Source organism: Hyphococcus formosus (assembly GCF_046736345.1).
GTDB classification, from domain to species: domain Bacteria; phylum Pseudomonadota; class Alphaproteobacteria; order Caulobacterales; family Parvularculaceae; genus Hyphococcus; species Hyphococcus formosus.
Map to the genome: position 1 here is coordinate 2,498,858 of NZ_CP157210.1, position 57,488 is coordinate 2,556,345.

Genomic DNA, 57,488 nt, shown 5'->3' on the forward strand with positions numbered 1-57,488 from the left:
GAGATTATAATGCCCGGAGATCGGGTCCGCCTCTTCGAGAACCGGCGAGAGCGCGCGTGAGAGCTGCGCGCATTCAGCGGCGCTCATCGTATGATCTGGGCGCTCGGCCATGATTTGCAAGGTCTTGGTCTGACCGCCCGTAATACGAATACGCACAAGCTCGAACCCCAAATCGGCAACGACTGGGGTAATTAGCTCGGCAATACGGTTTTCCAACGTCAAAGGCGGCTCCTGACCGGCGTAAATAGAGGCTCTGGTAACGAAAAAGCGGGCCCCGCGGGGCCCGCTTCCGAAAATCGATAAGCGTTTGATCGGATATATAGGGCGCCAACAAGGCTTTGTCAGCCCCCGAACGCTATGAATTCTCGAAGGCTTCCATTAATTCGCTTTTGTTATACATCCCCGCGTCAAGCACTGTCCACAATATCCCACCGTCTCAGGAACGCCCATTTCATGAAATCAGTCTGCGTCATCATCCTCAATTACGGTACGCCAGACCTGACCATCGCCAGCGCACAAAGCGTCATTGACGAGATCACGGCGTTGGGCGGCGAATTGGTCATTGTCGATAATTGCTCGCCAGACGATTCCGCCAAGCGCCTTCGCCTCTGGGTGGACAGCCAACCCGAGACCTATGCGATTAATTTAGTGCTCTCGCCGGTAAATGGCGGATACGCAGCGGGCAATAATTTGGGGCTCAACGCCGGCGACGCGGAATTCTACGTCCTGTTAAATTCCGACACGGTGGTGCGATCGGGCGCTATTTCTGCGCTTTTATCGGTAATGCGCGATAACCCCAAGATTGGCCTCGCCGGCCCAAGGATGCTTGATGAAAACGGCCAACCGGCGATCAGCCGCTTTCGTCATCCCAAGCCATTAAGCGAGTTTGTGGAAGCGACGGGTGCGGATATTTTTTACCGAAAATTCCGCCATGCAGTCGTACCCGTTATGGATGATGAAGCCGACGACCAGATTGAATGGCTGGGCTTTCCGTGCATCATGCTGCGCGGCGCGATGATCGACGAAATCGGCCCGCTGGATGAGCGCTATTTCATGTATTTCGAAGACACGGCCTATTGTCGCAAAGCCGCCAATGCTGGTTGGCAATTGAAATATTGCCGTGATGCAGCGGTCGAACATTTTTGCGGCAAGTCATCCCAGATCGAAGATAACGCCGCCGCCTTTCGGCGATTGCCGCCCTATTATTACGCCTCGCGAACACGATATTTCAAAAGCCATTACGGCACCGCCGGCTATATTCGCGCCAACCTGCTTTGGTATCTCGGGCGTCTGGTGAATTACGCGCGCATTTTTGCGCTTAGCCCGCCGAAAAAAACCTGCGCCAAACGCGCCATAGATATCTGGACAGCCCAGGACATCCCGCGCCCCTAGACCCCATTTTCATCCTTATAAGGCACGTTTCTTGATGCAGTTCTCTCGAGCTAGGGAGAGCTCGGGAAATGACAAATCGCCTTGGAAAACGCGGCCTAAGGTCGTTAATCATTTATTACCCGATTATTACAGCGGTTTCCGCACCGCTTGCGTTTTTCGCGGGACGCGCCCAAAGCGCACCTGAGCGCGCGGCCGCGCCGCACATACCGTCGCAAATCGAGGCAGATGTCTCAAAACCGGATTATGCGGCGCTCTATAAAGCGCGTCGGCAAGGCATCGAATGCGGCGGCGCGGGCGATCCGAGCATCGTGCGCAGCGCCGTCTGGGAGATTATCTGCCATCCGGCCTCAAGCGGTATTGATTTCGCGACCGTTGAACGCCGTCCCATCGCGCGTCAGCCAATCGCCAATGACCGCCGGGGCGAACGCCCGTTACGACAGGCGGTGCTTTCGGCGCTTACCTCTGGCACCGCATCGAATGAAAGCGGGCCGGGCAATGGCGACGGTGCAACCGTTACCGGGGAACCGATAGGGCTAGCTTTATCGCCGGATTTCACCCCTTTTGGCGGCAGCGGCAATGAAAGTGGCTATCTGGGCCTTAGCGGCGGGCCAAATGCCCCCGGCGGACGGCCGAACAACATCATCCCCGGCACACCGCCCACAAATGCAACATTTGACCCGCCTGTTGTGGTGACCCCGGTGCCTGCGGCGCTGCCCATGCTGCTATCGGGCCTGATCGGCCTTTGGGCCGCCGCAAGGCGAAAAAAGCGCCTCTAAACCTGCGCAAAGCCGCCATGCACTGCATTCGTGGTTAACAAACTATAGATTTTGCGCGCCCGATGGGCCAAAATCCGCGCAATTGGGGTTGGTAAAAAGGGGGCGCGTCATGGGCCGTTTTCTCGCAATGTTATTGGGTGTTGCCGGTGCTGTATTAGGATCGCAGGGACCGGGCTTTACGCTTCAATATATGCAGAACCTACAGGGCCGCATTGATGAGCTTCGCCCCATCGTCGAAGAATTCGACGCCAATATTGAACAATATAACTACACGCGGGAACAGGCGCTCACAGAATGCCGAACCGCCACGGGCCTGCTTGATGCTCTTTGCACGACCTATGTTTCAACCGTTCAGCGTTACGAGCTATTGACCGCACATATGGCAAAACTCGAAAGCGTAGACGATAATGTTCGACCATTGATTTTGGCCAGAACGCAAATGCGCGACATCACAACATCTGTTTACGAACAATATAAACCCGCCATCCCAACAACGATTGACGGTGCGATTTATGCGGGTGGCGGCTTTGCCGTCTTGTGGGGCGGCGCGTCGTTTATTTTCGGCCTTCTCGGCTCAATGTTTGGCGGCCGTCGATACGCCTGACGGTTGCGCCTTATGCGCATCCAGAAATTCGAGGAATGCTGGCCAGTCCTCTTCAACGACACCATGCGTGCCGGGGCGGATCCAGAACGCCAGATCCGCATCGGGCTTCCATTGATCGAGCCGATCCTGCGCCAAGCCAGCACGGCCATATAGCGCATATACGGGATCAGCCCCCTGCGCCGCGCGGAAGGCACCATTCGGATCAGACCAGACATCGCGCCGGGCATTCCCCAACATCACGGGGCGGGGCGCAATCAACGCCAGCAATTGATGCTGATCGACCGTCATTTCTGCTTCGCGGCCGGCAAAGTCAGCATAGTTGGGCGAAAACCAATGGGGATAGGTCTTGGTAATGGCCGCAATACTCTCGCCGCGTTTTTCGCGGTTGAGGGACGCACCGCCTGTCCCTGACTGGTGCGCAATCACCATATCCACCCGCGCATCATAGGCAGCCGCGAGGAGTGCCGATTTTCCGTATCGAGAATGACCCCAACTGATAAAGGCCGATTGCGCCGTTGCCGGATCGTTTTCGAGAACATCGATCATCGCCGAATAGCCCCACGCCCATGCGGCGATCGCGCCCCAGCGCGGGCCATCATGGCCATTGGAAAGGGCCTCAAGCGCCACCAATCCGGCCTCGCTGTCATCGGGCACATATTCGCTCGGGAAGATCGTTGCGACCCCATAACCTTGGGCAAGGATCATTTCGAGCGGCGGCGTCGCGATATAGCGGCCAAAAACAAAACGCATGAGGCCCGCTATGGGACCATTGCCGGTACAATCACTCATACCGTCGATTTTGGTGACCGCTTCATGGGGAATTGTATTCCAGCGCGGACAAAAGGTTTCCATAAGGATGATGGGCGGCTGATCGACCCCCGTGGGCAAAAGCACATTCATATAGAATGGCCTCGTCTCATTTACCGTCTCACCAAATGTGATTGCGCCTTGCAGGCGATACTCATAGAGGGCACCGCCATAAGCCGCTTCGGCCAGCAAGCGCCGCTCAAGCACATTGACCTGATAATCATCCGGCATCTCGCCATAGACCTCGCGCTCAAAGGCCGCGCGTAATGCCGGTACGCGCTCCCGCTGCCATTGCGCAGGCGTGGGTACCGTTACCTCAGATGACCCCAGCACGGGCGGTGTCGCCGCATCGCCATTGGGTTCGAGATCTGCCCAGGCAAGGGTGATGCGGGTACAGCCCGTCATCGCGATTAGCGCGCTGGCCAGAAATAATAACGCGAAAAGACTTCTCATCGGGCCATTTGTGAACAGCCCCCGCCAAGGTGCAAGTCAATTTCAGATCAACAGGGCGCTATTTGCGTTTAAAAACCAAATAGGCTGGCTCGCGGCCTTCGCGCCGCGACTTCAATTCATATCGGGTCTGAGGCCAATCCGCTGGCCGATCTTTCCAGTCGGAAGCACGGCGCGCGGTCCACTCAAATTCAGGAGCGTTTTGAGCGTGCATCAAGGTCCAGCGGATGTAATCGCGAATATCCGAGGCCACGCGCAAAATACCGCCGGGCTTTAATAGCCGCGCGGCCTCAGCGAAGAACCAAGGGGAAATCATGCGGCGTTTGTGGTGGCGCTTTTTCGGCCAAGGGTCGGGGTGCAGCACAAACAATCGGTCGAGCGATCCATCGGGCAAGGCTTCGAGCAATGGCCGCGCGTCGCCATGATGGATTTTGATATTGTCGAGGTCATTGTCTTCAACATGAACCAACAATTTGGCGACACCGTTTACAAAGGGCTCCGCGCCGATCAAGCCCACATCGGGATTTTCGGCCGCTTGCCATGCCAGATGTTCGCCGCCTCCAAAGCCGACTTCGAGCCAGATTTCATCCGCCGCCGGAAAGAGATCCTTTGGGTCGATCGTCTCGCCATCGGGCGCCGGCATTGAAATTTTCGGCAGCAATTCATCCATTAATTTGGCGTGCCGAGGCTTTAGGGCTTTGTCGATATGGCGACCATAAAGCCGCGGAATATAACGTGGTTCTTCCATAATCGAGGGCTTAGCCGATCAATTGCGCGCCGCCAAGCGGCAGAAACGCCGCAAAGGTTGCGATTAATGCTTCCCCAAACGCCCCCCCTACCGTAAAGACAGGGATCGTCGCGACATGCGGTCGCAATTTTCGTAACAATCAATTTGTAACGGGCTTTTAAGGCAATGCCGAAAAGAACAGAAAAAATACAGGTCTCCCTTTCCCCCGAGGAAATTCAACAGATTGAGGAATGGCAATTCAAACACCGCGTTCCCAGCCGCGCAGCCGCTATCCGTGAGCTGATTGGGCGCTCGGTCGATTCTGATTTGCCCGTCGTCGAAGACAGGCTTCATTCGAAGGATATTGGCATCCTTGAAAGCAAGCTTGTCCGTGAAGGTAAACCGTCATTCACCATCGCCGACGCAACGCTCGAAGACATGCCTTTGATCTATGCATCGACCGGTTTTTATGAATTGACGGAATACGAACCCGAAGAAGTTATCGGCAAGAATTGCCGTTTTCTTCAGGGGCCGAAAACCGAAAAAGAAAATACGCTGATCATTCGCAAAGCGCTCGAAAAAGGCGAGCTGGTGGTCGTGGACTTGGTCAACTACCGAAAGAACAGAAGCGCTTATCGCGTGCGGGTTAAAATTGAACCGGTTTTTCTGCCAAACAGCGAAAAACCAGTTCTGTTTATCGGCACACAAACATTTCTCGGCAATTTGTAATTACTGCCGATATGGGGCGGCGTTACGCAAACGCCGCCTTTAATTTATCCACCAGATCTGTTTTCTCCCAAGAGAAACCACCATCCGCATCAGGCTCGCGGCCAAAATGGCCGTAGGCCGCCGTGCGCGCATAAATCGGCTTGTTGAGATCAAGCGTGCGGCGAATGCCTGATGGTGACAGGTCCATGACCTGACGCAGGACGTCTTCGAGCGCGCCTTCGTCGACTTTGCCCGTGCCATGCAGGTCAACATAAACAGACAAAGGCTTGGCGACGCCAATCGCATAGGAAAGCTGAATGGTGCAACGGTCCGCCAACTCAGCCGCAACCACATTTTTCGCAAGATAACGCGCCGCATAGGCCGCGGAACGGTCAACCTTTGTGGTGTCTTTTCCAGAGAACGCGCCGCCACCATGCGGTGCCGCGCCGCCATAAGTATCAACAATGATCTTACGTCCGGTCAGGCCCGCATCGCCATCCGGACCACCGATTACGAATTTGCCGGTCGGGTTTACGTGCCATTCGCAATCATCCGCGATGGTCAGCCCTTCGGTTGATTTGCGGATATAAGGCTCGACAACTTCACGCACCTTGGCGGAATTCCAGGACTCATCAAGATGCTGCGTAGAAAGAACAATCGAGGTGATCTCAACGGGTTCACCATTGCGATAACGCACGGTCACCTGACTTTTGGCGTCGGGGCCAAGCAACCCTGCATCGCCCTTGCCTTCGTGCCGAGCCGCCGCAAGATCTTCAAGGATCTTATGGCTGTAATAGATCGGCGCAGGCATGAGGGTCGGGGTTTCGCGGCAGGCATAGCCAAACATGATGCCTTGGTCGCCAGCGCCTTCGGCATTGGCATCCGCCGCCTTGTCGACGCCCTGCGCAATATCAGCAGACTGACCATGCAACAGGACCTGTATATCAGCGGTTTTCCAGTTGAAGCCGTCTTGCTCATATCCGATCGCCTTGATGGCTTCGCGGGCCGCTTTTTCAAAAAGCGCCGGCTTTACGCCGCCCTCACCATTCATCAGCGCATCGGGCGCACGAACCTCGCCGGCAATGACCACCTTGTTGGTCGTCGTGAGTGTTTCGCAGGCGACCCGAACATCCCAGGCATTCATTCCCGCCTGTTCCGCCTCGCGATAAATCAGATCAACGATTTCATCAGAGATCCGGTCGCAAACCTTGTCAGGGTGGCCCTCGGAAACACTCTCGCTCGTAAAAATATAAGACTGCCGCGCCATAAAAGAACCAGACCTCGCATATAAAGAAAAGTTTATATGAGCGCCTATAGCGAAACCGCTCGCGCCTGTCCAATCCTTCTGTTCAAGATTTTTCAATCAGGCAGGGACGGAAACCGGTAAAGCCGCGCACCCGTTTAAATATTCGCGGTATCCGCAATCGACCGAACGAGCTCGAGAACCCGTTTTTTCACGTCCTGATCCTTGATTGCAGCGAAATGGCGGCAAAGCTGGACGCCCTCGGGCGAGCGCACCATATCCATAACCGGGTCAGAATCTTCGGCAAACCCACCACCAACGAGTGGCTCATCCTCGTAATCATCGTAGAAAAACTGCACTGGCACGCGAAGCAATTTCGCGATCTCGAACATGCGGCTCGCGCCGATGCGATTGACGCCCTTCTCATATTTCTGAATTTGCTGGAAGGTGAGCCCCAGCGCAGAACCAAGTGCTTCTTGGCTCATACCTAAGATCATTCGTCGGAGTTTTACCCGTGCGCCAACGTGAACATCAATCGGATGCGGTCCCGACGGCCGAGCCTGAACAGCGGGCTCGGCTTTCACCGCATTTTGCGGAATATCCATAACTCTCCCCGAGTACGATCGCCTCGTTCTGAAACGATTTATTGCGTCGCGTTATAGAGGAATGTTCGCAAAGCGCAAAGTGTGCCGCACAGTTTCGCAAATGAAAATCGAGAGCGAATTATTCGTTTCTCAAATAAAAACCAAACAAAGTACAAGTGATTATCATGAGGAGGAAAACCCAATCGCCATTCCGGTCATATAACGTTTTCGTGAGCGGCGGCGGCAAGGGCGCTTCAATTTTTCCGGCTTTATACAGAGGAACGCGCGCCAGCAATCGGCCCTTCCCATCGAACAATGCGGAGATACCCGTATTCGCCGAACGGGCGAGCGGCAAACCCGCTTCGATTGCGCGCAACCGAGCCATATCCAGGTGCTGCCGCGGGCCGGACGTATCACCGAACCAGGCATCATTGGTGACCATCGCCAGCCAATCGGGCCGCGCGTCGGACGGATAAGACTCGCCGGGAAAGATCGCCTCGTAGCAAACCATGGGCGCAAAAGATTGCCCACCGGCGGTGAGGGTTCGTGGACCGGAACCGGGGGTGAATCCGGCGTCCCCATAGGGGGTGAGCTGCGCCAGTCCGAGCTTCTGCATCAAGTCATAAAAGGGAAGGTATTCCCCATAAGGTACAAGATGATGCTTGTCGTAATGGCCGGTAACAATACGCCCATTTCCGCTGTCTTCGACAACCGCAATCGAATTATAGTAGCGCTCAACGCCGCCCGAATCCCGTTCGCGCCGAACAGCCCCCGCAAGCAAAACCGCATCGGACGGCAGATCGCTATCAAGGATTTCGAGCGCCTGTTGAGATTCCTCAAGTAACGGGGCACCGTTTTCGGGCCAGAGAACAAAGAGCCGTGCATCGGGCGGGATGGCACCGCGCGACAAATCGAGCTGGCGTTCGAAATTGCGTTGCCAATAGCTCCAGTCAATTTTCTCTTTTTGCGGAATATTTGGCTGTACGATCCGTAAAACCACGCGCGCATCGCTGATCGGCTCCGGCATGGCCAAACGCACCGCCCCCGCACCGACAATCAGCGCCGCCCCGGCAAGCAATACGAATACACCCGACAATCGCGCAGAGATTGATCCCGCAAAAATCGCCGCCGGAGACACGGCGAGGAAAACCGTCACCAGACTTAATCCGTAAGCCCCATACCATGCGGCAGTCTGCGCGGTTAATGCGTTGCCGGCCAGCGCCTGCCCCGCAAGGTTCCACGGCAGGCCCGTCAGCACATGACCACGCGCATATTCAAACAATGTCCAGATGGTCGCAAAAAGGAAAATCCGCGCCCAGCCGCCTGCACGAATAGCGGCGTAAAGGGCCGTTGCCGCGCCGGTAAACAACCCGAGAAACGCGGGCATGCCCATCACCGCAAAAGGTGCCATCCATGCGAATTGGTCAGCCTGAACGAAAAACGAAAAAGCCATCCAGTAAACACCGGCGAGGAAATACCCAAAGCCAAAAAACCAACCGGTGATAAAGGCGCTGCGGCGCGGCGATTGCGTCGCCTTTGCGCCATCGATCAACAAAACCAATGTGGTGAACGCCACCACCAAAAGTGGCAGAGCGTAAACCGGTGCCATGGCCAGCGCACCGCAAATGCCCGCGCCAAAAGCATAGAGCCATCGGCGTTTTGCGGACGCGGTTCGTAGATGATCGGCATAGCGCTCAAGCAAATGTGCAAGCCACCCGCCTGCGGCACCTAGCAAATTCATAGTCAGGATTACTCCGCCGCTTGCGTGGAAGATTTCGCCGCCGAAGGACGAACACGCAGACGACGAACCTTTCGCGCATCGCCTTCGATGACTTCAAAGTCATACCCGTTCAGGCCAGAGAGCACTTCGCCACGTTGCGGCACGCGGCCCGCGAGAGAAACCGCATAGCCCCCGATTGTGTCGATCTCGTCATCTTCCGTATCAAGATGAAGGCCCGTTTCTTCGGTGAAGTCTGTCAGCTCGACCCGGGCATCGACTTCCCAGCCGCCGCCGGAAATCGGCGTGATAACCAACGTATCGTCATCGTCATGTTCGTCATTGATCTCGCCGACAATTTCTTCGACCAGATCTTCGATCGTTACCAGCCCGTCAGTGCCGCCATATTCGTCGATCACCAACGCCATGTGAATGCGCGATGCCTGCATCCGCAACAAGAGGTCAGTCACACGCATCGAGGGCGGGACATATAACACATCGCGCTTCAGGGTTTTCAGGATCGGGCCAGAGCTTGGAAGCGGCCGTGCGTCATCTGCAATCAGGCCGATCAGGTCTTTGATGTGAACCATCCCCACCGGGTCATCAAGATCGCCCCGATAGACCGGCAGGCGGGAATGTCCGGCCTCGGAAAACATGCGGATCAATTCTTGAAGGGGCGTGTCAATTTCCACCGCCGCGATATCTGCGCGCGGGGCCATGACATCAAAAACTTTCTTGTCATCAAACGCGACGACGCGTTCGATCATCTCCCGACGGGATTGCGAGATCGGTTTATCCGAGTCCCGATCTCCATTCATATAACTGTCTTCTAATTCGCTTTCGCGATCTGGCTTACCGATCAGGGCGCGGAACCGCGCCATTATACTGTCGCTACGCCCACTATCGTCGTCGCCGTCTTCCCCGTTCATCGTCTCCGTCCGTCTCGCGTCGTCTTCGGTCTCACTCATCCTGAGCCACCTCATAAGGGTTCGCAATGCCCATGGATTGCAGAATTTCGGCTTCTCGAGCCTCCATTACTTCCGCCTCTTCATCCGTCTCGTGATCATAACCGATCAAATGTAACATTCCATGAATGATCAGATGCGCCGCATGGTCACGAAGGGTCGCAGATCCGGCCGCTGCCTCTCGCATACAGGTCTCGCGCGCCAGCGCAATATCGCCAAGAAAGCCCTGCTCATCCCCGGATGGAAATGACAGGACATTCGTCGCCTTGTCTTTATGCCGGAATTTGGCGTTGAGCCCCTGAATGGTGGCGTCATCACAAAGCATCAAGGCAATCTCGCCCGCCAGATCCGGCTCGATCTTCACCGCCGCCGCATGGCACTGGCTGGCCAATGTCTCTATTTCGGGAAGCGCCTCAAGCCATTTCTCATCATCGACAACACAATCAATACCGGCGATGGGTGCCGTTCTATGCGCATCTTGGTGGGTCATGAGCTGGGATCGGTATTGCGTTTATCACGCCGATCATAGGCATTGATAATCCGGGACACCAAAGGATGGCGCACGACATCACCGGCCTCGAAGCGAATTTCCGAAATGCCCTTAACGCCCGTTAAAACCGACAAGGCATCGGCCAAACCAGAGACCTCACCAACCGGTAAATCGGTCTGCGTCGGATCGCCGGTGATGGCCATTTTCGCCCCTTCGCCCAATCGGGTCAGGAACATTTTCATTTGCGCGGGCGTTGCGTTTTGCGCTTCGTCAAGAATAACTGCGGCGCGCGACAAGGTCCGGCCCCGCATAAACGCGATCGGCGCAATTTCAATTTCACCGGCCGCAATGCGGCGCTCGACATAATCCGCATGCATCATATCATGAAGCGCATCATAAAGCGGGCGCAAAAAGGGATCGACTTTTTCCTTCATGTCACCGGGCAGGAACCCGATACGCTCACCGGCTTCGAGCGCTGGCCGTGAGAGAATGATGCGATCAACCTTCCCGGCCAGCAGGAGGCTGACCGCATGGGCCACCGCAATATAGGTCTTGCCCGTTCCCGCAGGGCCAACCCCAAAGGTCAGGTCATTTTCGCCAAGCGCGCGCATATAGGCCGCCTGATTTGGCGTTCGCGCAGCGATAAGACGTTTTGGGGTTTTGATGGTTTGGGTCACTGATTTCAGTTCCGCTGGCTTTTCACTCAGCTTCGCCGCCGCGCGGACATCACCAATGCTGACCTGTTCGCCTCGCTCCGCGCGGGCATAGAGCGCCGTTAAGGCGGCGATGGCGCGCTTTCGTCCGCCCTCTGAGCCGGTGACCGCAAAACGGTTGCCGCGCGGGTCAATGCGGACATCTAGCGCATCTTCGAGGATGGAGAGGTGAGCATCATGTCCACCGGAGACAACGGCGACAAATCGGTTGTCGTCAAAATCGATATGATCGATGGCGTCAGCAGATTTCTGTTCGCTCAAGCGGCGTACTCACCCTCTTTCAACACGCCGGCGAGCGCATTGGGCGTCACGCCCTCAATCGACACCGGCGCAATGGATCCTAGCATAGATTCTGGGGCCGAGACATGAACGCTTTGCAAATATGGCGACCGGCCAACAAGCTGGCCATGTTTACGGCCCGCCTTTTCAAACAAGACAGGTAGCGATTTTCCGACCTGTTTTTGATTGAATTCTGTCCGCTGCCGCTCAAGAAGCGCCTGAAGCTGCGCGAGATGCTCGCTTTTCTGCTCTTCCGGCACCTGTTTTTGCATCGCGGCCCCCGGCGTGCCCGGACGGCGCGAATATTTGAACGAATAGGCCGACGCATAGCCAACCTCTTCGACAACGGCCAATGTCTCTTTGAAATCCTCACTCGTTTCGCCAGGGAAACCAACGATGAAATCCCCTGACAGCGCAATGTCAGGACGCGCCGCGCGGATGCGCTCGATCAGGCGGATATAATGTTCGGCAGTATGACCGCGGTTCATCGCTTTGAGGATTTTGTCGGACCCCGCCTGCACCGGCAGATGCAGATATGGCATGAGCTTTTCTTCTTCGCCCAAGGCGGCGATCAACCCGTCATCCATGTCACGCGGATGGGAGGTTGTGAACCGGATCCGGTCGAGCCCATCGATCTTAGCAAGGTGCCGACATAACTCACCAAGGCCCCAGGCACTACCGGCCATACCGGCAGGCGGCGCAGACGCCCAGGCATTCACATTTTGGCCTAAGAGCGTGATTTCCCTCACACCTTGGGCCGCAAGGGAGCGCGCTTCAGCCACCACCGCATCAATCGAACGGGAGACTTCAGCGCCGCGCGTATAAGGCACAACACAGAATGTGCAGAATTTATCGCAGCCCTCCTGAATGGTCAGAAAGGCGGTAGGGCCATCAGCTTTACGCTCGGCCAGCCGGTCAAACTTTTCTTCAACAGCAAAGTCCGTATCAAGGACTTCGCCTTTTTCACGGGCCGCGCGGGCCAGAAGTTCCGGTAGGCGGTGATAGGCTTGTGGGCCAACAACCATATTCACATAAGGCGCGCGCGAGGTGATCTCGGACCCTTCGGCCTGCGCAACGCATCCCGCAACTGCGATTTTCAGATCGCCGCCGGTCTTGTTTCTGGAATTCTTGATGCGTTTCAGGCGCCCAAGATCGGAATAAACCTTTTCGGCGGCCTTTTCACGGATATGGCATGTATTGAGGACCACAAGGTCCGCATTATCCGGCGTTTCCGCGACGGAATAGCCCAATGGCTTGAGAAGGCCCACAATTCGCTCGGAATCATAGACATTCATCTGGCACCCATAGGTGCGCACAAAAACGGATTTACCTTGATTTGGCCGTGGATCGGTCATTTTTCTCGTATCTTTTCGCGAAGTTGGCTATTTAGGCGCGGTAAAGGGTGGATGCAATCATAATGACGAAATCAAATTCCGGCAGCGGGCGACTGCTATCTCGGTCTTGTGACCGCAATTGAGTTGCTTGGGCAATCTGTGCGCGCCAAATTGGACAGCGGGAGAGAGCGCGTATTAGCTTTCTTGAGGACGGAATGAGTATAAAATTCAGGGATGCCATGAAATTTTTCGGTGGCGCTTCAGCTGCTTTGTTCGCATTGGGCGTAAGCCAATTGCCGGCAGTGGCTGCGGATTCCGAAAATGATGACATCGCCAGACCAATTGTCGTTGAACTGTTTTTATCACAAGCCTGTATTCGCTGCCCCAAAGCGGCGGCGCTGCTGCCCCGGACCGCGGCCCGGGATGATGTGATCGCCCTGAGTTGGCATGTGGATTACTGGAACATGACCAATACCGAAAACGGCACATGGGTCGATCCATTCTCGAAACCCGAATTCACCGCCCGGCAAAAATTATATAACGCCAATATCCGTCACCGCAGCTCGATCTATACGCCGCAAATCGTCGTCAACGGTCAAATGGAAACCGTCGGGGCCAAGGCCGACAAAATCGACGCGCTGCTGGAAAAAACCGAAAAAGACGTGCCGTCCATCACCGCGACCATCGACGGCGACATGCTGACATTCAATATCGGCAAATCTGACGAAGGCGGGAACGCCTATCTCGTGACCTTTGATCGCCACACCTCAACGGCCATCACATCGGGCGGCAATGCAGGGCTAACCTTCGATGGCTACAATGTCGTTACAGATATGAAACCACTTGGCGTTGTTCGCCGTCGCGGCGGTACGTTGCGCGTTGAGAAAACATGGACCCAGAATGAGGGCTGCGCGCTGATCGTCCAGTCGCCAAAACAAGGGGCGATTGTCACCGCCGCCTATTGCCCTGCTTAGATTTCTTTTCAGCGTCGCGCGTATTTATCGGTCGCCTTCACCAAGGCGTCGATAATACCTGTTTCGCTGGCCGCATGGCCCGCATCGAGGATCAGGTTGAAATCCGCTTCCGGCCAACCTTTATGCAATTCCCAAGCGGTCTTCATTGGCGTCACGATGTCATAGCGCCCCTGCACGATGGTGCCGGGAATATGCCGTATACGGTCTATATTTGCGAGGATCTGATCGTCGCGATCGAAGAAGCCGCCATTCTGGAAATAGTGACATTCGATCCGGGCAAAGGCGAGCGCGAATTGATCTGACGCAAAGACCTGCATCCGTTCCGGCGACGGCAACAGGCTGACCGTGCCGCCTTCCCACAGGCTCCATGCGCGAGCGGCGCGGATTTGCTCTTGCTCGTCATCACCGGTGAGGCGTTTGTAATAGGCAGCGATCATATCGCCCCGTTCCGCTTCGGGGATGGGTGCCAGATAATCTTCCCACGCATCGGGAAAGACCCAACTGGCCCCTTCCTGATAGAACCATTCCAGTTCAGCCCGGCGCAGGGTGAAGATTCCGCGCAACACCAGCTCTGACACCTTATCCGGGTGCGTCTGTGCATAGGCTAGCGCGAGAGTTGATCCCCACGAGCCGCCAAAGACTTGCCAGCGTGCAACCCCAAGATGTTCGCGCAGGGCCTCCATATCGTCGATGAGCGCCCAGGTGGTGTTGTCCTTTAACTCCGCATGCGGCCGGGACTTGCCGCAACCCCGTTGATCGAAAAGGATAATTCGATAGTGCTCGGGATTGAAATAGCGGCGCATGGACGGCGTCGTGCCGCCACCGGGACCGCCATGACAAACCACCACGGGCTTGCCGTCCGGCGCACCGGAGACTTCGTAATAAATTTCATGAAGATCAGAAACACGGAGCATTCCGGTCTCTGTGGGCTCAATCGGCGGATATAAAATGCTCAACTCGGCCATTTCCATGCTGACAATAAGATTTTGTTAGGTTAGCCTTTAGTGGGGAGAGACGTGTGTAACAAGTCTTTCAGTGGAGTCGTCGTTTGTTGAAACTGAGTTCTGGGGTCGTTGGCGGTTTTGCCGCGGCACTGATGGCGTTGATTAGCGGATGTGCCGTTAATCCGATCGCCTCCCACGCAGATCACAAATCCATTTCTGAACGCGACCTGTTGGCGGATGCCGCACGCGAGGTTGAGTTTGCCCCATGGCCAAAACCCCAATCTGTTTCTTTTGTTTCGCGCATTACCGGCGCTGATGATGAAGACCGCATCACCCGTAGCGAAGCGATTGAAATCTATCTGGAGGGGCTGGAGCCCGCAGGACAGCGCTTTACGAAGCTTGCCCAAGACGCCCATAGCAATCTCATTGCTGCTGACCGTCTGGCCTTTATTGCGCAAAATGCTCTCGCCTCGCCGCGTCTGACCAAGAACGACGTGTCGACCGTAGAAACGGCCATCAAGGCGCTACGGGAAAACCGGCAGATCTATATCAATGCGGCGAAACAAATTGAGAAAAGCGGCGAGCCCATTGCACCGGAAGAAATCGATGCCATTCGCACCGCCTATAGCGATGCCATTCGCAAGCTAGGCAAAACCGCTGATGCGCTGGCCGATCAAATCGACAATGATCATAGCGCAACCGTTGCGCAACCAGCACCGCGCTACCAGAAAGACCTTTCCGGCGTTTAAGCGCGGCGCAATTTTTTTATCTCTTATTCGGCGGCGGCAATCCCTTTCGCGCCCTGCGCGGCGACGCCCTCAACATAGGCTTGGCGTTTTTGCTTGTTGATTTCGTCAAACTCTGCCGCCCGCTCCGTATCTGTTCGGGATAGCTCATCGTAATCGGTGTCGGCGTAACCAATGACACCCATTTCGGTATAGGCCGCCTGAATTTTATCAGACCACAGACCAATATCGCGCACGATCGGCACAATCCGCTGGAACAGCATAGTGCGGAAATGGCGTTGGAATTCAGAATTTTTCTGCGCCTCGATCACCTCATCAACCGGCAGGTCGAGATATTCATAAAGCTCTTTCGACTCGAACCGGTCGCGCATGTGATAACAGGCCTCAACCAGAAATTCCTCGCGTTCATCGCGCTCTTTTTGTGTGAGATGCGGATAATATTCTTTTAGGGTCAATCGTCCGAAGGCCACATGCCGCGATTCATCTTCCATCACATAGGCATTGACCTGTTGCGATAGCTGGTTCTTTGAGATGTCGCGAATATTGCCGAACGCGGCGAGCGCCAACCCTTCGATCACGACCTGCATTGCCAGATACGTCATATCCCAACGGGAATCGCGCAATGCCTGATCCACCAGCGTCTGCAATGGCTGCGTCATCGGATAGGCGACACCCATAATGCCGAGATATTTTTTATAGGCTTCGACATGGCGCGCTTCGTCCATCACCTGCGTCGATGCGTAAAACTTGGCATCCAGATCCGGGACCTGCTGAACGATTTTTGCCGCGCAGATCAGCGCCGCTTGCTCGCCCTGCATAAACTGGGACATCGTCCATGCCTGCATGTGACGACGGAACTCGGCCTGTTCTTTTTTATTCATCTTGGCCCAGACCGGCGTGTGATAGATGCCGCTTAACTCGTCGGGCAATTCCATCGGATTTTCCGGATCAAGCTCAAGCGTCCAGTCGATGCGATTGAGCGCATCCCACTGCATGTCTTTGCCCTTTTGATAAAGGTGCATCATTTGCTTGCGGCCTTCGTCATATTCCCAATCGAAGGCAGCTTCAAAATCTTGCGGAACCGTCCAGCAAGGATCAATGTCAGGGATCGGATAAAGTTCGCGCAGAGACGTCATGGATTTCCTCCCGTCTTCGTGCGCGGTGCTTTATGTCTGTGCGCACGCCTGTTTCTGTTCGCAGGCGTACACTACCTAGTTTACTTTAAAAAAGTCAATATACGTATGGTCAAATTGCGCAGATCGCAGATTTGGGCCTAATCGTCTTTCTTATCGAGTGGCACGCCATAAAGTTCGAGCCGGTGATCCACGAGTTTGAAACCATGTTGCTCTGCAATACGTTTTTGCAGGGCCTCGATTTCTTCATTCATGAATTCGATCACATTGCCGGTCCGCAGATCGATAAGGTGGTCATGGTGATCTTCGGTCGCCTCTTCATAGCGGGCGCGGCCATCCTGAAAGTCATGGCGCTCCACCACCCCCGCTTCCTCGAAGAGGCGCATGGTTCTGTAAACAGTGGCGATTGAAATATTCGGATCAATCTCGGTCGAACGGCGGTGGATCTCTTCGACATCGGGGTGATCATCCGCAACCGACAAAACCCGCGCGATCACGCGGCGTTGCTCCGTCATGCGCATGCCTTTTTCAACACAGATTTTTTCGAGCCGGTCCATCATTTGTGCTCCTTTTCAGTAAAGTCGTTGCGCATTACGCGCCTTTATTGCCGTGGCCGCGTCTGCTTGCAACTGATAAGCGAACGAAATCGCGCAATTAAAGGTCTAGGGCCATCACGGCGGCGTCGCCGCCATCCCGATAATATTTCTTGCGCGCGCCAATGGTCTTGAAGCCGGCCTGCATATAAAGCCCAAGCGCAGCTGCATTGGCGGCATCGACTTCCAGAAACATCTTTTCCGCGCCACCATTTCTTGCGGCCTGCAAGGCGGCCTCAAGAAGCGCTTCCCCCAACCCACTACGGCGCGCATCCGGCACAACCCCGATGGTCAGGATTTCTGCCTGTTCGCCAAGATCGCGCCACAACACAAATCCAAGCGGGCCAGCGGAATCCTTTGCCAAACCACCAAACAATACCGTTACGCCCGACGCAACGAAACTCGCCTTCACGCTGTCACCGCCCCAGCTTCTCCCGCCAAAGGCGAGTGCCTCCAGGGCGACCAAAGTGTCGGCATCATCGACCTGTGCTGTCCAGACCCGCCAATCGCTCATTTAGGGGCACCACCGGGAAACAGACCGGGCTTTCCGGGCTTGGCATCTGGCGCACGCAGATAGAGCGGCGCAGGCGGCTGAACGGGCCGCGGTTCACGGCTTGCCAAACGGGCAACAATCTTGGCGTCGATCTGGTCCTGTCCGGTTTTGATGGCCCAATTATCCGGCAGATCGCCCAGCAAAGCGGCACCCGAACCGACTAGCGTCACTGGCCGTGCGTCGGCCTTAAGGCGCAGCGCTTCAAGGGCTTGTTCGGGAGCCGAAACAAATGGCGCGACCACCGCAGCACGCTTATTGTCATAAAGCGCAGCATACACCTCGCCGCGCCGCGCGTCGATGATGGCACCCGTTAAATCACCGCCCGGTGCATTACCGGCCAGCGCCGCCAAACTGGTGACACCAACAATATCAATACCGGTCCCGACCCCTAGCCCGCGCGCAAATGCAAGCGCAACACGAACGCCCGTAAAACCACCGGGACCAACCACCACCCCAACACGGTCGAGATCGCGAAATTCGATCCCCGCCGCCTTCACTGCGGAGGCCGCCAAAGGGGCTAAATGTTCCGCATGGCCGCGCTCCATGCCAACGGACTTATCCGCGAGCACTTCATCCCCGTTTAAGATTGAAACCGAGCAGCGTTGTAACGCCGTATCGAGACCCATGATCAACATGCGCACTTCCTAGCCCCGAGCGGGTCGCGCACGCAAATCGGAATATGCACCAGAGGATAAAATGTCCGCGACCAACGACCCTTGCCAGTTTCAATTCGATCTGCCGCCCCAGCCATATCCAGCACGGGAGCTGAACGAAGTCATCCACAAAAGCGCCTGGCGCGCAGCCCCGCTTGCAACCAGCAAAAGAGAACCGGGCGAAATCGAATTGATCGTGATCCACGCCACCGCGGGATCATCGACCGAGGGCGCGGTTTCCGTAATGACGGAAAAACGCGCGAGCTTTCACTGGATCGTACCGGGCCGCAAAGAAGCGGCGCATGGAAGGTTTGTCTGGGCCTGCGCGCCGGAAAGCCGGGCGGCTTGGCATGTCCATAATCGTTGCTTCCATCCAGAGATTTGCGGTGGCGCAAAGCGGCTCAACCACCGGTCGCTTGGCATTGAGATCGTCAATGACCAGCGCGGCGAGCCTTTCAGCCCATGGCAAATCGAAGCGACCGCAGAAATCATCGCCTATGCGATGGGGAAATATCCTGCACTTCGTCACGTAACAAGCCATGCGCGGCTGGACCCCGCACGGCGTACCGACCCCGGCCCCTTATTTCCGTGGACGGAATTTGTAGACCGGATCACAGAAAATATGAAACGCGAAACGCTGTCAGAGCCTAGAGAATTTCACAGGCCTCGTTGAACTCAAGACGCGGTGAGCGCGGGAACAGGTTTTCGTCCGTACCATAACCAATATTGCAAAGGAAATTTGCCTTGATCGTTGTACCCTTGAAAAACTCTTCATTCACGCCAGCTTGGTCGAAGCCAGACATCGGGCCACAATCAAGGCCTAATGACCGCGCGGCGATCATGAAATATGCGCCCTGCAGGGTGCCATTGCGGATCGCCGTTTCTTCGATCAGCGGGTCATTGCCGGCAAACCATGATTTTGCATCCGCATGCGGAAATAGCTGAGGCAGTTTTTCATAAAACGCCATGTCATAGCCAAGAATCACACAAACAGGAGCCGCCATGGTTTTCTCGACATTGCCCTCGGCGAGATGCGGTTTTAACCGCGCTTTCGCCTCGTCGCTTTCGACAAAAACAAAGCGCGCCGGAGAACAATTTGCGGAAGTCGGCCCGAATTTTGTCAGATCATAGACCGCCTGCATGAGAGTCTGTGTGACCTTGCGGTCTTCCCACCCATTTCGCGTACGGGCGTCGCGGAAGATGATATTGAGCGCCTCATCATTGATCATTTTATCGGACATAAGAATACCTTCCGGTTGGGGCTACGCGCCCGGCAAATCGAATACTGGGATTCTCGTATATGATGCGGCAGGGCGGCTCAACCGCAAAGCTCAATCTTTGATTTCGAGGCTGCGCCGGGCCTTAAGCGATCGCTTCGACGCTGGCGACTTCAGGCACATAATGCTTGAGCATATTTTCGATGCCGGATTTGAGCGTCATGGTCGAAGACGGACAGCCAGCGCAGGCCCCCTGCATCGCAAGGAAAACAACGCCGGTGCGCGGTTCATAATGTTTGAACACAATATCACCGCCATCCGCGGCCACCGCCGGGCGCACGCGCGTTTCGATCAATTCAATAATCTGCTCGACGATTTCGCGGTCCTCGCCTTCATAATCTTCGAGCGGCGTCGCCGGTGCCGAACTATTGGCCGTCGCGCCGTCGCGAATGACCGGGATGCCGGCCGTGAGGAAATCAGCAATCGCGCCCAAAAGCGCAGGCTTGATTTGCAACCATTCGACCGCTTCGGTTTTCGTTACGGTGACGAAATCCGCGCCAAGATAAACGCCCATCACCCCATCGACCTCGAACAACATCTGCGCGAGCGGCGAGGCTTCAGCGGATTCGATCGTCGGGAAATCAATACCCATCGCACCAGCCCCAAGAATGGCCTGACCGGGCAGGAACTTCATTGATTGTGGGTTTGGTGTGTCTTCGGTCTGGATGAACATCAATTGGCCTTTCTACTTATGGCTCCTAGCTAGTGATAGCGGGCCATCAGCGCAAGACAGGAACAGTCACGGTTTGCGGCGCTCGCCCGGTTCCGGGCATCGACCCGCGCATAATCCTCAATTAGGACAAATATTGCGAATTATAATCAGAATCATTCTCACTTCTATTGATAATCATTCTCATTTGCGTTACCGCAGCGCGATATTCATCAGTAAAATTAGCAGGGGACTTCGCAATGAGTAGCGGAACCAAACAACCTAAAACATTAAGACATCTCGCCCGGGCGGGCACATTGGCCGGGCTCGCCGGTGCCAGCATCGCACCCGCCGCGGCCCAGAGCCAGGACCTACAAGAGAAAGACGAAGTCATTGTCGAAGGGGAGCGCCACGGCTCTAACCCCTTTGCCGACCCCGAAGCACCATACAAAATTGACCGGTCATCGTCGTCGAAACTTACCGAAGACCTATTGGACACCGCAAAATCCATTGCTGTTCTGCCAAAGGAATTGATTGAAGATTCCGGTGCGCGGACGTTCCGCGATGTGGTGCGCACCCAGCCCGGCGTCACCATCGGCACCGGTGAAGGCGGTAACGCTTTTGGCGACCGTATTTTCATCCGTGGTTTTGACGCCCGTAACGACGTTTATATTGACGGCGTTCGCGATCCCGGCGTGGTCTCGCGCGAGATCTTTGCCGTTGAACAAATCGAAATTCTGAAAGGCCCATCCGGTGCCTTTGCCGGTCGCGGCTCGACCGGTGGTGCTGTCAGCCTTGTTTCAAAAGCGCCGCAGTTCAATAATTTTGGTGATCTCGAAGCCAGCTACGACACCGAAAACTCTGTACGCCTGACCGGTGACATCAATCATGTGCTGACCGACAAACTAGCCATTCGCGTCAACGGCCTTTTCCACGACGGCGAAACCGCTGGCCGCGACGAAGTTTACAACGATCGTTGGGGCGCAGCCGCCGCGATCCTCTTTACACCAACCGAAAACCTAGCGCTGAGCTTTGATTATTATCACCTCGAAACGCAGGACATGCCAGATTTCGGCGTGCCCTATGATGTGGACAATAACGAGCCGTTTCAGGTTGACCGGAACAATTTCTATGGTCTCGTCAATCGTGATTTCCGTGAAACATTCGCCAATGTCTATACGGGCAAGGTCGAATATTCACCGAACGAAATCGCAACCATCAAAAGCGTTGTCCGCTACGGTAAAACCGGCAATTCCTATGTTGTATCTGCGCCGGAACGCCCTGACACAACCGACCCGGATCCTGCGAACTGGACCGTGCGGGCCAATCCGAAAAACCGGAATTCGGTCAATGACTATTTCGCCAACCAGACCGATGCGACCGTTGACATCAACACGGGCGGCCTGGAGCACACAATCGTCGCCGGCTTTGAAATCAGCCGCGAAACGATTGAAAACCGCCCCTTTGGCTTCCTCGATTCCGAAGACCCATCAACAGGGTTGGAAATTTCTCCGTATACGGTATTCCAAAACCTCTATAACCCCGACCCATTCGTCGCGTGGCCATTCCCGGTCGAAGAGAGCGGTGCCTATTCGATCGCGGATATTAAATCAGACGCACTCTATTTCCTTGACACGATCAAATTCAATGACGCCTTCAGCCTGTTTGGCGGCATGCGCTATGATTTCTATCGGATTGATGTTGAATCTGTTGGCGGACGTAGCGCTGGCGAATACAGCAACAACAGCAACTTCCTGAACTGGCATTTGGGCGCAGTTTATAAGCCAGCCGAGAACGCATCGATTTATGCGTCCTACGGATCATCGTCCAACCCATCGGGCGAACAGGTTGATGGCCTTGGTGACGCTTATGGCGGCATCACGGCATCGACGGAAAATCTCGACCCCGAGCGCAATAAATCCATCGAGATCGGTGCGAAATGGAACGTCTTTGACGAACATCTGGCGCTGACGGCTGCGGTCTACCGCACCAACAAAACCGATGCGCGCGTTCAGGGTGTTGATGGCGTTTTCACACTCGAAGGCGAACAGCGGGTTCAAGGTGTAGAGCTTGGCTTCTCCGGACAGGTCACAAAACAATGGAGCGTCCATGGCGGTCTGTCTCTCCTGGAAGCTGAAATCACGGCCTCACCGGACCCAACGCAGATCGGCGCAAGATTGCCGAATGTTGCGGAAACAAGCTTCAATCTGTTAACGCGCTATCAGGTCAGCAGCCGCTTCCACCTTGGCGGACAAGCCACCTATGAGGGCGAGCGGGTCGGCGGATCTGTTGCTGATCGCGGCACCGCAATTCCCGGCTATTGGCGTTTTGATGCCTTTGGCGGCTATCGCGTAACCGACAATGTCGAAGTCTCGTTCAACCTCGTTAATGCGACAGACAAGGTCTATTACGACGCGCTCTATCGCTCCGGCACGCCTTTCGCCTATGTTGCGCCGGGTCGCTCTGCGATGTTCACCATAGACGTTGACTTTTAGGGCTAAAAACCATGCTGATCACAATCCCGGATGTTCTTAACGCTGATGAAGTCGCCCTGTTTCGCGACAATTTGGACCGGGCATCCTGGATTGATGGTCGCACAACCGCAGGCACACAATCTGCGCAAGCGAAAAAGAACCAGCAACTTGATGAGCACTCACCGGTTGCCCGGAAGCTTGGTGATCTGGTTCTTGATGCGCTGGGCCGAAATGGGCTTTTCGTTTCGGCCGCCCTGCCCAACAAAATATTCCCGCCTTTGTTCAATAAATATGAAGGCGGGGAGACCTTTGGTGCCCATGTGGATAATGCCATTCGCGGCGTTTCGGGCACGCCGGTTCGTATCCGGACGGATTTATCCGCGACCCTCTTTATCTCCGCCCCCGACGAGTATGATGGCGGCGAGCTGATCATTGAAACCGGCTTTGGCGTGCAGGAGGTTAAACTCCCTGCGGGGCATCTTGTGCTATATCCGTCAACGAGCCTTCATTCAGTGACCGCTGTGACGCGTGGTGCGCGCATCGCCAGCTTCTTCTGGTTGCAAAGCATGGTGCGTTCAAATGAAGACCGGGCGACGCTTTTCGATCTCGATCAATCCATCCAGACCTTGGGCGCCGAACGCGGCATGAATGATCCGGCGGTACTGACCCTTTCGGGCGTTTACCACAATCTATTGCGTCGTTTTGCTGACACTTAAGCAATGTTTATCAAGATTATTGGCGAGAACCGCCGAAAACCTGCCGCAGTAGGATTGCAGGCCAATGTCGAGCCGCGTATGCCTCAATAGATAACCATCGGGCATAAGACGGATTATCATGGACGACGATTCAACAAAATTTACTGACGACGAAGCACTCGATTTTCACAGCCGGGGTAAACCGGGAAAATTAGAGGTCAACCCAACAAAACCAATGGCGACCCAGCGCGATCTTTCGCTTGCTTATTCGCCGGGTGTTGCGGTGCCCGTTCAGAAGATCGCCGATGATCCAGATAGCGCCTATGATTATACGTCGAAAGGCAACATGGTTGGCGTGATCTCCAATGGTACGGCGATCCTTGGTATGGGCGATCTTGGCGCGCTTGCCTCCAAGCCGGTCATGGAAGGTAAGTCGGTCCTCTTCAAACGCTTCGCCGATATCGATTCCATCGACCTTGAAGTCGATACGAAGGACCCGGACGCTTTTATCAACGCCGTTCGCTATCTTGGCCCGGCCTTTGGTGGCATTAATCTCGAAGATATTGCTGCACCGGACAGTTTCATCATCGAACAGCGCCTCAAAGAGATGATGGACATTCCGGTCTTTCATGATGACCAACACGGCACCGCGATCATCGCCGCTGCCGGTCTGTTGAATGCCCTCGACCTGACCGGGCGGTCGATCAAAGACGTCAAAATTGCCGTTTCGGGCGCGGGCTCCGCTGCGCTTTCCGTGATCGGCCTCGTCAAGGCGATGGGCGTCCCGCATGAAAATGCGCTGGTCTGCGATTCCGGCGGCGTTCTTTACAAAGGGCGCGACCTCGATCAATGGCGTTCCGCCCATGCGGTCGAGACGGATAAACGCACCCTCGCCGAAGCAATGGACGGCGCAGATGTTTGCATCGGCCTTTCTGTAGCGGGCGCGGTCTCAAAAGACATGATCGCATCCATGGCGAAAAACCCAATCGTTTTTGTCATGGCCAATCCGAAACCGGAAATCCTGCCCGAGGAAATCCGCGAAGTGCGTAGCGATGCAATCATCGCCACCGGCCGTTCGGACTATGCAAATCAGGTCAACAACGTTCTTGGCTTCCCTTATATCTTCCGGGGTGCGCTTGATGTGCGCGCGCGGACCATCAATGACGAGATGAAAATTGCCTGTGCGCGCGCTCTGGCGAAACTGGCGCGCGAAGACGTGCCGGACGAAGTGGCGGCGGCCTATGGCAAGCGCCTTCGCTACGGGCCAGGCTATATTATCCCGACGCCATTCGATCCGCGTTTGATATCCGAAATTCCGCCAGCCGTAGCAAAAGCGGCCATGGATACGGGCGTTGCCCGCAAACCGATCAAAGATTTTACAGCCTATAAAAACTCGCTGGCGGCTCGGCTTGATCCGTCTGCATCCTTTTTGCAAAAGATTTATTCGAGCCTGCGCGGCTGTGAAAAACCGAAGCGCATTGTCTTTTCAGAGGGCGAGGAAGAAGCGGTGGTCCGCGCGGCCTATGCTTTCCAGCAGGAGGGCCTCGGCACGCCAGTTCTGATTGGCCGTGACGACCATATCAAAAACGCGCTGGCTGATGCGGGCCTGCCGGTGAACCACAGTTTTGAGACCTATCACTCGCGGACATCCCCCCATAACGAGCTGTACACGAAATATCTTTACAAGCGCCTTCAGCGCAAAGGATACCTTTATCGTGACGCACAGCGCCTCGTGAATACCGACCGGAATGTCTATGCGGCCTGCATGTTGGCGCATGGTCATGCGGACGGCATGGTCACGGGCGTTACGCGCCACTATGATGTCGCGCTTTCAAATGTTCGCCTCGCGCTCGATCCGCGCCCCGGCGAGCGCATGGTTGGTGTTTCCATCATCCTGACCAAGACGCGGACGCTTTTTGTCGCTGATACGAACGTCACCGAATTGCCAAGCTCGCAGGACCTTGCGGAAATCGCCATGCAGGTTGCGCACGCTGCCCGGCATATGGGCTTCCCGCCAAAGGTTGCTTTTGTTTCCTATTCAAACTTCGGTAATCCGGATACGGAACATTCACGCCGCGTCGCCGGCGCGGTTGAGATTCTCGATCGCCGGATGGATGTAGACTTTGAATATGAAGGCGAGATGACGCCGCGCATGGCGCTGAACGAAGAGTTCCGGGAGATCTATCCGTTCTCGCGCCTTAAAGGCGAAGCGAATGTATTGATCACGCCGGGGGTTCACTCGGCCGCCATCTCAACCAAGCTATTGGGTGAAATTGGTGGTGCGCTGGTGCTTGGGCCCGTGTTGATCGGCCTCGAACGGCCGGTTCAGATCGCGCAAGTCGGCGCAGGCGTGACCGATATCGTGACCCTCGCCGCCATGGCCGCTTATGAGCTGGATGCGGAACACCGCAGCTGGGCCGAGAAAAAAGCCTAAACGATCATTTATCGCCGGTCTTTCGGCGAAATCTGGCGGACTGTTTTTTCATGAGGGACTGTGCCCATGTGCGCGGCACTGTCCGCATTAATCCCGCTGAGAACTTGTTCCAACGGCCCGGTACGTAAACCACCGGGCCATTTTCGACCGCGCGGATCGCGCCCTCGACCACGGGCTCGGCTTCCATGAACATATATTTCGGCAATTGCGAGACGAGCCCCCGGGTCGAATTCACATCGTGAAATTCAGAATAGGTAAAGCCCGGACAAAGCGCGGATGATTTCACCCCCTTGCCTTCGTTTTCCGCCGCGAGCGATTGGGCGAAGCTGACCAGAAACGCCTTGATCGGCCCATAAAGCGTATGCCCCGCAGAGCCCGGCACCAACCCCGCGACCGATGCGACCTGAATAATGCGCCCATAGTTGCGTTCAATCATTCCGGGTAGGAACAATCGCGAGAGCTGCACATAGGAATTCAACATCAGTTCAAGATAGTCGCGATGGGCGGGCCAGTCATTTTCGGTAAAATATCCCGGCATGCCATAGCCCGCATTATTCACGAGAATATCAACCGGCGTTGCATCCGCCTTCAAGCGATCGAAAATCTCCTGCGGGGCCGAGGCCACCGACAGATCCGCCGCAATTATCTTGGTTTTGACGCCGTGCGCTTTTTCAAGCTCTGCCGCGAGCGCCGTCAGGCGGTCTTCGCGCCGCGCCACCAGAATGATATTTGCGCCCTTAGCTGCGTAGGCCCGCGCGAAGGTCGCGCCGATCCCGGCGGATGCGCCCGTGATGAGCGCCCATTTTCCCTGATATTCCATATGACCACTTCAAAGGTTGCTGGCGAATTGCGGCCATCATCCGGTTATTGGCGGTTTTGGTAAATAGCCGCGAGCGGTTTTGGTTAATCCGCAAACCGCCACCGAAGCCTAGCATAGGCTTTGCACCAATGCGGGCGGGACGTTTTGCCCGCCGCAATATTTCCCTTAACGATACATTAACCTTATAATCCGGCGGACGTTTTTTGGTTTTGGCATGGATAGTCTCGAATTTTTATTGATTGTCACGGTCTTTGGTGTGGTCGTGATCTGGTATCTGGCCAATGTGAAAGCTGGCTCGCCGGGGCAGATCGGCTTGCTCGCGCTGGCAGAGGACCCCGAAACCGCTAATACCAAGCCTCGCCGGGCCTATCGCATGAAAGATCGTCCGGCCCGGAATTCAGCCGCGTTTCATGACAGCCGCGCCAATGTGGCCCAACGGAAAACCTATCGGGTGCTTGATGAGGCAGCCCATATGCGCAGGCGTTTTCGCCATCAGGACGAAGCCCGCTACAAGGTCAAAGACAAATTACCCAAGGACTGAGCTGGCCTGTGTCGCGAGGACTTCGGCCAGAACCGGCAATCCGACACCCATGGCGACACTGATTACGAGACCGATGAGCGCCTTCGTCGCATCGGACAGAACGATCTTGGCCGTTGCTTGGGGTGAGCGAATATTATCGATCGTCGCGATCGCAAATTCACGGCCCGCAATCAAGCCAAGGAAGACCCATGTCGTCGACATGGGAATGTCGTTGAGTTCCTTGAAGTAGAACAGGAGCGACGCATAGGTGAAGTCGATGATTGTCGCCGAACGGATGTCGGTGACGTTGGTTTTCGACTTCAAGATGCGCTGAACCGGACCACCCTGATTCCAGAATGTATAGGCCAGCAGCAAGACGATGCCGGCCACGGCAACAGAGGCTTCGGCCGGGTTCAAAGCAGGTGCGCCCGCCGCATCAACACCGCGCGGCAGGAAGATGAAAATATTCGCAAAGTCCTGCATAAGCCATACGGCCCAAAGATACCCGGTGGTGATCCACTGGAGAAGAACCCAGAAAGGTGCGTGTTGTTGATCAGCAGTTTTCAGGAACCAGCGCTCAATTGTTGGCGCAAGGATCGCGTAGACAACACCACCGGTCAAAAATGCCAAACCATAGCCAATCAGCGATTTGGTCAGCATGCTCTGCATACCGCCCATCGTGGCAAAAATCGCCAGCACCATGAAGGTCGTCGAAACCGGAATGCCGAGACGCGTCAGGAATAAAAGCATCAGTGGCGGCAGCGCGTGATACCATTGCGGTTCAAAAATCGGATATTTTTTGACGTTGCTCAGACGGCCATAGGACGGATCGCCACCGCTTGAAATATAGCCATAGGCGAACACAACGATCAGCACAGTCGCCGCAAATAGAAACAACGCCCACCAGGGAAGACGTCGGTTGGAATTGATGAAGGTCCCCAAAGTCTGTAGCGCATCATTTCCGACAACGGCATAAGCTGCGAACATGAAGCCAATCGCCGCCCATAATCCAATATCAATGTCCATAACCGACCTATTTCCGACCCGGCTTATTTCCCGGATGACGACAAAGCCCCAGCGCTCTCGCGCACAGGGCATGCGCGGGGCAATTTCCGCGCACACTCTATTTTTTATGTTTCACTATTGTGACAAAAGGCGGATTATTTGCGAAAAGGCGAAAAATGCACCGCCCCTATTAAGGATTTATCGCCCATGTCGACGCCTTTATCCTCGGAACGCCCCGAACATGCACCCGCCGCGCATCCGGCGATTGCTCAAGGGAAGGTCGGTGTCTTGCTGGTCAATCTGGGCACGCCCGAAGCCCCCACGGCTGGCGCGGTCAGGACTTATCTGCGGCAATTTTTAAGCGATCAGCGCATTGTTGACCTGCCCCGGGCCTTGTGGCTCCCGGTTCTGCATGGGGTCATTTTGAATATCCGCCCGGCGGCAACTGCTCGAAATTACAAGAAAATTTGGCGCGAAGAGAGCGATGAAAGCCCCTTGCGCTATTACACTCGGCAGCAGGCTGAGAAATTAGGCGAGCGATTAGGCCAAGTGAGCGTTGATTGGGCCATGCGATACGGCAAGCCGTCGATCACGGAAAAGCTCAACTTGATGAAAAAGAATGGGTGTACCCGGATCTTGGTCGTACCGCTCTATCCGCAATATTCCGCGACCACGACCGCCAGCGTGACCGACGATGTTTTTGACGCCGTGCGCGCCATGCGCTGGCAGCCAGCCATACGGATCGCGCCGGCCTTTCATGATCTTCCTGCCTATATCGAAGGGCTTGCGAAAACCACGCGCCAGCATTTTGCGTCCATCGGCTGGCAGCCGGAGAAGGTCGTGCTGTCATTTCACGGGCTGCCGCAACGCTATTTCGACGCTGGCGACCCCTATTACTGTCATTGCGCAAAAACCGCGCGGCTATTACGGGCAGAAATGGGGTGGTCGGAGGCGTTCGCCCCGCTCGCCTTTCAATCAAAATTTGGTCGCGAAAAATGGCTTGAGCCCGCCGCCGATGAAACAATAGAAACGCTGGCGAAAACCGGCACAAAGAAAATTGCCGTCATCATGCCGGGCTTTGTGGCCGATTGTATTGAAACGCTTGAAGAGATTGATATTGCCGCGCGCGAAACCTTTATCAACGCAGGCGGAGAGGCGTTCACCGCTATCCCCTGCCTTAACGATGCGCCTGAGATGATAAATATCCTTGAAGATATTGCACGGCGCGAGGCCGCGGGCTGGGTTTAAATCAGCCTACGGACCAGATCAAGATACGTCTCGACCTCTTCGTCGGTGGTGCGGAACGACGTGATCATCCGGCTCATTTTTCCATTGGCCGGATCGCCGGGCGTTATCCACGGATATAACCAATAGCCTTCGGCCCGCAGTTTTTCTGCGATTCCATCCGGGAAACAGGCAAAGACTTCGTTGATCTCGGTCGGGTAAGAAATTGCCACTCCGTCGATTGCGGCCAGCCCGGCGGAGAGTTTCGCCGCCATCTGATTGGCCTGTCCCGCAAGGCGTAGCCAAAGATCGTCCGTTAAATAGGCATCGAACTGCGCCGCAATGAACCGCATCTTGGACCACAAATGCCCAGCGCGCTTGCGACGCATTTCAAAATCGTGCGCCTTGTCTTTGTCAAAAAACACCACGGCTTCTGCGGCGATGCAGCCATTTTTTGTACCGCCGAAACACAGCACATCAACACCAGACCGCCAGCTAAGGTCTGCCGGGCTTTTGCCGGACGCAGCAACCGCATTTGCAAACCGCGCGCCATCCACATGCACCAATAACCCCGCATCATGGGCAAACTTGGTCAGCGATTTCAATTCGTCCACAGAATATCTGGTGCCGCATTCCGTCCCCTGGGTCAGGGATAAAACCGATGCTGGCGCACCATGGGGCGGACGTTCGGGAAAGCCACTAAGGGCCTTGCTGATGGCATCAACGGTCAATTTTCCGCCCGCGCCCGCTATGGGCAATAGCTTCGCGCCGCCGGTGAAAAATTCAGGGCCCGCACATTCATCCATCTGGATATGGCTTTCTTCGTGACACAGGACCATGGCGTAAGGCGGTGTCATTACCGAAAGGGCGAGCCCATTGGCCGCGCCGCCCGTTGCCACAAAAAACACCGACAAATCACAGTCGAATATCTCGGCAAAGCGTCGTTCAACGCGTTTGGTAAGGTCATCACCCCCATAGGCGGGAACGGCCCCCTCATTCGCGTCGGCAATAGCGGCGATGATCTCAGGGGCAGCACCGGCCCAATTGTCAGAAGCAAAAGTCATAGTGTTACGCTGGCGTAGCCTCACCCATTGCGTCAAGCGCCGTTACAAAACGCGTGAAATTATCAATTGTCGTGACCGCACCGGCATCAATCAATCGATCTCCATGGCCGTCATAACAATGGCCGCCACCGAGAAAACCCCAAGCGGTCATGCCTGCAGCGCGCGCCGCCCGGACGCCATTCGCGCTATCTTCAAGTACCAGACATTTCGCCGGATCGACATTCATTTTTTCTGCCGTGTAAAGAAAGATATCGGGTGCGGGCTTGCCTTGCGCAACGAGGTCTGCGGAATAAACATGAGGTGCGGCGAGGTCATAAAGCGATGTGCGCTCCAGTTTCGATTTCAGGAAATGCGCCCGCGATGACGACGCGACCCCTAAATGACCGAACCGGTCGCGCGCCGCCGACAACGCACGATCTGCCCCTTCGATCGGCTGTAGCAGATGCCGCTCGCGGCCGCGGCTCGCCAAAATCGTTTCTTCAAAATCAGCGGGCGCATCGCATTGATGTTTCGCGACATAGTCCGCGCGTAATTGCTCGAAAAAAGCCCCGTCGTGAAGGCCGACAAATTTCTCGACATATTCCTGGGGCGAATAAGTCAGCCCTAAGTCCAACAAAGCGCCGCGTTCGCCCCTAATCGCAAGCACCTCAGAATCCACAAGAACACCGTCGCAATCAAAGATGACTGCCTCAATCATTTTAAACTCTACCTGTTTTTGCGTCCTCGCCTGAACGCCTTGAACCATTGCAGCGCTACATGCCACGTCCTATCGGCTGGGGCTAGCGCCTTGTGAAAGTCCTCGCCGGTGTTGCCCCTAGGCGTCTTGAAATACGCAATCATAAGGTTTTCAATGACCTCATGGGGGAGCGCTTTACCGCGTATAAGGGGGGCAATCCAAATGCATAAAAAACTACGCGCCGGCGCAGCACTCGCCGTTCTGGGACTGGCGATAACGGTTACGCAGCAATCATCCGCCGTTAATCTGGACAAAGATCCGAATAGGCGGCCAGCACAGAATATCACCCGTGATACCGGTGCCGAAATCCGGGCGCGCCTTCGGGATCGACTGGGACCGATGGCACCGGCTTTCTCTCAAGGTCGGGAAGTCCGCAACTATGACGGTTCGGGCAATAATAAGTCACAACCCCTGGTGGGCGCGACCTTCCAACCCTTTCAGCGCATGACCGCACCCGACTATGCAGACGGCATTTCGGCGATGGCCGGTCACTACCGCAAAAGCGCGCGCGAAATCAGCAATCTCGTCGTCGCGCAGGGTGATCGATCCGTACCCAACCCCTATGGGACGAGCGATTTTTTATGGCAATGGGGGCAATTCATCGACCATGATTTGACCCTTGGTGACGGGGTCCTTAGCGACGACCGGTCCTTTGACATCAAAGTCCCGCTCGGGGATCCGTGGTTTGACCCGGCCAATACCGGCGACCGGACAATTCATTTTGACCGCGCTCTATTCGATAGTGCAACGGGTACGGATCTTTTAAATCCGCGCGAGCAAATGAATGAGCTTACGTCGTGGATCGACGGATCCATGATCTATGGCAATGAAGAAGAGCGGGCTGAGGCCCTTCGCACCCATCGGCATGGCAAACTGCGAACCAGCGCGGGTGATTTATTGCCGTTTAACAAAGACAACCTGCCGAATGCCAATGGGGCCGCACCCGATCCGACGAAATTGTTTATTGCCGGTGACGTGCGCGCCAATGAGCAAGTCGGCCTGACGGTCATGCATACATTGTTCGTGCGCGAACATAATCGCTGGGCCGACATCATTCGCAACCGGCGCCCATGGTACAGCGACGAAGATATTTATCAGGCCGCCCGGCGCATGGTGATCGCCGAGATTCAGGTCATTACCTATGAAGAGTTTTTACCGGCATTAATCGGAAAGCGCGCAATCGAACGCTATCGCGGTTACACGCCCGGAGATCCGACGATATTCACCGAATTTTCCGGCGCGGCCTATCGCCTTGGGCACACCCTTATCAACCCGAATATCATGCGTCTTAATGCACAAGGGGCGGAGATCCGCGACGGGCATCTGGCATTGCGGGATGCGTTTTTTAATGCGCCCGATATATTGAAAAAGCGCCGCGATATAGAGCCGATTTTGCGGGGCCTCGCTGCCCAGAAAAGTCAGACCTTCGACCATATGATTGTCGATGATTTGCGGAATTTTCTATTTGGCCCTCCCGGTGCGGGCGGGTTTGACCTTGCCGCCCTGAACATACAGCGCGGACGAGACCGCGGCATTGGATCTTATAATGATGTGCGCGAAGGGCTGGGGCTGGGTCGCGCCAAAACTTTCGCCGATGTAACGCCTGATCGCGACCTGCAAATCGCGCTGGCAGAAGCCTATGCGACCGTGGACGATATTGATTTGTGGGTCGGCGGGATCTGCGAGCCGCCAATGGACCGTGGGGGATCGCAATTGGGTCCGACCTTCACCCACATCGTCGCCCGTCAATTTGCGATGCTGCGCGATCATGATCGGTTCTGGTATGAGCGTGACCTGACCCGCATGGAGTTAGCGATGATACGGAAAGTGACGCTTGCGGATATTATCCGTGCCAATACCAATATTGAGCGCCGGGAAATTCCCAAGAATGTCTTTTACGTGAAAAGATAACGCCGGAATATTCCGCCTATAAAAAAGGGGCCCATCAGGGCCCCTTTTTCGTTCTTGGATCAATGATTATCCCGCGAGTGCCGCCAATAACAGCAAGGCGACGATATTCGTGATCTTGATCATCGGGTTAACAGCTGGACCTGCGGTATCTTTATAGGGGTCACCAACGGTATCACCGGTCACGGCTGCTTTATGGGCTTCGGATCCTTTACCGCCATGATTTCCGTCTTCGATATATTTCTTGGCGTTATCCCATGCACCGCCACCAGCAGTCATGGATATGGCCACAAACAACCCGGTGACGATCACACCAATCAGCATGGCCCCCACAGCGGAAAGCGCTGCTGATTTATCGGCGACAGCGAGGATTACGAAATAGACCACGATCGGTGAGAAAATTGGCAGCATGGACGGCACCACCATTTCCTTGATCGCAGCACCGGTCAGCATATCAACCGCCCGTGCATAGTCTGGTTTTTCCGTACCCTGCATAATGCCTGGCTTATCTTTGAATTGACGGCGCACCTCATCGACGATGGCGCTGGCCGCGCGGCCAACGGCCTGCATCGCAAGACCACCAAAGAGATAGGGCAACAATCCGCCGATCAACAGACCCGCAATCACATAAGGGTCCGACAAGGAGAAGTTCACATTCACATCGGCGAAGAACGGGTAATCCGCAGGATGGGCGACAAAATGCTCAATGTCTTTCGTATAGGCCGCAAACAGAACGAGGGCGCCAAGACCCGCCGAACCGATTGCATAGCCCTTTGTGACCGCTTTCGTGGTGTTACCGACCGCGTCAAGCGCATCGGTGGTATCGCGGACAGAGCCCTCAAGGCCAGACATTTCCGCAATACCGCCCGCATTATCCGTAACCGGACCAAAGGCATCAAGCGCCACGATCATACCGGCGAGCGCCAGCATGGTCGTCACCGCAGTGGCGATGCCATAAAGACCCGCAAGGTTAAATGCAGTAATGATCGCCGCGACGATTACGATGGCCGGAAGGGCTGTTGCTTCCATGGAAACCGCAAGCCCCTGAATGACGTTGGTACCGTGACCGGATTCCGAAGCTAGCGCCACCGATTTAACCGGACGATATTCAGTGCCCGTATAATACTCCGTGATCCAGACGATCAGGCCGGTGACCACAAGACCAATGATGCCGCAAAGATATAGGCTTAGCCCGGTAAAGGGTAAGCCGCGACTGGTTTCAGCGACCGGTTCAGAGAATCCGAACATCTGAAAGGTCACACCGCCCACCGCAATCAGGGAAAGCACACTCGTGGCGATCAGGCCTTTATAGAGTGCACCCATAATATTCGTTGAGCCCTTGGAGAGCGTGACGAAATAGGTACCGATGATTGAGGTGATGATGCAGACCGCTCCAATCGCCAATGGATAGAACATGAATTGCGCAGCATCCGCGGTGAACAGAATTGATCCGAGCACCATGGTTGCGGCAACGGTCACGACATAGGTTTCGAACAGGTCTGCGGCCATGCCAGCACAATCACCAACATTGTCACCAACATTGTCCGCAATCGTCGCGGGGTTACGTGGATCGTCTTCTGGAATACCGGCCTCGACCTTGCCAACCATATCGCCGCCAACGTCAGCACCCTTCGTGAAGATGCCGCCACCAAGACGGGCGAATACGGAAATGAGCGAAGCCCCAAGCGATAATGCGACGAGACCATTCACCACCGCACGGCTTTCCGGCGCATGCCCAAGCACACCGGTGAGAATGCCGTAATATGCTGCGAGGCCCAAAAGCGCCAAGCCGGCCACCAACATGCCCGTAATCGCGCCGGAGCGGAAAGCAACGGAGAGACCTTTGGCGAGGCTGTCACTGGCCGCTTGGGTCGTGCGCACATTCGCCCGTACAGAAACCAACATGCCGATGAAACCTGCTGCGCCAGAGAGAACAGCACCAATGGCGAAGCCAAATGCAGGAATGAAATCCAGCTTGAAGGCACCAAGTAGGACCAAAAAGACGACACAACCGACGATTGTGATTGTTTGATATTGCTTCTTTAGATACGCACTCGCGCCTTCCTGAATCGCTGCCGCTATTTCGCGCATGCGGTCCGACCCGGTCGGAAGTGAAAGAACTGATTTCACTGTAATTGCGCCATAAAGTATGGCTAGCAGACCGGCCCCTATAACCGCCCAAAGCTCCAAACTCATGATGTTCCCTTCCTCAATCTTCTATTTTTTTGCTGATTGTTAAGTGGCAGTGCCAGGTATGGCCGCAGCAACGAAAGAGAATTCGCGCGCGCTTCAACCCGCCCCTCGTGAAGTCATCTAAAAATCTGACAAAGCAAAAGGTTAAAATCAACAAAAACTTATGGCGGTCCGGTATGGCCGGACCGTCAAAGTCGGAAACAAATCAATGTTGGAGGTAGGGAAAACGCGTTACGCGGCGCGTGAACGCATCGACCGTTTGTTCTCTGGTTCAGCGTCCGTCATCTCCTTAACCCAAGGGTATTTAACGGCCGTTTCGTCTGTGTAACCAAGATTTCTTGCTGTTGCACTACGCGGTGCATCTTCGGTTTTCGCATAGAAGGTGCCGAAGACGCGATCCCAGAAAAATTCTGCAATTCCGTAATTGCCATTTTCATTATGGAAGTGATGCGCGAGGTGACGTGCCTTGATGGTTTTCCAGAATTTTGATTTTGGCTCAAAGGCGAGATGTTGTCCCGCATGCAGAAATTCTGTGTAGCACGTCATTACAACCGTACCCAGAATAGCGCCAGCCGCGCCAGACACACCATTGATCAGATAGCCAAGTGGCCCCGCAACGAAAATGATGGTCGGCAACGTCGTGTGCAAGCCACCGAAGAGCACCGACAGATCATTCGGGAACCGGTGGTGATCATAGTGCACCCGCTTCCACAAACGCGCCAGATACGGCGTTTTATACATCCAGCTTCCGTGCAGGATAAAGCGGTGAACGATGTACCACGAAATCGGGAACATGAGCGCGCCTGCGCCAACTGCCAACAAAAACAAGGGGATAGAGGTCAGCGTGGCGATGCCAACGATCAATGCGACGACAATGATCAACGCATAGACCTGAATTGCCGGATAGGTCACATACGCTTTGACGAGGTCGTCAAATGTCATGCGGTTGAGAAGATACTCTTCCTCTTTCCACGCTTTGTACCCGATAAATAGCCGCATTGGCGCACCTGACACGATTTGTTTGGGCCGATCGCCGTTTTCCGGACCCTGGCCAAAGCTTAAGGGATGCGATCCCGCCGAGCGCGATCACAGCTCGGGGAAAGTAGGCGTACCAATGATAGGGTTCAAGCGTATTTGTGCCAATATTGATCAATTATCCGGGTGGATTTGTGCGCATATTGTAACATCTCGCCGTAATTCTTGATGCATTGCAGTAAGTAAAGGGCTTGCCCGTTGACCCAAGCCCTTGTATCGGCTGAGGATTAGCGCCGTGGGCCCATGTTTTGGCATGGGCTTGAGGGGTGTTGTCACTAAACAGCCGGGAAATCTGTTGCAGAATTGGGCTGGAGGCAGACGTGATCGTGTGCCAGAAGGTGACAAGGCTCTTTAAAGGCAGCAAAGTAAAACTGCCGGCCATGGCTGGTGGGCGAAGTCGACGGCGTAAGCCGTTTTATAATCTCCGGGTAACACCGGAAACCAACGAGCCGGTCTAAGCCGGCAAAGTGCGGGGCGTAGTAAATGGCCGTGAACCCAGACCTTGGCAATCAAGAACCAGCAAACCTGCCAACCCCTACCAGCAATAAGACGCTGGCAATGAAAAAGGGTGGTTTTTCAACAGTCGTCGAAGCGCTCGACTATGCGGCTCAAGGTGAAACCGGCTATTCTTTCTTTAACTTACGCGGTGAAGTCTCGACGGCCCTGTCCTATGCGACCTTGCGCGATAACGCCAAAGCATTGGCACGAAAGCTCGCCGGTCGGTTCGAGCGCGGTGCCCGGTTGGCGGTTGTGGCTGAAACCAGCCCTGAATTCCTGACAACTTTTTATGCTTGCCAATATGCGGGCATCATCCCAGCGCCGATGCCGATGCCGGTCAATCTTGGCGGCAAGGATGGATATATCACCCAGATCCGCCAGATGATCGCGGGTGCAAAAGCGGACGCCGCCGTGGGTCCGGTTAATCTTCGCGAATTCCTCGAAGACGCAGCGGCGCAAGCCGATTGCGATACGGTTCTCGATTTTGATGAACTCAACGCGCTTGATGATGGCGACAAAGAGCCTGAGCCATTCGGTCCGGACGAATATTGCTACATTCAATATTCCTCAGGTTCGACCAGCGCGCCAAAGGGTGTCATCGGCATGCAGCGCACAGTTTGTGCAAACCTGACCGCAATTGCCCGCCACGGCATGGGGCTGCGCAATGGCGACCGCGCCACAAGCTGGCTTCCGCTCTATCATGATATGGGCTTGATCGGTTTTGTTCTTACACCGATGACCTGTCAGGTGGGCGTAGATTTCCTTGCGACCTCTGACTTTGTTCGCCGGCCGCTTTTGTGGTTGCGGATCATCACCGAGAACAAATCAACGATCACCTATAGCCCTTCATTCGGCTATGAATTAGCGGCAAAACGCTCTGCACGCGCAGAGCCGGGTGCGATCGACCTAACGGCCGTCCGCGTTGCCGGTATTGGCGGCGATATGGTTCGCCCTGAAGCGCTCAATGCCTTTGCTCAGGCGTTTGAACCCTTTGGCTTTAACGCCACTGCGTTCCTGCCGAGTTACGGCATGGCCGAAGCAACCCTCGCAATTTCTTTCCCTGAACTCGACGAAGACGTCATGGTCGACGAAGTGGACATGCGCCATTACACCCGCTCGGGCATTGCGCAGCCTGCATCGGCCGTGACCTCTCCTGAGCACAAACGCGGTTTCGTCTTATGCGGTCGTCCTCTCGAAGGGCACGCCATCGAAGTCCGTGATGAGAATGGTCAGGCCATTGACGAACGTCAGGTCGGACGGATCTTTATTAAAGGGCCAAGCCTGACGCCCGGCTATTTCTCCGATCCTGAATCTTCGGCTGCGATGTATGATGGTGAATGGCTTGATACGGGCGATATGGGGTATTTCCTCAACGGCCAGATCGTCATCACCGGTCGCGCAAAAGATTTGATCATCATCAATGGCCGCAATATCTGGCCACAGGATATCGAATGGGCCGTCGAAAAAGTTGACGGTGTGCGCGGCGGCGGTGTTGCGGCATTCTCTGTCGATGATGGCGGCTCGGAACGGATCGTCGTTGTTGCCGAGCGTCGCGGCCTTGATGCGGATGCGCTTGCGGTACTCAAGCGCGAAGTTTCTTCGGTCGTACAAAACGCCGTTGGCGCGCCGGCGGAAATCGTTCTCGCCCGACCGCATTCCATGGTGATGACCTCATCGGGCAAGCTTTCACGCGCCAAGGTAAAACAGAAATACCTTGATGGGGCCTTCAATGAAGAGACCTCACAGGCAGAAGCCCCACGACCACTTGCAGAGGCCCGCATTTGACGAAACGCGCTGCGGTCACCGGCGGCACCGGTTTTGTCGGCACCGCGCTAATCGACCTTCTACTGAAAAACGGGTGGGACGTTTCCGCATTAGCGCGTGATCCAGCGCGGCTTTCTAATGCGGCGCGATTGCGCGTTATAAAAGGCAATTTGCGTGACAAAGCCGCGCTCGCCGATCTTGCCGCCGACGCGGATGTGGTGTTCCACCTTGCGGGCCTGACCCACGCCAAGGCGCTCACCGATTATCGCGATGTCAATGTCGCCGGCGCGGTGGAGGCAGCAGCGGCCAGCCATGACGCCGGGGCTTTGTTCGTTCACACCTCATCAATGTCTGCGCGTGTGCCGCAAGTATCCCCCTACGCCCAAAGCAAATTCGACAGCGAAGCGGCCATCGCACAGGCCAGTCAGAACTGGATCGCCCTGCGCCTCCCGGCGATTTACGGCCCGCGGGATTTGGTTACGCTACCCGTCTTCAAGCTGGTCAAGGCCGGTCTGGCTCTCGAGCCTCGGACCCCCAGCCCGGCCCGCGCCTCCATTCTTTTCGTCGAAGATGCGGCTTCGTCACTCATTTCGGCAGCGGAATCAGCGCCAAAGGGACAGGTTTACGAGGTTGGTGATGAACGCGCCGAAGGCTTTGCGTGGGCCGAGATCAACCAAACCATTGGCGAGGTCATGGGAAAGCGGCCTAAACCTTTACGGGTGCCGCGCGGGGTGATTTCGCTCTATCATGGCGCAGTTCAAGGCTTTGAGCGCGCTTTTGACCGCAATCCGAGCGTCCGCGCGGGACAGATTAATGAATTTTTTCACCCCGACTGGGTTGCGCGCGATAATTTGCTGTCCGACGCTTGCGAATGGCGGCCGCAAACTCCATTGAAAGAAGGGTTTGCAAAAACCATCCATTGGTATCAAAAAAACGGCTTGCTTTAGCGTAAAGACAAGTTAGCCATCTTTTCGCTAATGACCGATCAAGGAGAAAGAACGATGTCCGGCATTCAGGAAGACGACGATCTCGTGTTCCACAAGATTTGCGCGTTGCTTGAACCGCTCAATGAAAAGGGCGTCAAGATGACCCGCGATACAGACATTATTGCGGATCTCGAGATCGACTCCGTGTCGTTGCTCGATGTGGTGATGGATATTGAAGACAATTACGACATTTCCATTCCGGTCAATACGATCTCGGAAATCAAAACAATCGGCGAATTGGTCGATGCTATCCACGAAATCAAGAAAGAGCAGTCATAGCAATGAGCCTGTTTGACAAATTCGAGCCGACCGCAAAACTTTTGCAAAGCCTTCTCGACGCAACACCGCGCGACCCGTTCAGCGTCAAAATGGACGAGATGAAGGGCCCGACCCGCGCGATCGTCGAAGGAAAAGAAATCGTCCTTGCAGGAACCAATAATTATCTTGGCCTGACCTATGATGAAAGCGCCGTAAACGCGGCTGCGGAAGCCGTGAAAGAGTCTGGTACAGGGACAACTGGCTCACGCTTTGCCAATGGTACCTATGCCGGCCACCGGCAGCTCGAAGAAGATCTGGCGAAATTTCTTGGCTACAAATATTGCATGGTCTTTTCGACCGGCTATCAGGCAAATCTCGGTGCGATTTCTGCGCTCGCCGCTGCACCCCACGACGTTATTCTGATCGATGCCGATTGCCACGCTTGCATTTATGATGGCTGTCAGCTCTCCGGCGCTGAAACAATCCGGTTCCGTCATAATGATCCTGAAAGCCTCGATAAGCGTCTTTCGCGCCTCGGCCCTGAGGTCAAAGGCAAACTGGTTTGCCTTGAGGGCATGTATTCCATGTTTGGCGATGTTGCGCCGGTCAAGGAATTCGTCGAAGTGGCCCATAAGCATGGTGCCTATGTTCTTCTTGATGAAGCACATTCGTTTGGTGTGTTTGGTGAAAATGGCCAAGGCGTCTGCGAAGCCGAAGGCGTTCGCGATCAGGTTGATTTTTACACCGGCACTTTTTCAAAAAGCCTGGCGTCCATTGGCGGCTTTGTTGCTTCTAATCACCCGCAGCTTGAATATCTGCGTTTTTCAAGCCGTCCATACATGTTCACCGCCTCACCGTCGCCAGCCAATATTGCGGCGGCCTCAGCGGCGCTCAGCCGGATCTCGTCAGATAGCTCGATGCGCGAGAACCTTTGGAAAAACGCCAAGCGTATCCACGAAGCCTTCACCCAGTTGGGTTTTGAGACCTGCGCGCCGGTCGGACCCGTCATCGCGGTTAAACTGGCGAACAAAGAGCAAGCCTTTATGGCGTGGAACGTCCTTATGGAGCATGGTGTTTACGTCAATCTCGCCATTCCACCTGGCACGCCAAATGCAACGTCAATTCTTCGCCTGAGTGTTTCGGCGGCCCATACGGAGGAAGATTTGGACGTTGTTGTCAGTGCCTACACAGCTTTGTCGCAAATCTTGTCTAAACAAGCCAAAGAAGCCTGAGGGGGGAGCCCGCGCGCCTTCACAATCGCGTCAGGCTCATAAGCGCCATATTTTCGCCGCTTGATGGGCGATTACGGGGATTATGTGTCGGGCTCAGAAAAAGGGATGAAGGATAAATGTTAAAGCGTATTGGCGTTATCGCCACTTCATTTTTAGCAAGCGCGTCATTTATGGCGGCGAGTACCGCCTTGGCTAAAAAGACGCCGCCACCAACAGCCGAAGATTACGCGTTTAATCATGTCAGCTGTAAAGGCGACCCGAACGAAATTCGCGTGATTGTCAGCGGCATTGAGGCCGCAACCGGATTGATTACGGCCGATTTGTTTCCCAACAAGGAAGAGGGATTTTTGCGCGGGCGTGGTCGGTTGTTGCAGGTCAAATTTGCCGCCAAAGCCCCTTTGACAAAGTTTTGCATCACCGCGCCTGAGAGCGGCCTCTTCGCTATGTCCGTCTATCATGACGGCAACGCCAATGGCATTTTCGACAAGAACGGCATCGGCCTTCCGGCAGAACCGTGGGGCATTTCGAACAATCCAAAAGTCCGGTTTGCGCCGCCACCTGTCGAAAAAGCCCTATTTTCGGTATCCGAAAATAACCCTGCGCATGTGTTTATCAAATTGAACTAGCGCCCGCGCTTTTCATTTCGGCTGATCCGCTTTAGTCACTTTGGAACCGATTTTCAGTCGGGCCATATGAAGGATCCGCCATGCTTGAAAAACATCGCACCGTTGAAATCCGTCCTGTCGCTACGGACGCCGATCGCAAGGCATTCATTCGCGTGCCGAATGCAATTTATGCGGATGATCCGAATTATGTTGCGCCGCTCGAATTCGAACTGGCGAACCGACTGAATGCGGACAAGAACATCATCCTCAAGGGTCAAAAACACCAATTATGGATTGCCTATAAGGACGGTCAGCCAGTCGGCCGCATCTCTGCGATCATCAATGAGGCACATCTAAACCGACATAATGATGACGCGTGCCATTTCGGTTTCTTCGAATCGATCAATGACCCAGAGGTTGCCGACGCCTTGTTGCGTACTGCCGCAGACTGGGGCCGCGAACACGGCATGAAGAAAATTGCAGGGCCGTTTAATTTTTCCGTCAATGAAGAAGTCGGCCTGTTGGTCGATGGTTTTGACACCGCGCCTTATGTCATGATGCCTCATGGCCGCCGCTATTATCAAAAGCTGATTGAAGACCTCGGCTATACTAAAGCCATTGATATGTATGCGCTGAGTTACGTGCCCCATGGCGACATGATCCCGCCAAAACGGAAGCGCTTTTTAGATAAAGCCATGTCGAAAGCGGATGTCACGATCCGCAATATCGATATGTCAGACTTTAAAAATGAAATCGGACGCTTGGTCGATATTTTCAATGATGCCTGGTTCGATAATTGGGGATTTGTTCCGTTTACGGCAGAACAGGTCGAACACATGGCCGAGGAGCTTCGCCCGATTATCTCGCCCCATAATATTGTGTTCTGCGATTATAATGGCGAACCGGCGGCGTTCGGCTTGGTGCTCCCTGATGTGAATCATGTTGCCCGGGATTTTGGCGGCAAGCTTTTGCCCTTTAACTGGGCAAAGCTATTGTGGCGACTAAAAGTAAAAAACGTCCCGCGCGCACGCATGCCTCTAATGGGCGTTCGCCGAAAGCTCCATCGTCGCCCGATTGGAACGGCGCTTGCCTATAAAATCATCGAGGTTGCGCAACATGCCAATGTATCGCGCGGGGTCGTTCATTCGGAATTATCATGGATTCTTGAAACCAACGAATCCATGATTGCCATGTTGCTCGATATGGGCGGCGAAATTTACAAGACCTATCGGATTTACGAAAAACCGCTTTAGGGTTGTTTTTCAAAGACAATTCCCGATGCCCGGGCGCTATTCACCGTAAAGGATTCGATTGCGCCATCACTGTTCCGGGTAAAGAGTAAGTCGAAATCGCGGCCATAGTGCCGTAGGTGATCATTGGCGACCGGATATAGCTTGTCGTCCGATCCGATTATGCCGCGAATACGCAATTCTTTTTCGTCGCGAACAATCGTTATCGTATTATCGACCTCATGGGAATAATAATCCCCTACAAAGCTTAGTTGTTCAGTTGCAGAAAGCGCATAGGGTGCCAACGCATCGTCACGCTTTGAGGCGGCTTCGTCTTTTGGGCCGATATTTTCAGCCAAAACAATATCAGCAATTGCAGTCGCATAGGCGCTGGGTTTGGCTTTTGAAGAATTGCACAAAAGAGCAATCGTCAATTTCTCGTCTGGAAAACGCTGCAGGGTCGATCGATACCCGGCCAGTGATCCATTATGATGTACACGGCTTATACCGCGATAGGGCGTAAGCTTTAGAGCGACGCCATATTCCGTTTCTTCACCGGAATTCAAAACCGCCGATTGCTGCATCTCGTCAATTAGCGATGCGCCGCCGCCAAGCTTGTTGTCGTAAAAATTCCGGTCCCACTTAATGAGATCAACCACCGTCGAATACATACCGCCCGATCCAACAACATCGAGCGTTGAATCACTAAGGAGATAGTCGCCACCGGATCGCGGCGCATAACCATGGGCCTTACGCTTTACCAGCCGGCGATGATCATGCTGAAACCGGCTATCCGCCATATCTAATGGTTCAAAAATACGCCCTTGCGCAAAAGCATCGAGGTTATCGCCGTAAACCGCATTGACGATTTGTGAGATCAGGAAATAGGCCGAATTGCTATAGGCATATTGCGTGCCCGGTTCGAAATTAAGCCCCTCTTGCTGCGCAAGAATTTCCATGATGGCCGGCTCAGTGATGACGTAATTTGCGGGCTTACCGGCAAGATAGAAAAGCCAGAAAAAATCTCGCAGGCCACTGGTATGATGAAGGGTCTGGCGAACGGTAATCCGATCCGCATAATCCGGCAGCGCGGGCAGATATGTGCGCACCGGCTCGTCGAGATCAATACGCCCGTCATGATCGAGCAACATGGCTGTCATACCGACAAATTGTTTCGACACCGACCCGGCATAAAACACCGTATCCGGCCGAATAGGCACATCCTGTTCGAGGTCGGCCATGCCATAGCCGTCAAGATGGATCAACGCACCCTGTTGATCGACGGCGACAGCGCAGCCGGGTGTTGTTTCATTATATTGCGAAAAAATTTCGTCGATTTGATCAGAATAAATACCGCGAATGTTTTCTTGTGCATATGCCGGAAACGCAACGACATATGCACAAAGGCTAACGGCAATTTTTTTAATCATCAGTACCCTATCGGAAGAACGGCTCATCAAAACTACGCAGCTTGCGTGAGTGCAATGTGCCTGCCTGTTCTTCCTGTCGCAAGACCTCAATTGCGCGAACGCCGATTTCGAGGTGCTGACTTACGCTTTCCTGATAAAATGCATCGGCCATGCCCGGTAATTTAACTTCACCATGAAGCGGCCGGTCAGAAACGCATAAAAGCGTTCCATACGGAACACGGTACCGATAGCCATTCGCCGCGATGGTTGCGGATTCCATATCAATGGCGATGGCCCGCGCCTGATTAAGCCGAACCGCATTGCGTTCAAAGCGCAGCTCCCAGTTGCGGTCGCTGGTGGTCACAACGGTGCCGGTTCTAAGGTGCTCTTTTAATTTGCGCCCGACATTACCCGATATTTCCTGAACGGCGCGGGTCAGCGCCAATTGGACCTCTGCCAGCGTTGGCAGCGGCACTGATGGCGGCAGCACATCATCAAGGACGTTGTCTTCGCGCAGATAAGCGTGCGCCAGAACATAGTCACCAAGACGTTGGGACCGCCGCAAGCCGCCGCAATGGCCGATCATCAACCAAACCTGTGGGCGCAATACCGCCAGGTGATCGGTTATGTTTTTCGCATTTGACGGACCAACACCGATATTCACAAGGGTTATACCCTTATGTCCATTCTGAACCATGTGATAGGCGGGCATTTGCGGCAAGCGCGGCACCGGCCCTTCTTTAGGTTTAACGTCTTTTGTCGTGATCCGCTCACCGGGTTCAATCAATGCATCCGCACGGCCTGCTTCGATCTCACCTTTTGCATATTCGACAAATTCATCCACATAGCGCTGATAGTTCGTGAACAGAATATAGTCCTGAAAATGTTCAGGCCGTGTTGCCGTGTAATGTTGAATCCGGTGCAACGAATAATCAATTCGCTCTGCCGTAAACAAAGACAACGGCATTGCGCCATGGCGTTTCAGAATAAATTCGCCGTCAACAATATCATCATTCGTTGCAACCAAGTTCGGCGTATGGAAATGGTGCTGCAATTTCCGGCGCTTGTCTGGCGTTAAAAGCGCCGTTGCTTTTTCCAGTGCAAAGGTCAGCGGAATTGGCGTGCGGGATTTGCCTACATAAATTTTCGCCGCATAGCGTTCAATCGTGCGCGTAATCTGGGCTTTGAGATAATCCGCGAACAAGGCCGGTTGGGTAATGGTTGCGCCATGGACGCTATTTGAGGAGATCTGTCCGAGCGCCAGTTTCGATGTCTGGGGCGCAGATTCCGCAGGCACCACCGCACATAAATAGGGGTAGAAACCGCCCGTATCCCGGTCGGAACTTGGCTCCAAATTGTCATCATCGGCCAGATACCGGTCAAACCGGTCGGCAATCAACTTGTGGGCTTCGTCATAAAGCGCGATCAAACGGTCGACCGCTTCTTGAGGCGTTTTACAAGCGACGAGGTCGGTAGCGGGTACGTCAAAATCCACGGTCGATGCCATGCCAATTCACCTCCAAAAAATAAAAAAGTCCCGTCCTTTACACCTCTTGGCGCAATTTTTCCAGTTTTTTACGAAAAACGCCGCGTTTTACCGCGCTTCTTCGTCCGAAAGCGGGCGCGCTTCGTCCACCAGCATGATCGGAATACCGTCGCGGATCGGGTAAGCCAGACGGGCTTTCTTACTTACCAATTCATTTTTCTCGCGGTCGTAAACCAATGTCGCCTTGGTTTGTGGGCAGACAAGTTCAGCCAGCAATTTAGGGTCGATGCTCGCATGGTCGTTGGTCATATCAGGTCACCTTATTGCAGCGGGGTTTCTTCATCCTCGCCGCCGGGAAAAGCCAACAGCGCCTTCAGGCATTGCGCTTGCTCCGCGAGGGTTTCAGCTTCGAGCAAGGCCTGTTTTTCGTTCGATGCAAACGGACACCCCATGGCAAGGGAAACCACCAGCGCCTCGGTCGGCGCGGACGTCGCCTTCTCCCATTCGACCGCCATATTCTCCGCATCAAGATAAAGCTTCAATGCTTCGAGTAAATCATCACGATCAATGTCGTCGACACTGTTGTCACGCAAAACATCGATTTCATATGCGGCCCAGTCGGGACGCGCGAGCCGATAGGGCGTATCCGACACAAGCTCTTCGGCAAGTTTAAATCGGCGCGTGCCTGTCAGATTGATAATATAGCGGCCGTCTTCGGTTTCATTGAAGGACGTGATCCGACCAGCACAACCGACATCATATAGCTCGGGCCGCGAGGCATCCGTGCCTTCGCGCGGCTGGATCATGCCGATAAGCCGTGAGCCCGCAAGCGCGTCATCGACCATCCGCAAATATCGTGGCTCAAAGATATTCAACGGCAACTGCCCGCCGGGCAACAACATTGCCCCATCAAGTGGGAACAACGGTAAAATTTGCGGTGTCGGCTCTAGCCTCATGGGCGCAGACGCCTCCTATGAAAACAGGATCGATGACAAACGGCGTCGCCCTGCGGCGGTTGCCGGATGGGTGTGACCAAGCGCTTCGAAAACCGTCAAGAGTTTCTTGCGCGCCGCCTCGTCATTCCATGTGCGGTCACGTTCAATAATATCAAGCAAGGTATCGATTGCCGGCTCCATGGCACCGGCACCAAGAAAACCGCCCGCCAGCGCAAACTGCGCATCAAGATCGGCAGGGTTCGCCTCGACCTTTGCTTTCAGCGTATCGAGGTCTTCACCACCCTGATGCCCTTCGGCAATTGACAATGCCGCTTTTACACCATCGAGCGCAGGGTCGTTCTTTTTCGCCTCGGGTACCATCGCAATGGTCTGGCGCGCCTGTTCTGCATTCCCCAGCGCGAGGTAACACCGGGCAAGCCCGGCGAGCGCATCAACGTTCTCGTTGTCCTGCTGCGCCGCATGAGCAAAATATTGAGCCGCAGTGGTCGGATCGCCATTGTCGTAGGCCTCTTGCCCGATGGCGACGTAATCTTCTTCCGGGCCATTCGCACCGGGCGCGCCAGCGGCCGCTTGCACAAGCCGTTCGATGAATTGTTTGATTTCGCTTTCCGGGATCGCGCCCTGAAAGCCATCGACGGGCCGGCCTTGGAAAAAGCCATAAACGGTTGGCACCGATTGAATACGCATCTGAGACGCAAGCATCTGGTTTTTATCAATGTCGATTTTGACCATCTGCACCTTGCCATTGGTCGCCAAAACGGCGCGCTCTAGCATCGGGCCCAGTGTCTTACAGGGGCCACACCATTCGGCCCAAAAATCGACAATCACTGGCACTGTCATCGACGCCGCAAGAACTTCCTGCTCGAAAGTCTCAATCGTCACGTCTTTGATTGCGCTGCCGCCACCATTCGCGGGCGCGCCGCCCATCCCCAAAATCTCGCTCATGCCAATTCTCCGTTTCTTACCCCAATAAATGAGGGCCCGGGGCCCGAAACGCAACCGCTCGCGCCCGAGAGAAATACGATATTCGGGCGCTTAAACGCCGCTGTCGGTTTGTGGGTTCGCTAAATCGAGGATTTCCGGCTCAAAACCGCAGGCTTTGACGAAATTCACGAGATTCTCGGCACTTATCGCCGTCGAGGCGTTATTTTCTAACGGATGGAACCAGACCGGATCGGCCGCCAAGAGCGCGCGGTCAAGAACCACCCGCGCCAGGGCTTTGGCGCTTTCATTGATGAGCGTGAACGGCGTGACCGCACCGGGGATCACGCCCAATGTTTCGGTCATCAAATCAGGCTTTCCAAAAGAGAGCCTTCCTTTTGCGCCAAGTCGTTTGCCGAGGCCCACCAGGTCGACCCGGGTATCCGACAGCGCAACCGCAAGAAAAAGCGACCCGCGCTTGTCTTTGACGAAAAGATTCTTGGAATGTCCGCCCGGCCATTGCTGTTTCAGTTCCCGGCCCTCTTCTACGGTGAAAATTGGCGGATGCTCGACCGTCCGATGCGCAATGCCGAGATTATCCAGAAAATCAAAGAGATCCTTCCGTGTCGCGGCTCCCGCGGGGAGCGATTGGGCCACTTTTTCACTGTCATTTGCTACCGCCATGAGGGTCCTTCTCATAATTTTTTCCAAGAATGCAAAGAAGCGAATGTTTCCGCTTGCAAAGCCCCGTTCCCTCGTGCATATAGCGGCCCCTGTCGACCATCAAGTTGGCAGAATACGTCAGTGAGCGGGCGTAGCTCAGGGGTAGAGCGAAACCTTGCCAAGGTTTAGGTCGTGCGTTCGAATCGCATCGCCCGCTCCAGTTTTCCAACTTTACCCAATTTTCAAAATTCACCGAAAAGCGCGCTACCAAATTAGGTGGCTTAAGGCCGCTCAATCGCGACGGGCCTTTTCTGTGACCGCCGCGAGCGCGCAATTACCCCCTCTGCAGCCATCCACCATAGCGTGATCGATTGGCATGCCTCGGAGCCACAGGTTTTGATCGGGGTTTTTATCCCTATTCCAGCACCGGCAGTTCAAAATGAACAACGCTCCGGCGGGGGCGACTAATGCCCCAGACCTGCCGCGGGTTTTTATGATCAAAGGCAAATGCCTGCCCTTCGGTCGGCACGGTAATTGTCGCCACATGATCAAGCACCGGACCCATTTTCGGAAATTCCATCACATACATTTCTGTGCGGTCATGGCCCAAAAGATAGAGGCGGCCATCATCACCGATGGCCCCGCCTGATGCGGCTTGGGGTGCCATCCGATCAAGGATGGTTTTTGGCAGTGCATATCCGCCGGTGCGCCGCCATTCTTTGTCATAAGTCACAACCGATGCGTAGCTATGATCTTTGAAGGGCAGACCTGTTTCGTCGTCATAATGGGCAAAGCCGGCGATCCATCCATCCTTATAATGATCAAACCAGACCAAGGACCCCTCATCCATCACGCCAAAGCTTTTGCTTTCGAGATGTGTCATGGTTTTGGTGTCGAAGATTTCTATTGAACTCGCCATCGGCAATTGCGGATGGTTTGAGTTTGCACAAAATAACTTAGCACCTTCGACATAGCAGCTATTGAGGTGACGGATCGGCCCACCGCGCGTACCGACCCAGCGGCTGACAAGCTCACCATTATCACGCCGATATTTGCCGATCACATAATTGACGATGGCGTAGAAATATTTCTCGTCCGCCGCTGCGCCCTGGCCAGCTTCGATCGCTGGGTATTCGGCGATTGTTGTAGCGCTCAATTCTCTGACCGATGGCGGTTGATAATCTTCAATGCCGATCGCCGCCCAGGCCGCACGCCGCGCCTCGCGTTTTGAATCTTCGCTGGCCGCATGGAGCGGGGATTTTATGAGTGTACAGAGCAATAAAGCGACGATAATTTTAGACAAACGCATTGAAGACACCTTTGTGAATTTAGATCTCTCATAGCGTTGCCCTCAATATGATGGGTGACGCAGCAATGTATGTTCGAAGAATTTTTTTTGACAAAAGCGCACTCAGCGCTAATCCGTTTTACTGTTTGATGCCGCGGATCGCCGCCTCTTTTCCCTCAAGCTCAGACCGCATCTGGCGGAAGACTTTGCCATATTCATAAAACGGAATGCGCGGATTGAGGTGATGCACGAGGTGATAATTTTGGAAGACAAAAATCGCTGTCATCAGCGGCTGAAGACGCGGCGTTGTCAGCAACACATTACTGGCCTGATAGGCCTCTGTTTCCGTATGGGGATGATGCACCACATAGGCGAAGAAATAGGCCAGAAACGGCACGGTCAGAAGCCCCGGAATGACCCAAAGCATCATGATTTCATAGCCATAGCCCATGCTAAAGGCCGTCGCGACAATCGCAATCGCCAATAGGCGCTGGCCATAAATCGAAATTACAGCCCGGCGGGAAAGCCCACCGGTGCGCGCGAGACGCCAGATCTGGCGCTCATAGCCCACAAGGATCGACGCGCAGCAAATGAAAACCACAAACGGGTTTTTCCGCGCAACCCACATATCGCCATCTTCGTCCGGATTATTCGGCGCGCGGTGATGCGCAAGATGCACCGCCTTGAAGGCGAGGAAAGGCAGGAAAAACCAAAAGCTGCCGAAATGACCAATCGCTTCGTTCAACCACCGCAACTTTGGTGCCCCGGCGCTAATATTCCGGTGGATAGCTTCATGATTTGTATGCGCCGTAACATAGAGGAACACCGCATTGATCAGGCACGCCACCCAGAACGGAATGACACCGCTGAGCGCCGCCCAGGCGCTTAGGGAAATACCAATCCACAAAGACGCAAAAAGACCAACCGTGGGCCAAGCGGCACCACGGGTTAACGAAGATGGTCTTGTTGGCGCAAAGCCAGTGATAGAACTTTCAGACATGTCGTTTAGTATTCATTAATAATTTATTTTGAGCAAGTACGGTTTCGGGGTGGAAAACTTAAACAAACCGCGCTTTTAGGGCGTTATTTCGTCACATTCGCCAAGTGCTCATTAACTCTCTTGCGCTAGACAGTGCTTATGGCAACGCCGATTACGAGTTCCGATCGACCCGCTGCAAAGCGGCCCAGCCCGCTTAGCATGTTCAAAGCATCGCTCGAGCGCGACGGGCTGTCGGCAAAATCTGCCCGGTTCAATGATCCGGAAGTCGAAAAACAGTACACCCAGCATCTGGTCGAAAAGACGGTCCCGACCGAGCGAGTGCTCTGGTATTTGGTGATCTTCACCTATTTCAGCTATGCCATTCTCGACGTCCTGACGATTTCAGAAAATCTGGATACGGTTCTGATCATTCGTGCGATTTTCGGCACGATCATGATGTTGTTGATCCCGCTGTCTTTTATCCAGAAGGTCAAACCGCATTTTGGCGTATTGAGCGCCGCCGGGCTGTTCGTATCGGCCATTGGCGTAATCTGGATGATTGCGATCATCCCGGCCGAGGGCGCGCCGCCCTATATTATCGGCGTCTTGATCGTCTTTATCGCATCATCTTGCATCATGCGAATACCGTTCCCGGTGGCGGCGACGGCCTATATTACGTCATCGCTGGTTTACGTTGCGGTCCTGAACCTGATCCCGAAATTCTCGCCGGTCGATATTATTTCCGGTCATTTCTTCATGCTGAGTATCGCTTTGGTGGCGGTGATCACGAACTACACACAGGAATTGCGCTCGCGGACAATCTGGCTGCGTGATGAACAACGTAAACGTGACAGCGAGATGATCGAACGCTTGTTGATCGAAGCCACCGCCGCCGACCAGTCGAAAATCAACTTCCTGTCAATGATGAGCCACGAATTGCGGACACCGCTTCATCAGATCATTGGCTATACCGAAGTTGTCACCAATGCCTGCAAAGCCGCGAATGATGACTCGGATAATGTTCAGCACCTGAACGAAATCCACGGCTCAGCGCATATTCTGTTGTCACGCATTCAAAAAATGCTGCGCTTTGCCGATGCAACCGCCGGTAAAATGAAATACGAGATCGGCAATACAGGCGTTGATGAGCTTATCGAAGTGTCGCTCGAACAGATGCGCTCGGGCCTTGAGAAAAAAGGCATCACCGTAACGCAGGACAATCTCGAGAAGGGCACGATCTATATCGATATTGTCCATACCTGTTACGCGCTCAACAATCTTCTGGAAAACGCACTCAACGCGTCACCAAAAGGCAGCGTCATCGATATCAGCGGCAGCACCGATGAGGATGGTGCCTATGAGCTGGTCATCTCCGATAATGGACAGGGCATGAGCGCCGAGCAGATCGAAACTGCCTTGAAACCGTTTACCCAAGGCGAGCAAACCTTGAGACGCTCGTCAGAAGGGCTTGGACTGGGCCTGACCCTAGCCACGCGGATCTTCCAAGACCAAAACGCATCGCTACGGCTTGAATCAGACGGCACCAACGGCACAACCGTCACCATCCGGTTTGAGCCGCCGGTCAAAGCGAAAAAGCCTGTCGCAGAAAGCATGGCCAGCTAAATGTCTGGCCAGCTAACAGCTGCGGGCGTCAGGCTTTGGGTTTTTCCACCACAAGAAAATAGATCGCTTCCATCGGATCAGAGATCACGGAAACTTTCGCTTCGGGGATTTCATGCGCCATCGCGCGCATTTCTTCTTCGTTGCGGAAATAGAGTGTCCAGTCAGTGATATATTCAAGCGGCCAAATCATCCCGGTCGGAAGATTATTCACGTTCCCTACAATGACCTGACCGCCGGGTTTCACAAAATCATAAAGACGTTTGATGAACCGCTGGGCGAGAAGCGGGTTCAGATAATCGACGAACCCTGATGAATAAATCACATCGTTATCCATAAACGCCGCATTGTCCGGCGACGGACGCAGCATTTCACGGAACGAAATATTGAGCCCGGTCACATTCAGCCGGTCACGGTCGGTCATCGTCGCAATGCGCTGATAGGCATAATCAAGAGCCGCCGGTTCCTGATCGACCAGATTCATCCGCCAACGGACATCATCCGGCGTGCCCGAAAGAATATCTTCCATTTCACGTGCAGGGCCACTGCCCACACTGGTGATGGTAAATTCATCGCCATTACCGCTGCGGCGGTCATTGGCGTAATCACAAACAAGGCTGGCGACCATCTCCATCCGGGTTATGATCGCCCGCGAGGCACTCATTCCCAAAAGATGCAGGAATTTTTCGGCAACGCTGTTGCCCTCCGGCTTTTGTTCATAGCCGTAATTCATGATCTGATAGTCACCGGGATAGCCTGCCGGTTTGAAATAACAGCGCGCCCAGCCGGGACCGGCCAACAACATCTGTGTCACGGTCCGCTCGGTATAGGATTTATATCCGATACGACGTTGTTTTTCATCGTGAATATCGGCAACGAGCGTATTGCCCTGCTGCACCAGGTCGAGCCATCCCGTCTCTGCCGAGGCCGCCAGATCGCGGGCAATATCGTTACGTTCGTCCTCGCTCAACCGGGCCTCAATCGGACCCACATATTTCTGAACCCGCAGGAGATAACCGCCGAGAAACGCCGCCGCATCCGCGCAGAAGGTTTTATAAGCAATGGGCGGCTCAAGAAGTTCGACCGGTGTCCGCGCTTCGCGGGCGAGAACACTCGCATTTTCCCGGATAAGCCAATCAAGGTCAAAACGGTTCGACTCGAGTTCGAAACCCGTTGTGACGATGCCGGTCCCTTTGCCGGACCGTGCTTTTCGTGCCGTACCCAGAAAAAGTTCACGGCCATGTTGCGTCAAACGCAACAATCCGTGTTCACCCGGTTCGGTTTCCGTTTCACCACTTTTCGATTTGACGTTGAAACATCCTGCCCCGCGCGAACTAATATTGTGCAGGTCATAAGTCTCATCTTCGAAAATTAGTCGGGGCGGATTGCCGCCAAATATTTCCGAAGCCTCGTATCGGCTGGGTCGAAAAAATCGTGCTTTACCCGCCGCACCGGAAAGATCTTCGTAAGTTTTCGACATACGCCACCCGCGCTAAGAATTTGTCCCCGCAAAAATTAGTATGCCTAACGGAAAGTAAAGATCAATCGGTGCTTCCGCTTTGAAAGTCAAAAACAAATAGTTAATGGGCACTTTTTTTCTTGATGCGGATCAGTTTCGCGCTAAACGCGAGTACTGCTGACGATCACACATCGTCTTTTATCGTTAACTTCACCAATCGATCCTTCGATTCACAAAAGCGTCATTCAAAATTTAGGCAGCGTCGTCGCCGACAAGAATTTCTCTCTTGCCTGCGTGGTTCGCGGCTGAAATGACGCCTTCTTCTTCCATTCGTTCGATCAAGGTTGCTGCGCGGTTGTAGCCAATCTGCAAACGTCGCTGCACATATGATGTGGACGCCTTGCGGTCACGAAGAACCACCGCTACCGCGCGGTCATAAAGCGCGTCACCAGAATTGGTGTTGCCGCCAATATCAAAGCCGCCATCACCACCTTCGCCGTCTTCTTTCATTTCGGTGACCTCTTGAACATAGGTCGGTGCGCCCTGTTTCTTGAGGTGGTTAACAATCTTCTCGACTTCGTCATCAGAGACAAACGCACCGTGGACACGGCGAACACGCCCGCCACCCGCCATATGAAGCATGTCCCCCATGCCCAATAGCTGTTCAGCGCCCTGTTCACCAAGAATAGTACGACTGTCGATTTTCGACGTGACCTGGAATGAAATACGCGTCGGGAAGTTTGCCTTGATCGTACCGGTGATAACGTCAACCGATGGGCGCTGCGTCGCCATAATAAGGTGAATACCCGCAGCACGGGCCATCTGCGCCAAGCGCTGAACCATGCCTTCGATGTCTTTCCCGGCGACCATCATCAAATCGGCCACCTCGTCGATCACCACAACGATGAACGGCATCGGTTCGTATTCCAGCTCTTCAGTTTCATAAACCGCTTCGCCGGTTTCTTCGTCATAACCCGTATGGACGGTACGGCTCAGGGTTTCGCCTGTCTCTTCGGCTTCAGCAACACGCGCGTTAAAGCCTTCGACATTCCGCACGCCAACTTTTGACATGCGGCGATAGCGTTCTTCCATTTCGCGCACGGTCCACTTCAGCGCGACCACCGCTTTGCGCGGATCGGTCACCACAGGAGATAAAAGATGCGGGATACCCTCATAAACCGATAGTTCGAGCATTTTCGGATCGATCAGGATCAGTTTGCACTGCTCGGGCGATAATCGGTACAACAATGAGAGGATCATCGTATTGATCCCCACAGATTTACCGGAACCGGTTGTACCGGCGATCAGCAAGTGCGGCATCCGCGCGAGATCCGCAAATACCGGCTCGCCGCCAATCGACTTGCCGAGTGCAAGGGTCAGGTCACCGCGAGAGTTTTCATACTCGCCCGCACCCAATAGCTCGCGCAGGAAGACGACTTCGCGATCCTGGTTCGGAAGTTCTATACCAATTACATTGCGGCCCGGAACCACCGCGACACGCGCCGCGACCGCACTCATCGACCGGGCGATATCATCGGCAAGACCAATCACGCGGGATGATTTGATCCCCGCGGCGGGTTCAAGTTCATAAAGGGTGACCACGGGACCCGGCCGAACATTGATAATTTCGCCGCGCACGCCGAAATCGCTAAGCACATTTTCGAGCATCCGCGCATTCTGTTCGAGTGCCTCGTCGGAAATGACAGTCTTTTTGGCCGGGTTTGGTTTTGCCAATAGATTGAGCGCTGGCAATTCGTAATTCCCCGCCGAGAAGACCGGCAAGTTTGGCTGCACTTCCCTGCGCTCACGACGGCTTTCTTTGTCCTTATGGCCTTTGCGAATGATCTTTCGCTTGCGCGCCGGTGCGACCAGCGCCGGTTCTGCGTCGCTGTCTTCTTCTACTTCTTCTGCCTCATCATCTTCGGCTTCTTCATAATCTTCATCTTCCAGTTCTTCCTCTTCTGCTTCCGCACCGAAGAACCGCTCGTGCAGATCGAGAACGGAATCGCGAATAGCGATGGCAATGTCCTCTAGCGTCCACCACGCTTCGGCCAGCCGTTCGCGGGTTAATCCGCAAAGGATAGAATAGGCCACCAGCGCCAGCATGGCGAAAAGACCACCGGCCAATGGCACGGCAAGTTTTTGACCAATGAACATGGCGAAAAGCGACGTCACACCGCCAAAGATAAAGTCGCCCAACAGACCGCCGGACCCAACCACATAGGGCCAATCTGCCGGTGCAGGCCAAGAGGCGATAAATGCCGCCCCAGCGAGAAGCGCAATCGGTGCCGCAATCAAGCGATGCCAAAAATCTGCAGGGGTTTCTTCGGGGGCCCCCTTCATCATCGCGAAAAAGCCCCAGATTGCCAATGGCGCAATCAACAGGAATGCGCCGCCGCCAATCCACTGCAAGGAAAGATCTGCCGCAATCGCCCCAAGCGGCCCGCCCATATTTTGAACCTGCGCTGGCGTTGCAGTGTTCAACGAGGGATCAGAAATCGAAAAGGTCGCAAGCGCCACCATTAACCACACGCCGAGGACAATCATCGCAAGGCCACCGGCGCGCATCATCACATTACGGAGAAACTCACGTAACCGGTCGGCGAATTCGGAGAACGGATCGCGTTGGCGGCCCCTCAGGCGACCTCCCTTGCGGTTTCCGTGGCGGGCGTAGGATCGGGATTCTCTAGACATGTCGAAACGTATTTACCGAACTGCGAAAGATGAGATTGGAGTTTGGCATTTATCGTTAACAAAAGGGTTAACGGCTTTTAACCATTAGCGTTGTTGGGGCTTGCCTGTTCTTCGAGGGAGATACTGCGCACGCCAATTGTATATTTCAGCGCAACCCAGATCAGAAGGCTCATGGCGAAGGAAAAACCGGCAATGGCGGCAATGCTCAGGAGCTGCCCCCTGAGCCAGACATCTTCATTGACCCAGAACGCAATCAAAACGCCCCAAAGGCCACATAATAGATGGGTCGGCACCGCAAGGCCCGCATCGTCAATACGATACCGGTCAAAGAAAGGCGGGGTGACTGTGACAATGACCCCGCCCACCGCGCCGATCATCGCCGCTTGCCAAACCGCTGGCCCAAAGGGTTCAGCGGAAATCGAGACGATCCCGGCAATGGCACCGGTCATCGCCGAAACCAGCCCCGTGCGCTTATAGACCGTTTGCGTCAACACCATTGCGGCGAGCGATCCGCCAGCCATCGCGATCATCGCATTGGAAAACAAAATGCCGAGAGAAATTGCAGCCTCGACATTTGAATAGGAGCCAGACAATCCGGCAATCACCACGGTCAAAGCGGTGACCGCCAAAAGCGTACCAAATGCAGAAAGCGGTAAAGCGGTGGAAACCGCGGGTCGGCCCGGCCCCTGACTATAGCGGCCATTGCGCGGTCCAACGACCATCACGGCCGCAAGCCCCGCCGCACCGGCAGCAACATGAATTGCGGCGGCACCGCCAATGTCATGGAAACTCCATTCGGAAGCGAAATAACCCCCGCCCCATATCCAGCTTGCAGTGATCGGATAAATCAACACCGACCAGATGAACGCAAAAAACAAAAACGGCCACAGCCGCACACGCTCAGACACCGCCGAGGAAACGATCATGGTGCCGAAAGCGGCCAGAACCATATGAAAGAACCAGAACGCCCCCGCCGAATAGCCCAGCGCCGCCGGTTCATCATCTATCGGGGACCATGGCCT

54 protein-coding genes and 1 tRNA gene (2 of these 55 running past the window's edge) are annotated in these 57,488 nt (G+C 54.7%); 21 read left to right on the plus strand and 34 right to left on the minus strand.

The window, feature by feature from the left end; genetic code table 11:
- Nucleotides 1-222 carry the beginning of a ribosome maturation factor RimP gene (rimP, locus tag ABFZ83_RS11515; protein WP_411816700.1) on the minus strand. Its footprint begins 336 nt before the window's first position, so the window shows 222 of its 558 coding nt (coding positions 1-222); it begins with the start codon at nt 220-222; its stop codon lies beyond the left edge, outside the window.
- A 231-nt stretch (nt 223-453) separates the two neighbouring features.
- Here rimP and ABFZ83_RS11520 point away from each other — a divergent pair, with 231 nt between their 5' ends.
- From ABFZ83_RS11520 to ABFZ83_RS11530, 3 genes are all read left to right on the plus strand, one after another.
- Nucleotides 454-1,392 (plus strand): glycosyltransferase family 2 protein, encoded by a 939-nt coding sequence (locus ABFZ83_RS11520; RefSeq protein WP_411816701.1) that lies wholly within the window; start codon nt 454-456, stop codon nt 1,390-1,392.
- A 68-nt stretch (nt 1,393-1,460) separates the two neighbouring features.
- A complete protein-coding gene (locus ABFZ83_RS11525; RefSeq protein WP_411816702.1) occupies nt 1,461-2,168 on the plus strand; it encodes a hypothetical protein in 708 nt (235 codons plus the stop codon).
- A 109-nt stretch (nt 2,169-2,277) separates the two neighbouring features.
- Nucleotides 2,278-2,772 carry a DUF2937 family protein gene (locus ABFZ83_RS11530; RefSeq protein ID WP_411816703.1) on the plus strand — a complete coding sequence of 165 codons (495 nt, stop codon included), beginning with the start codon at nt 2,278-2,280 and terminating at the stop codon, nt 2,770-2,772.
- Here ABFZ83_RS11530 and ABFZ83_RS11535 read toward each other — a convergent pair.
- Nucleotides 2,743-4,032, minus strand: coding sequence for a hypothetical protein (locus tag ABFZ83_RS11535; protein WP_411816704.1), 1,290 nt, complete (start codon nt 4,030-4,032; stop codon nt 2,743-2,745). The genes ABFZ83_RS11530 and ABFZ83_RS11535 overlap by 30 nt on opposite strands.
- Nucleotides 4,033-4,090: 58 nt before the next feature.
- The gene (gene trmB, locus ABFZ83_RS11540; RefSeq protein WP_411816705.1) at nt 4,091-4,777 is read right to left on the minus strand and encodes a tRNA (guanosine(46)-N7)-methyltransferase TrmB; all 687 of its coding nucleotides are present in this window, start codon (nt 4,775-4,777) and stop codon (nt 4,091-4,093) included.
- Between the two features lie 165 nt (nt 4,778-4,942).
- On the opposite strand from trmB, the gene ABFZ83_RS11545 reads away from it, so the two are divergent.
- On the plus strand, nt 4,943-5,485 hold the full coding sequence (locus tag ABFZ83_RS11545; RefSeq protein ID WP_411816706.1) for a PAS domain-containing protein: 543 nt from the start codon (nt 4,943-4,945) through the stop codon (nt 5,483-5,485).
- Between the two features lie 22 nt (nt 5,486-5,507).
- Here the strand turns inward: ABFZ83_RS11545 and metK are convergent, their stop codons facing one another.
- From metK to miaB, 7 genes are all read right to left on the minus strand, one after another.
- Nucleotides 5,508-6,731: a methionine adenosyltransferase gene (gene metK / locus ABFZ83_RS11550; protein ID WP_411816707.1), complete on the minus strand. Its 1,224-nt coding sequence runs from the start codon at nt 6,729-6,731 to the stop codon at nt 5,508-5,510.
- Nucleotides 6,732-6,865: 134 nt separating this feature from the next.
- Nucleotides 6,866-7,312, minus strand: a complete 447-nt coding sequence (locus ABFZ83_RS11555) for a helix-turn-helix domain-containing protein (RefSeq protein ID WP_411816708.1) — start codon at nt 7,310-7,312, stop codon at nt 6,866-6,868.
- Nucleotides 7,313-7,430: 118 nt separating this feature from the next.
- Nucleotides 7,431-9,032 carry an apolipoprotein N-acyltransferase gene (gene lnt, locus ABFZ83_RS11560; protein ID WP_411816709.1) on the minus strand — a complete coding sequence of 534 codons (1,602 nt, stop codon included), beginning with the start codon at nt 9,030-9,032 and terminating at the stop codon, nt 7,431-7,433.
- Between the two features lie 8 nt (nt 9,033-9,040).
- On the minus strand, nt 9,041-9,976 hold the full coding sequence (locus ABFZ83_RS11565; protein WP_411816710.1) for a hemolysin family protein: 936 nt from the start codon (nt 9,974-9,976) through the stop codon (nt 9,041-9,043).
- Nucleotides 9,969-10,463: an rRNA maturation RNase YbeY gene (gene ybeY / locus ABFZ83_RS11570; RefSeq protein WP_411816711.1), complete on the minus strand. Its 495-nt coding sequence runs from the start codon at nt 10,461-10,463 to the stop codon at nt 9,969-9,971. Before ybeY ends, ABFZ83_RS11565 begins: the two co-directional genes overlap by 8 nt.
- Entirely contained in the window at nt 10,460-11,437 is a 978-nt protein-coding gene (locus ABFZ83_RS11575) for a PhoH family protein (protein WP_411816712.1), read from the minus strand. The genes ybeY and ABFZ83_RS11575 overlap by 4 nt, the downstream gene beginning before the upstream one ends.
- Complete coding sequence (gene miaB, locus ABFZ83_RS11580; protein WP_411816713.1) at nt 11,434-12,810, minus strand: tRNA (N6-isopentenyl adenosine(37)-C2)-methylthiotransferase MiaB; 1,377 nt, start codon at nt 12,808-12,810, stop codon at nt 11,434-11,436. Before miaB ends, ABFZ83_RS11575 begins: the two co-directional genes overlap by 4 nt.
- Nucleotides 12,811-13,004: 194 nt before the next feature.
- On the opposite strand from miaB, the gene ABFZ83_RS11585 reads away from it, so the two are divergent.
- Entirely contained in the window at nt 13,005-13,763 is a 759-nt protein-coding gene (locus ABFZ83_RS11585) for a DUF1223 domain-containing protein (RefSeq protein WP_411816714.1), read from the plus strand.
- Between the two features lie 8 nt (nt 13,764-13,771).
- Here the strand turns inward: ABFZ83_RS11585 and pip are convergent, their stop codons facing one another.
- On the minus strand, nt 13,772-14,728 hold the full coding sequence (gene pip / locus ABFZ83_RS11590) for a prolyl aminopeptidase (protein ID WP_411816715.1): 957 nt from the start codon (nt 14,726-14,728) through the stop codon (nt 13,772-13,774).
- Nucleotides 14,729-14,811: 83 nt separating this feature from the next.
- Here pip and ABFZ83_RS11595 point away from each other — a divergent pair, with 83 nt between their 5' ends.
- Complete coding sequence (locus ABFZ83_RS11595) at nt 14,812-15,456, plus strand: hypothetical protein (RefSeq protein WP_411816716.1); 645 nt, start codon at nt 14,812-14,814, stop codon at nt 15,454-15,456.
- A 23-nt stretch (nt 15,457-15,479) separates the two neighbouring features.
- Here the strand turns inward: ABFZ83_RS11595 and ABFZ83_RS11600 are convergent, their stop codons facing one another.
- The 4 genes from ABFZ83_RS11600 to tsaB form a co-directional block, all read right to left on the minus strand.
- On the minus strand, nt 15,480-16,589 hold the full coding sequence (locus tag ABFZ83_RS11600) for a diiron oxygenase (RefSeq protein ID WP_411816717.1): 1,110 nt from the start codon (nt 16,587-16,589) through the stop codon (nt 15,480-15,482).
- Between the two features lie 137 nt (nt 16,590-16,726).
- Entirely contained in the window at nt 16,727-17,143 is a 417-nt protein-coding gene (locus ABFZ83_RS11605; protein ID WP_411818829.1) for a Fur family transcriptional regulator, read from the minus strand.
- Between the two features lie 97 nt (nt 17,144-17,240).
- Nucleotides 17,241-17,693: a GNAT family N-acetyltransferase gene (locus tag ABFZ83_RS11610; protein ID WP_411816718.1), complete on the minus strand. Its 453-nt coding sequence runs from the start codon at nt 17,691-17,693 to the stop codon at nt 17,241-17,243.
- Complete coding sequence (gene tsaB, locus ABFZ83_RS11615; RefSeq protein WP_411816719.1) at nt 17,690-18,367, minus strand: tRNA (adenosine(37)-N6)-threonylcarbamoyltransferase complex dimerization subunit type 1 TsaB; 678 nt, start codon at nt 18,365-18,367, stop codon at nt 17,690-17,692. The genes ABFZ83_RS11610 and tsaB overlap by 4 nt, the downstream gene beginning before the upstream one ends.
- Nucleotides 18,368-18,428: 61 nt before the next feature.
- Between tsaB and ABFZ83_RS11620 the strand changes: the two genes are divergently transcribed.
- Entirely contained in the window at nt 18,429-19,058 is a 630-nt protein-coding gene (locus ABFZ83_RS11620; RefSeq protein ID WP_411816720.1) for an N-acetylmuramoyl-L-alanine amidase, read from the plus strand.
- On the opposite strand, the gene ABFZ83_RS11625 is transcribed toward ABFZ83_RS11620, so the two are convergent.
- Both ABFZ83_RS11625 and ABFZ83_RS11630 read right to left on the minus strand, forming a co-directional pair.
- Nucleotides 19,033-19,626 (minus strand): malonic semialdehyde reductase, encoded by a 594-nt coding sequence (locus tag ABFZ83_RS11625; RefSeq protein ID WP_411816721.1) that lies wholly within the window; start codon nt 19,624-19,626, stop codon nt 19,033-19,035. The two genes, ABFZ83_RS11620 and ABFZ83_RS11625, sit on opposite strands and share 26 nt — an antisense overlap.
- A 121-nt stretch (nt 19,627-19,747) precedes the next feature.
- Nucleotides 19,748-20,335, minus strand: coding sequence for a NifU family protein (locus ABFZ83_RS11630; protein ID WP_411816722.1), 588 nt, complete (start codon nt 20,333-20,335; stop codon nt 19,748-19,750).
- Between the two features lie 236 nt (nt 20,336-20,571).
- Between ABFZ83_RS11630 and ABFZ83_RS11635 the strand changes: the two genes are divergently transcribed.
- The 3 genes from ABFZ83_RS11635 to ABFZ83_RS11645 all read left to right on the plus strand — a co-directional run bounded on the left by ABFZ83_RS11635 (nt 20,572) and on the right by ABFZ83_RS11645 (nt 25,914).
- The gene (locus tag ABFZ83_RS11635; protein ID WP_411816723.1) at nt 20,572-22,806 is read left to right on the plus strand and encodes a TonB-dependent receptor; all 2,235 of its coding nucleotides are present in this window, start codon (nt 20,572-20,574) and stop codon (nt 22,804-22,806) included.
- A gap of 11 nt (nt 22,807-22,817) precedes the next feature.
- Nucleotides 22,818-23,501, plus strand: a complete 684-nt coding sequence (locus ABFZ83_RS11640) for a Fe2+-dependent dioxygenase (RefSeq protein ID WP_411816724.1) — start codon at nt 22,818-22,820, stop codon at nt 23,499-23,501.
- A gap of 118 nt (nt 23,502-23,619) precedes the next feature.
- On the plus strand, nt 23,620-25,914 hold the full coding sequence (locus tag ABFZ83_RS11645) for an NADP-dependent malic enzyme (RefSeq protein ID WP_411816725.1): 2,295 nt from the start codon (nt 23,620-23,622) through the stop codon (nt 25,912-25,914).
- Between the two features lie 4 nt (nt 25,915-25,918).
- Here ABFZ83_RS11645 and ABFZ83_RS11650 read toward each other — a convergent pair whose 3' ends face one another.
- Entirely contained in the window at nt 25,919-26,734 is an 816-nt protein-coding gene (locus tag ABFZ83_RS11650; RefSeq protein ID WP_411816726.1) for an SDR family NAD(P)-dependent oxidoreductase, read from the minus strand.
- Nucleotides 26,735-26,948: 214 nt separating this feature from the next.
- Here ABFZ83_RS11650 and ABFZ83_RS11655 point away from each other — a divergent pair, with 214 nt between their 5' ends.
- Nucleotides 26,949-27,275: a hypothetical protein gene (locus ABFZ83_RS11655; RefSeq protein ID WP_411816727.1), complete on the plus strand. Its 327-nt coding sequence runs from the start codon at nt 26,949-26,951 to the stop codon at nt 27,273-27,275.
- On the opposite strand, the gene ABFZ83_RS11660 is transcribed toward ABFZ83_RS11655, so the two are convergent.
- Nucleotides 27,261-28,280, minus strand: coding sequence for a hypothetical protein (locus ABFZ83_RS11660; RefSeq protein ID WP_411816728.1), 1,020 nt, complete (start codon nt 28,278-28,280; stop codon nt 27,261-27,263). The genes ABFZ83_RS11655 and ABFZ83_RS11660 overlap by 15 nt on opposite strands.
- A gap of 186 nt (nt 28,281-28,466) precedes the next feature.
- On the opposite strand from ABFZ83_RS11660, the gene hemH reads away from it, so the two are divergent.
- Nucleotides 28,467-29,507, plus strand: a complete 1,041-nt coding sequence (gene hemH, locus ABFZ83_RS11665; protein ID WP_411816729.1) for a ferrochelatase — start codon at nt 28,467-28,469, stop codon at nt 29,505-29,507.
- On the opposite strand, the gene ABFZ83_RS11670 is transcribed toward hemH, so the two are convergent.
- Nucleotides 29,504-30,547: a threonine aldolase family protein gene (locus ABFZ83_RS11670; RefSeq protein WP_411816730.1), complete on the minus strand. Its 1,044-nt coding sequence runs from the start codon at nt 30,545-30,547 to the stop codon at nt 29,504-29,506. The genes hemH and ABFZ83_RS11670 overlap by 4 nt on opposite strands.
- A 4-nt stretch (nt 30,548-30,551) precedes the next feature.
- A complete protein-coding gene (locus ABFZ83_RS11675) occupies nt 30,552-31,244 on the minus strand; it encodes an HAD family hydrolase (protein WP_411816731.1) in 693 nt (230 codons plus the stop codon).
- A gap of 201 nt (nt 31,245-31,445) precedes the next feature.
- Here ABFZ83_RS11675 and ABFZ83_RS11680 point away from each other — a divergent pair, with 201 nt between their 5' ends.
- Nucleotides 31,446-33,194, plus strand: coding sequence for a peroxidase family protein (locus ABFZ83_RS11680; protein ID WP_411816732.1), 1,749 nt, complete (start codon nt 31,446-31,448; stop codon nt 33,192-33,194).
- A 66-nt stretch (nt 33,195-33,260) separates the two neighbouring features.
- Here the strand turns inward: ABFZ83_RS11680 and ABFZ83_RS11685 are convergent, their stop codons facing one another.
- Nucleotides 33,261-35,387, minus strand: a complete 2,127-nt coding sequence (locus ABFZ83_RS11685; RefSeq protein ID WP_411816733.1) for a sodium-translocating pyrophosphatase — start codon at nt 35,385-35,387, stop codon at nt 33,261-33,263.
- Between the two features lie 228 nt (nt 35,388-35,615).
- On the minus strand, nt 35,616-36,383 hold the full coding sequence (locus ABFZ83_RS11690; protein WP_411816734.1) for a sterol desaturase family protein: 768 nt from the start codon (nt 36,381-36,383) through the stop codon (nt 35,616-35,618).
- 519 nt (nt 36,384-36,902) lie between these two features.
- Between ABFZ83_RS11690 and ABFZ83_RS11695 the strand changes: the two genes are divergently transcribed.
- From ABFZ83_RS11695 to ABFZ83_RS11720, 6 genes are all read left to right on the plus strand, one after another.
- Nucleotides 36,903-38,702: a fatty acyl-AMP ligase gene (locus ABFZ83_RS11695; protein ID WP_411816735.1), complete on the plus strand. Its 1,800-nt coding sequence runs from the start codon at nt 36,903-36,905 to the stop codon at nt 38,700-38,702.
- Complete coding sequence (locus tag ABFZ83_RS11700) at nt 38,699-39,628, plus strand: NAD-dependent epimerase/dehydratase family protein (RefSeq protein WP_411816736.1); 930 nt, start codon at nt 38,699-38,701, stop codon at nt 39,626-39,628. Before ABFZ83_RS11695 ends, ABFZ83_RS11700 begins: the two co-directional genes overlap by 4 nt.
- Before the next feature lie 54 nt (nt 39,629-39,682).
- Complete coding sequence (locus tag ABFZ83_RS11705; protein ID WP_369312616.1) at nt 39,683-39,946, plus strand: acyl carrier protein; 264 nt, start codon at nt 39,683-39,685, stop codon at nt 39,944-39,946.
- A gap of 2 nt (nt 39,947-39,948) precedes the next feature.
- Nucleotides 39,949-41,157 carry a serine palmitoyltransferase gene (gene spt / locus ABFZ83_RS11710; RefSeq protein WP_411816737.1) on the plus strand — a complete coding sequence of 403 codons (1,209 nt, stop codon included), beginning with the start codon at nt 39,949-39,951 and terminating at the stop codon, nt 41,155-41,157.
- Between the two features lie 116 nt (nt 41,158-41,273).
- Entirely contained in the window at nt 41,274-41,783 is a 510-nt protein-coding gene (locus ABFZ83_RS11715) for a DUF2141 domain-containing protein (RefSeq protein ID WP_411816738.1), read from the plus strand.
- Nucleotides 41,784-41,863: 80 nt separating this feature from the next.
- Nucleotides 41,864-43,015: a dATP pyrophosphohydrolase gene (locus tag ABFZ83_RS11720; protein WP_411816739.1), complete on the plus strand. Its 1,152-nt coding sequence runs from the start codon at nt 41,864-41,866 to the stop codon at nt 43,013-43,015.
- Here ABFZ83_RS11720 and ABFZ83_RS11725 read toward each other — a convergent pair.
- From ABFZ83_RS11725 to ABFZ83_RS11750, 6 genes are all read right to left on the minus strand, one after another.
- Complete coding sequence (locus ABFZ83_RS11725) at nt 43,012-44,421, minus strand: serine hydrolase domain-containing protein (RefSeq protein ID WP_411816740.1); 1,410 nt, start codon at nt 44,419-44,421, stop codon at nt 43,012-43,014. The genes ABFZ83_RS11720 and ABFZ83_RS11725 overlap by 4 nt on opposite strands.
- A 7-nt stretch (nt 44,422-44,428) precedes the next feature.
- Entirely contained in the window at nt 44,429-45,907 is a 1,479-nt protein-coding gene (locus ABFZ83_RS11730) for an AMP nucleosidase (protein WP_411816741.1), read from the minus strand.
- Nucleotides 45,908-45,994: 87 nt separating this feature from the next.
- Nucleotides 45,995-46,174 carry a Trm112 family protein gene (locus ABFZ83_RS11735; RefSeq protein ID WP_411818830.1) on the minus strand — a complete coding sequence of 60 codons (180 nt, stop codon included), beginning with the start codon at nt 46,172-46,174 and terminating at the stop codon, nt 45,995-45,997.
- 32 nt (nt 46,175-46,206) lie between these two features.
- On the minus strand, nt 46,207-46,842 hold the full coding sequence (locus ABFZ83_RS11740) for an LON peptidase substrate-binding domain-containing protein (RefSeq protein ID WP_411816742.1): 636 nt from the start codon (nt 46,840-46,842) through the stop codon (nt 46,207-46,209).
- A 15-nt stretch (nt 46,843-46,857) separates the two neighbouring features.
- The gene (locus ABFZ83_RS11745) at nt 46,858-47,787 is read right to left on the minus strand and encodes a tetratricopeptide repeat protein (RefSeq protein WP_411816743.1); all 930 of its coding nucleotides are present in this window, start codon (nt 47,785-47,787) and stop codon (nt 46,858-46,860) included.
- A 90-nt stretch (nt 47,788-47,877) separates the two neighbouring features.
- A complete protein-coding gene (locus ABFZ83_RS11750; RefSeq protein WP_411816744.1) occupies nt 47,878-48,447 on the minus strand; it encodes a prolyl-tRNA synthetase associated domain-containing protein in 570 nt (189 codons plus the stop codon).
- 124 nt (nt 48,448-48,571) lie between these two features.
- Between ABFZ83_RS11750 and ABFZ83_RS11755 the strand changes: the two genes are divergently transcribed.
- Nucleotides 48,572-48,646 (plus strand) — tRNA-Gly (locus ABFZ83_RS11755).
- A gap of 195 nt (nt 48,647-48,841) precedes the next feature.
- Here the strand turns inward: ABFZ83_RS11755 and ABFZ83_RS11760 are convergent.
- Together ABFZ83_RS11760 and ABFZ83_RS11765 are read right to left on the minus strand one after the other, a co-directional pair.
- A complete protein-coding gene (locus ABFZ83_RS11760; protein ID WP_411816745.1) occupies nt 48,842-49,735 on the minus strand; it encodes a hypothetical protein in 894 nt (297 codons plus the stop codon).
- A 118-nt stretch (nt 49,736-49,853) separates the two neighbouring features.
- Nucleotides 49,854-50,714 carry a fatty acid desaturase gene (locus ABFZ83_RS11765; RefSeq protein WP_411816746.1) on the minus strand — a complete coding sequence of 287 codons (861 nt, stop codon included), beginning with the start codon at nt 50,712-50,714 and terminating at the stop codon, nt 49,854-49,856.
- Between the two features lie 138 nt (nt 50,715-50,852).
- Between ABFZ83_RS11765 and ABFZ83_RS11770 the strand changes: the two genes are divergently transcribed.
- Nucleotides 50,853-52,316 carry an ATP-binding protein gene (locus ABFZ83_RS11770; protein WP_411816747.1) on the plus strand — a complete coding sequence of 488 codons (1,464 nt, stop codon included), beginning with the start codon at nt 50,853-50,855 and terminating at the stop codon, nt 52,314-52,316.
- Nucleotides 52,317-52,344: 28 nt separating this feature from the next.
- Here ABFZ83_RS11770 and ABFZ83_RS11775 read toward each other — a convergent pair whose 3' ends face one another.
- The 3 genes from ABFZ83_RS11775 to ABFZ83_RS11785 all read right to left on the minus strand — a co-directional run.
- Nucleotides 52,345-53,793, minus strand: coding sequence for a class I SAM-dependent methyltransferase (locus ABFZ83_RS11775; protein ID WP_411816748.1), 1,449 nt, complete (start codon nt 53,791-53,793; stop codon nt 52,345-52,347).
- 231 nt (nt 53,794-54,024) lie between these two features.
- Nucleotides 54,025-56,466: a DNA translocase FtsK gene (locus ABFZ83_RS11780; protein WP_411816749.1), complete on the minus strand. Its 2,442-nt coding sequence runs from the start codon at nt 56,464-56,466 to the stop codon at nt 54,025-54,027.
- Nucleotides 56,467-56,543: 77 nt separating this feature from the next.
- Nucleotides 56,544-57,488: the 3' portion of a hypothetical protein gene (locus tag ABFZ83_RS11785; protein WP_411816750.1), read on the minus strand. It continues 327 nt past the right edge of the window; the window shows 945 of its 1,272 coding nt (coding positions 328-1,272); the start codon falls outside the window, past its right edge; it ends in the stop codon at nt 56,544-56,546.

Coding starts and splice junctions, on each gene's coding strand:
- ABFZ83_RS11705 (WP_369312616.1), top strand. CDS start 39,683: ATGTCCGGCATTCAGGAAGACGACGATCTCGTGTTCCACAAGATTTGC.
- ABFZ83_RS11525 (WP_411816702.1), top strand. CDS start 1,461: ATGACAAATCGCCTTGGAAAACGCGGCCTAAGGTCGTTAATCATTTAT.
- ABFZ83_RS11775 (WP_411816748.1), bottom strand. CDS start 53,793: ATGTCGAAAACTTACGAAGATCTTTCCGGTGCGGCGGGTAAAGCACGA.
- ABFZ83_RS11715 (WP_411816738.1), top strand. CDS start 41,274: ATGTTAAAGCGTATTGGCGTTATCGCCACTTCATTTTTAGCAAGCGCG.
- ABFZ83_RS11620 (WP_411816720.1), top strand. CDS start 18,429: ATGTCCGCGACCAACGACCCTTGCCAGTTTCAATTCGATCTGCCGCCC.
- ABFZ83_RS11720 (WP_411816739.1), top strand. CDS start 41,864: ATGCTTGAAAAACATCGCACCGTTGAAATCCGTCCTGTCGCTACGGAC.
- ABFZ83_RS11760 (WP_411816745.1), bottom strand. CDS start 49,735: ATGCGTTTGTCTAAAATTATCGTCGCTTTATTGCTCTGTACACTCATA.
- ABFZ83_RS11680 (WP_411816732.1), top strand. CDS start 31,446: ATGCATAAAAAACTACGCGCCGGCGCAGCACTCGCCGTTCTGGGACTG.
- ABFZ83_RS11630 (WP_411816722.1), bottom strand. CDS start 20,335: ATGTTCATCCAGACCGAAGACACACCAAACCCACAATCAATGAAGTTC.
- ABFZ83_RS11725 (WP_411816740.1), bottom strand. CDS start 44,421: ATGATTAAAAAAATTGCCGTTAGCCTTTGTGCATATGTCGTTGCGTTT.
- ABFZ83_RS11545 (WP_411816706.1), top strand. CDS start 4,943: ATGCCGAAAAGAACAGAAAAAATACAGGTCTCCCTTTCCCCCGAGGAA.
- pip (WP_411816715.1), bottom strand. CDS start 14,728: ATGGCCGAGTTGAGCATTTTATATCCGCCGATTGAGCCCACAGAGACC.
- ybeY (WP_411816711.1), bottom strand. CDS start 10,463: ATGACCCACCAAGATGCGCATAGAACGGCACCCATCGCCGGTATTGAT.
- ABFZ83_RS11660 (WP_411816728.1), bottom strand. CDS start 28,280: ATGGACATTGATATTGGATTATGGGCGGCGATTGGCTTCATGTTCGCA.
- hemH (WP_411816729.1), top strand. CDS start 28,467: ATGTCGACGCCTTTATCCTCGGAACGCCCCGAACATGCACCCGCCGCG.
- ABFZ83_RS11745 (WP_411816743.1), bottom strand. CDS start 47,787: ATGAGCGAGATTTTGGGGATGGGCGGCGCGCCCGCGAATGGTGGCGGC.
- ABFZ83_RS11555 (WP_411816708.1), bottom strand. CDS start 7,312: ATGGATATTCCGCAAAATGCGGTGAAAGCCGAGCCCGCTGTTCAGGCT.
- ABFZ83_RS11690 (WP_411816734.1), bottom strand. CDS start 36,383: ATGCGGCTATTTATCGGGTACAAAGCGTGGAAAGAGGAAGAGTATCTT.
- ABFZ83_RS11625 (WP_411816721.1), bottom strand. CDS start 19,626: ATGTCCGATAAAATGATCAATGATGAGGCGCTCAATATCATCTTCCGC.
- trmB (WP_411816705.1), bottom strand. CDS start 4,777: ATGGAAGAACCACGTTATATTCCGCGGCTTTATGGTCGCCATATCGAC.
- spt (WP_411816737.1), top strand. CDS start 39,949: ATGAGCCTGTTTGACAAATTCGAGCCGACCGCAAAACTTTTGCAAAGC.
- ABFZ83_RS11695 (WP_411816735.1), top strand. CDS start 36,903: ATGGCCGTGAACCCAGACCTTGGCAATCAAGAACCAGCAAACCTGCCA.
- ABFZ83_RS11685 (WP_411816733.1), bottom strand. CDS start 35,387: ATGAGTTTGGAGCTTTGGGCGGTTATAGGGGCCGGTCTGCTAGCCATA.
- miaB (WP_411816713.1), bottom strand. CDS start 12,810: ATGACCGATCCACGGCCAAATCAAGGTAAATCCGTTTTTGTGCGCACC.
- ABFZ83_RS11645 (WP_411816725.1), top strand. CDS start 23,620: ATGGACGACGATTCAACAAAATTTACTGACGACGAAGCACTCGATTTT.
- metK (WP_411816707.1), bottom strand. CDS start 6,731: ATGGCGCGGCAGTCTTATATTTTTACGAGCGAGAGTGTTTCCGAGGGC.
- lnt (WP_411816709.1), bottom strand. CDS start 9,032: ATGAATTTGCTAGGTGCCGCAGGCGGGTGGCTTGCACATTTGCTTGAG.
- ABFZ83_RS11730 (WP_411816741.1), bottom strand. CDS start 45,907: ATGGCATCGACCGTGGATTTTGACGTACCCGCTACCGACCTCGTCGCT.
- ABFZ83_RS11520 (WP_411816701.1), top strand. CDS start 454: ATGAAATCAGTCTGCGTCATCATCCTCAATTACGGTACGCCAGACCTG.
- ABFZ83_RS11610 (WP_411816718.1), bottom strand. CDS start 17,693: ATGAGCGATTGGCGGGTCTGGACAGCACAGGTCGATGATGCCGACACT.
- ABFZ83_RS11780 (WP_411816749.1), bottom strand. CDS start 56,466: ATGTCTAGAGAATCCCGATCCTACGCCCGCCACGGAAACCGCAAGGGA.
- ABFZ83_RS11535 (WP_411816704.1), bottom strand. CDS start 4,032: ATGAGAAGTCTTTTCGCGTTATTATTTCTGGCCAGCGCGCTAATCGCG.
- ABFZ83_RS11740 (WP_411816742.1), bottom strand. CDS start 46,842: ATGAGGCTAGAGCCGACACCGCAAATTTTACCGTTGTTCCCACTTGAT.
- ABFZ83_RS11605 (WP_411818829.1), bottom strand. CDS start 17,143: ATGGACCGGCTCGAAAAAATCTGTGTTGAAAAAGGCATGCGCATGACG.
- ABFZ83_RS11565 (WP_411816710.1), bottom strand. CDS start 9,976: ATGAGTGAGACCGAAGACGACGCGAGACGGACGGAGACGATGAACGGG.
- ABFZ83_RS11770 (WP_411816747.1), top strand. CDS start 50,853: ATGGCAACGCCGATTACGAGTTCCGATCGACCCGCTGCAAAGCGGCCC.
- ABFZ83_RS11530 (WP_411816703.1), top strand. CDS start 2,278: ATGGGCCGTTTTCTCGCAATGTTATTGGGTGTTGCCGGTGCTGTATTA.
- ABFZ83_RS11640 (WP_411816724.1), top strand. CDS start 22,818: ATGCTGATCACAATCCCGGATGTTCTTAACGCTGATGAAGTCGCCCTG.
- ABFZ83_RS11650 (WP_411816726.1), bottom strand. CDS start 26,734: ATGGAATATCAGGGAAAATGGGCGCTCATCACGGGCGCATCCGCCGGG.
- ABFZ83_RS11655 (WP_411816727.1), top strand. CDS start 26,949: ATGGATAGTCTCGAATTTTTATTGATTGTCACGGTCTTTGGTGTGGTC.
- ABFZ83_RS11670 (WP_411816730.1), bottom strand. CDS start 30,547: ATGACTTTTGCTTCTGACAATTGGGCCGGTGCTGCCCCTGAGATCATC.
- ABFZ83_RS11635 (WP_411816723.1), top strand. CDS start 20,572: ATGAGTAGCGGAACCAAACAACCTAAAACATTAAGACATCTCGCCCGG.
- ABFZ83_RS11675 (WP_411816731.1), bottom strand. CDS start 31,244: ATGATTGAGGCAGTCATCTTTGATTGCGACGGTGTTCTTGTGGATTCT.
- tsaB (WP_411816719.1), bottom strand. CDS start 18,367: ATGTTGATCATGGGTCTCGATACGGCGTTACAACGCTGCTCGGTTTCA.
- ABFZ83_RS11765 (WP_411816746.1), bottom strand. CDS start 50,714: ATGTCTGAAAGTTCTATCACTGGCTTTGCGCCAACAAGACCATCTTCG.
- ABFZ83_RS11600 (WP_411816717.1), bottom strand. CDS start 16,589: ATGACGTCTCTGCGCGAACTTTATCCGATCCCTGACATTGATCCTTGC.
- ABFZ83_RS11750 (WP_411816744.1), bottom strand. CDS start 48,447: ATGGCGGTAGCAAATGACAGTGAAAAAGTGGCCCAATCGCTCCCCGCG.
- ABFZ83_RS11585 (WP_411816714.1), top strand. CDS start 13,005: ATGAGTATAAAATTCAGGGATGCCATGAAATTTTTCGGTGGCGCTTCA.